The organism is Streptomyces sp. SYSU D01066-1 (assembly GCF_054956795.1).
On sequence record NZ_JBUDHV010000038.1, the window covers coordinates 1 to 57,671 of the forward strand.

Below are 57,671 nucleotides of genomic sequence, written 5' to 3' on the forward strand. Positions count from 1 at the left end.
AAACGCCCGGTTACATTCCGAACCCGGAAGCTAAGCCTTACAGCGCCGATGGTACTGCAGGGGGGACCCTGTGGGAGAGTAGGACGCCGCCGAACAATCATTCAAAGGGCTGGACCCGGAACTTTCGTTCCGGGTCCAGCCCTTTTTTATTATCTGTCACCTGTCGTTCACGTTCCGCAACCACCATCCAGGCATGGGTACTGCAGCAATGCTCAGGGCCGCCGGTGTCGGAGTCGGTGACGAGGTCGTCGTGCCGGCCTTCGGGAACGTGGAAGTCGCCGAGGCCGTCGCCCTCGCCGGTGCGATGCCGGTGTTCGCGGACATAGATCCGGTCACCTACTGCCTCGACCCCTCCAGCGTCGAGGCGGTCGTGGGACCACGGACCGCGGCCGTCGTGGCCGTCCACCGATTCGGCCGGCCGGCCGATCTGAAACGGCTGCACGACCTGGGGCGGCGGCACGGGCTGCTGGTGCTGCAGGAGGCCGAGCAGGGGGCGCCGTCGGACGAGATAGCGCAGCGCAGGCAGCGGGCCGCCTACCTCGACGCCAGGCTCCGGGGAGTGCGCACGCCCGATGGCGGGGACGGGCACACCTACGGCCAGTACGTGGTGCGGGTACTGGGGAACGGACGACCGGACCGGGACGCCTTCGCGCGGGCCGTGCGCAGCCGGGGAGTGGACTGTCGGGTGCCGGTGAAGACGCCCGTGCACCGGCTGCCCGAGTTCCGGCGCTGTGTGACGCTGCCGGAGACCGAGCGGGCCGCCGACGAGACCCTCGCGTTGCCCGTCGAAGCCTCGCTGACCAAGCGGGACATGCAGCGCATCGTCTCCGCGTGCAATGCCCTCGGAGGGCTGCTCCAGGCCGCCATGTGAGGTGGTTGGGAGCACGGCTGCGTTCGGGGTATGATCTATTCCGTTGCCGCGAGGAAAACCTCGAAAGCGACAGGCCCCTATAGCTCAGTCGGCAGAGCGTCTCCATGGTAAGGAGAAGGTCAACGGTTCGATTCCGTTTGGGGGCTCCGAAAAGAAAAGGCCCCGCCCGAATGGGCGGGGCCTTTCGCATGCCCTGACCGCTCTCGGCCTAGTCGTTGTGCGGCTCCGGTACGCGCATCGCCAGGATCGCCATGTCGTCGGACGGGGCGTCCGACGCGAAACGCTCCACGGCGCGCATGATGCGGGCGGCCACCGCGCCGGCCGTCAGCCCCGTGCAGGTGGTGAGGACGTCGGCGAGACCGTCGTCGCCCAGCATGCGGGTGCCCTCGCGACGCTCGGTGACGCCGTCCGTGACACAGAGCAGGACGTCGCCCGGGTCGAGGGTGACCGTCTGCTCGTACAGCTCCAGGTCGTCTATCACACCGAGGAGGGGCTGGGGCTCGGCGGCCGGTTCGACCGTGCCGTCCTGGCGGAGGCGCAGGGGGAGCGGGTGGCCGGCGCAGACCACCTTCAGTTCGGCGCCGCCGTCCGCCAGGGGGCGCATCTCGCCGTAGAGGAGGGTGAGGAAGCGGCTGCGCGCCCCCTCGTCGAGGATGGCGGAGTTCAGGCGCTCCAGGACCGCGGGGCCGCTGAGGCCCTCGCGGGCCAGCAGGCGCAGGGCGTGCCGGGCGAGACCGGTGACCGCCGCCGCGTTCGGGCCCGTGCCGCAGACGTCGCCGATGGCGAAGCCGTAGGCGCCGTCGCTGATGGGGAACAGGTCGTAGAAGTCGCCGCCGACCTCGTTGCCCTCGCCGGCCGCGCGGTAGATGACCTCGACCTCCATGCCGGGGATCTGCGGGAGCTCCGGAGGCAGGAGGCTGCGCTGGAGGGACTGGCTGATGGCCGTGCGCTCCGAGTAGAGGCGGGCGTTGTCCAGGGCGAGGGCGGCGCGGCGGGAGAGGTCCTCGGCCAGTTCCAGGATCTCCTGCCGGAAGTGCTCGTCGGTGGGTTTGCCGAGGGTCAGCATGCCGATGACGCGGTTGCGGGCGACCAGGGGGAGCACCACCGTCTCGCCGCCGACCGCGGAGGCCGTGGCCAGGGTCGGGCCGATGCCCGGGGTGACCTGGCGGGTGGGGGTGCTGCTGAGGCCGAGGCTGCGCATGGAGCTGCGGAGCGCCGCCTGGTGGGCGGTCTCGGCCGGGATGGTCCAGACGCGGGCGCCCGGGGTGGGGACCGGGTCGGGCGGCGGGATCCTGGAGAGCAGGGACTTGATGCCGTCGATCAGCTCCTCGTCCTCGTGCAGGACGTAGGAGAGGTACGGCTCCGAGGCCTGGTCGGCGATGGTGTAGACGGCGCACCAGGTGGCCAGGGTCGGGACCGTCATCTGGGCCATCAGGGCGAGGGTCTGGTCGCGGTCCAGGGTGCCGGCGAGGAGATCGGAGGCCTCGACGAGGAAGCTGAGGGAACCGCGGCGCAGGCGCTCCAGTTCACCCAGGCGGGCCGACTCGACGGCCAAGGCGATGCGGTCGGCCGCGAACTGCAGGCGCAGGGCCTCCTCGTTGGTGTAGCGGCCCGCCGCTTCCGCGGCGACGCCGAGGGAGCCGGTGAGGCGGCCCTCGACCTTGAGGGGGACGGTGACCACCGAGCGCATGCCCGTGCCGTTGAGCAGGGGGACGGCGCCCGGTACGGCGGCCAGGTCGTCGTGGACGGCCGGCATGCGGGCCGAGCCGTAGCGGCCGGGGCCCGCTTCCACGGGGACGCGGGCGAAGCGCTGGCGGGCGGAGGGCAGGCCGGTGGAGGCGCGGACCTCCAGCTCCGTCTCGTCGTCCGTGGCGAGCAGCAGGAAGGCGGCGTCGCCGTCGAGCATGTCGCGGGCGCGCTCGACCGTGCGCTGGAGGAGACCGTCGAGGTCGTCCGGGGCGGGGGAGCCGATGAAGACCTCGAAGGGGTCGGTGCTCTGGCCCTCGGGGGTGGTGTTCGTGTCGGAGGCGGTCACCCGCAACGGGGTCTGCAGGACCGCCCGTTCGTGGTCCCGGACGAGCAGGCAGACCGTGGAGGGTTCGCCCCCGGCGTCGCGGACCCGCAGGTGGGAGGCGTAGACCGGGATGACGCGGCCGTTGGCGCCGCGGATGCCGTAACTGCCCTCCCAGCGGGAGAGGCGCAGGGCCTCGACGATGCCGGTGCTGGTGCCCGGGGTGTGCGGCCAGGCGGCGAAGTCGGTCAGCGGTTTGCCGGTGACCTGCTCGGCCTGGTAGCCGAAGAGCTCCTCGGCGTCCTCGTTCCAGGCGGCGACGGCGCCGGTCCGGTCGATCTGGACGACCGCGACCCGTACCCGGCCGTCGGCCAGCGGCAGCAGGGCGGCGGGGAGGGCGGGGCCGGCGGCGCGGGTGCCCACGGGGCGCTCGGGGAGGGTGAGCCGGAACCAGACGGTCTTGTCGGTGGGCGTGTACTCGACGCCCCAGCGGTCGGCCAGCGCGGCGCAGAGCTGGAGACCGCGTCCGCCCTCCCGGTCGGGGCTGCCCATGTCGACGGGCGACGACTGGAGCGGAACTTCACGCTCCGGATAGTGGTCGGAGACCTCGATCCGCACGCCCTCGTCGCTGCGTAGGCAGACGACGTCGGCGGCGGTGCCCGCGTGCACCACCGCGTTGGTGACGAGTTCGCTGGTCAGCACCACGGCGTCGTCGACGATGTCGGCGTGTCCCCAGCCCTGGAGCGTGTCCCGGACGAAGGAGCGGGCGCTCGCGACCGATCGTCCGACGGGCTCGAAGCTGGCGGCCGCACGCGCGGTGATCACAGAACTCCTCGACCCTCTCTGTCCCTGCAGGGCTACGCCGCCGGCCGGAGCGTGCCGCTGCTGCGGCAGGCCTTCCGTCGGCTGGGGTTCCGGGGGCTGTCCCCCCGGCATCAGTCCGGTGGTCATGGTCCGGCCGCCCTCCGATGCCCGCTCGTCTCGTGCCACCGCCCAGGCCGGACGGAACCGGCACGGCTGGACAGCCGCATGCAAGGTTACTTACCTTCGCCGTCCAGGCGGATGCCGGTCTGCACTGTTTCCGCCCAGAGGGTGCGCCGACGGCGTGCGAAGCTGCCGAACTGTTATGGCCTGGTTCGGCCGGGATGAAACACTGGGCAGGCTTGCAGTGACGGTTCCGGCGGACCGAGTGCCGGCGGCGCACGGCGGGCAGCAGCCCTGGGTGCCGCCCGGCGGGACGGCGGGAGCGTGCGACAGCACAGGAAGCACCAGGCAGTAATCCGGTACGCCGAGACGGGGAACCGGGGCAAGCGGTGACGGTCGACCCCTGCGGGAGGGACACAGTGGAGTCTGGCGCAGCGACGCGGGGCACGAGAACGCGCGCGAAAGGCGGACGGTCCCTGGGGGATCAGGGCAAGAGGCGCAACGGGACCACTGTCGTGGACACGGCCTCCCTGAACCGGTTGCTGGCCGCCCTGGTGACCATGCGCGACGGGAACTTCCGCCGGCGCCTCACGGTGTCCGGGGACGGCGTGATGGCGGAGATCGCGGCCGTCTTCAACGAGGTGGCCGACCGCAATCTGCACCTGACGGGCGAGCTGGCGCGGGTGCGGCGGATGGTCGGGCGTGAGGGAAAGCTCACGGAGCGGCTGGAGACAGGGGCGTGCGAGGGGGCGTGGGCCACCGCGATCGACAACTCCAACGCGCTGGTGGACGACCTCGTACGCCCTGTCTCCGAGGTCGGCCGGGTGCTGACAGCGGTCGCCGAGGGCGATCTGTCACCGCGGATGGAGCTGCGTACGCAGACGGCGGAAGGGGCGGGGCAGCCGCTGCGCGGTGAGTTCCTGAAGGTCGGGCGGACGGTCAACAACCTGGTCGACCAGCTCTCGACGTTCACCGACGAGGTCACGCGGGTGGCCAGCGAGGTGGGCACCGAGGGGAAGCTGGGCGGGCAGGCCCGGGTGCGCGGCATGTCGGGCTCCTGGAAGGACCTCACCGACTCCGTCAACACGATGGCGTACCGGCTGACCGCGCAGGTGCGGGACATCGCGCTGGTGACCACCGCGGTCGCCAAGGGCGATCTGTCGCGCAAGGTCACGGTCGACGTGGCGGGCGAGATGCTGGAGCTGAAGAACACCGTCAACACGATGGTCGACCAGCTCTCCGCCTTCTCGTCGGAGGTGACGCGGGTAGCGCGCGAGGTGGGCACCGAGGGCGAGCTGGGCGGCCAGGCCCGGGTGCCGGAGGTGGCCGGCGTGTGGAAGGAGCTGACCGACTCCGTCAACACGATGGCCGGGAACCTGACCGCACAGGTGCGCGGGATCGCCGAGGTGACGACGGCGGTCGCCAACGGCGACCTGTCGCGGAAGGTGACCGTGCCGGCCCGGGGCGAGGTCGCGCAGCTCGCCGAGACGATCAACCAGATGACCGAGACGCTGCGGATCTTCGCGGACGAGGTCACGCGGGTGGCCAACGAGGTCGGTGCCGAGGGACAGCTCGGCGGCCAGGCGAACGTGCCGGGCGCGGCGGGGACCTGGAAGGACCTGACCGACTCGGTCAACACCGTGTTCCGGAACCTGACGACCCAGGTGCGGGACATCGCCGCCGTGACGACGGCGGTGGCCAACGGCGACCTGTCGCAGAAGGTCACCGTGGACGTGGCGGGCGAGATGCTGGAGCTGAAGAACACCGTCAACACGATGGTCGACCAGCTCTCCGCCTTCGGTGCCGAGGTGACGCGGGTGGCGCGCGAGGTCGGTGTCGAGGGCGAGCTGGGCGGGCAGGCGCAGGTGCCGGGGGCGGCGGGGACCTGGAAGGACCTGACCGACTCGGTCAACACCGCGTTCCGCAACCTCACCGGGCAGGTGCGCAACATCGCCCAGGTGACGACGGCGGTGGCCAACGGCGACCTGTCGCAGAAGGTCACCGTGGACGTCTCCGGCGAGATGCTCCAGCTGAAGAACACCGTGAACACGATGGTGGACCAGCTCTCCAGCTTCGCCGACCAGGTGACGCGGATGGCCCGGGACGTCGGCACCGAGGGGCGGCTCGGCGGTCAGGCGCGGGTGGACGGGGTGTCCGGGACCTGGAAGGAGCTGACCGACTCGGTCAACTTCATGGCCGGGAACCTGACGTCCCAGGTGCGGCAGATCGCCCAGGTGACGACGGCCGTGGCGCGCGGTGACCTGTCGCAGAAGATCGACGTGGACGCGCGTGGCGAGATCCTGGAACTCAAGAACACCATCAACACGATGGTGGACCAGCTGTCGTCGTTCGCCGAGCAGGTGACCCTGGTCGCCCGCGAGGTGGGTACGGAGGGACGGCTGGGCGGTCAGGCGCAGGTGCCCGGCGTGGCCGGTGTCTGGCGGGACCTGACCGACTCGGTGAACGGCATGGCCGGGAACCTCACCGCCCAGGTGCGCAACATCGCGCAGGTCGCGACCGCGGTGGCGCGCGGTGACCTGTCCCAGAAGATCACCGTGGACGCCCGCGGTGAGATCCTGGAGCTGAAGAACACCCTGAACACGATGGTGGACCAGCTCTCCTCCTTCGCCCAGGAGGTCACCCGCGTGGCCCGGGAGGTCGGCACGGAGGGCATTCTCGGCGGCCAGGCCGAGGTGCAGGGTGTCTCCGGCACCTGGAAGGACCTCACCCAGTCCGTCAACGGCATGGCGAACAACCTGACGCTCCAGGTGCGCAACATCGCCGAGGTCACGACCGCGGTCGCCAGGGGCGACCTGTCGAAGAAGATCACCGTCGACGCCAAGGGCGAGATCCTGGAACTGGTCACGACGGTCAACACGATGGTCGACCAGCTGTCCTCCTTCGCCGAGCAGGTCACCCGCGTGGCCCGGGAGGTGGGCACCGAGGGCATCCTGGGCGGGCAGGCGCACGTGCCGGGCATCACCGGCATCTGGAAGGACCTCAGCGGCAACGTCAACCTGATGGCCCAGAACCTGACGGTCCAGGTGCGGAACATCTCCCAGGTGGCCGCCGCCGTCGCCAACGGCGATCTGACGCGGACGGTGACGATCGAGGCGCGCGGCGAGGTCGCGCAGCTGGCCGACACCTTCAACACCATGGTGAAGACGCTGAGTTCCTTCGCCGACCAGGTCACCAAGGTGGCCCGGGAGGTCGGTACGGACGGCATCCTGGGCGGGCAGGCGCACGTCCCGGGCGTGGCCGGCACCTGGAGGGACCTCACCGAGTCGGTGAACCAGATGGCGTCCAACCTGACCGGCCAGGTGCGCAACATCGCCATGGTGACCACGGCCATCGCCAAGGGCGACCTCACCAAGAAGATCGACATCGACGCGCGCGGGGAGATCCTGGAGCTCAAGACCACCATCAACACCATGGTCGACCAGCTCTCGTCGTTCGCCGAGGAGGTCACCCGGGTCGCCCGCGAGGTGGGCACCGAGGGCCAGCTGGGCGGGCAGGCACGCGTGCGTGACGTCGACGGCACCTGGCGGGACCTGACGGAATCCGTGAACGAGATGGCCGGGAACCTCACCCGGCAGGTGCGCGCCATCGCGCGCGTGGCGACCGCGGTGACCCGCGGCGACCTGAACCTGAAGATCGACGTGGACGCCTCGGGGGAGATCTCCGAGCTGCAGGACTACATCAACAAGATGATCGCCAACCTGCGCGACACCACGATCGCCAACAAGGAGCAGGACTGGCTCAAGGGCAACCTGGCGCGCATCTCGGCGCTGATGCAGGGTCGCCGCGACCTCCAGGACGTCGCCTCGCTGATCATGAGCGAGCTGACGCCGGTGGTCTCCGCGCAGCACGGCGCGTTCTTCCTCGCCATGCCGCTCGTCGACGGGCAGGACCCGGCCGCCGCGGGGGAGGACCAGTACGAATTGCGGATGCTCGGCTCGTACGGTTACTCGATGGGGTCGATGCCGACCTCGTTCCGGCCGGGGGAGGCGCTGGTCGGGACGGCCGCGAAGGAGAAGCGCACGATCCTGGTGGAGAACGCGCCCAACGGCTATCTGAAGATCTCCTCCGGGCTCGGTGAGGCGCCGCCCGCGCAGGTGATCGTGTTGCCGGTGCTGTTCGAGGGTCAGGTGCTCGGGGTCATCGAACTGGCGTCGTTCACGCCGTTCACGCAGATCCAGAAGGACTTCCTCAACCAGATCGCCGAGATGATCGCGACCAGCGTCAACACCATCTCGGTCAACACCAAGACCGAGGTGCTGCTGAAGCAGTCGCAGGAGCTGACCGAGCAACTGCGGGACCGGTCGGAGGAGTTGGAGCAGCGGCAGAAGGCGCTCCAGGCGTCCAACGCCGAACTGGAGGAGAAGGCCGAGCTGCTGGCCCAGCAGAACCGCGACATCGAGGTGAAGAACACCGAGATCGAGGAGGCCCGGCAGGTCCTGGAGGAGCGCGCCGAGCAGCTCGCCGTGTCGATGCGCTACAAGAGCGAGTTCCTGGCCAACATGTCCCACGAGTTGCGTACGCCGCTCAACTCGCTGCTGATCCTGGCCAAGCTGCTCGCCGACAACGCCGAGGGGAACCTGTCCCCGAAGCAGGTCGAGTTCGCCGAGACCATCCACGGGGCCGGTTCCGACCTGCTCCAGCTCATCAACGACATCCTGGACCTGTCCAAGGTCGAGGCGGGCAAGATGGACGTCTCGCCGACGCGCATCGCGCTGGTCCAGCTCGTCGACTACGTGGAGGCCACCTTCCGGCCGCTGACCGCCGAGAAGGGCCTCGACCTGTCGGTGCGGGTCTCGCCGGAGCTGCCCGCCACGCTGCACACCGACGAGCAGCGGCTGCTCCAGGTGCTGCGCAACCTGCTGTCCAACGCGGTGAAGTTCACCGACTCCGGCTCGGTCGAGCTGGTCATCCGGCCGGCCCGGGACGACGTACCGCAGCGCATCCGGGAGCAGTTGCTGGAGGCCGGTTCGCTGACCGACCCGGGGGCCGCGCTGATCGCCTTCTCGGTGACCGACACCGGGATCGGCATCGCGGCCGGCAAGATGCGGGTGATCTTCGAGGCGTTCAAGCAGGCCGACGGCACCACCAGCCGCAAGTACGGCGGTACCGGCCTCGGGCTGTCGATCTCCCGGGAGATCGCCCAGCTGCTCGGCGGCGAGATCCACGCCCAGAGCGAACCGGGCCGCGGCTCGACGTTCACGCTGTACCTGCCGCTGCACCTCAGTGAGCTGCCGCCGCAGGGCTACCAGCAGCCGGCGGCCGCGCTGGAGGCCGGTGACCCGGCGTCGGCGGGCGAGCGGGACGAGGAGGCGGAGCCGCCGGTCGAGACGCCCGCCGAGGTGAAGTCGTACCAGGAGACGCGGAACGGTCCCGCCGCGCTGTTCCGGCGCCGCCGCAGGGCGCTGCCGGAGCTGCCCGAGGCCGAGTTGCGGCCCGCGCCGCGGGAGGACCGGTCGGCCGCGGAGCCGGAGGCGGCGCCGCAGTCGGTCCGGGGCATTCGGTTCGGCGGCGAGAAGGTGTTGATCGTCGACGACGACATCCGCAACGTGTTCGCGCTCACCAGCGTCCTGGAGCAGCACGGCCTGTCCGTGCTGTACGCGGAGAACGGGCGTGAGGGCATCGAGGTGCTGGAGCAGCACGAGGACGTGGCGGTGGTGCTGATGGACATCATGATGCCCGAGATGGACGGGTACGCGACGACCACGGCGATCCGCCGGATGCCCCAGTTCGCCGGGTTGCCGATCGTCGCGCTGACCGCCAAGGCGATGAAGGGCGACCGGGAGAAGGCCATCGAGTCCGGCGCCTCCGACTACGTGACCAAGCCGGTCGACCCCGACCACCTGCTGACGGTCATGCAGGAGTGGATGCGGGGGGCTTGACTTGAGCGGTAGCGGCGGCAGCAGGGGCGAGCGGCGCACCGGCGGTACGGGCGAGGGGTGCCCCGGTGGCAGGGCCAGGGGTGCCCCGGCGGTAGGTTCGGTGGACGTGCGAACGTAGTACCGACGGGCCACCGAGGGACACGGCGGGAACCTCCGGCGGCACGCGGAGTCGCTGACTCAGCGTGCCCGAAGCCGTGTAGAGGCACGGGATTCGGGGAACCTTCTGGTCCCCTGCCGCGTTTCTGCTACGTGCACAGTGACATCTCGGTGACAGGGTGTGGCGACAGGCGGGGTGCGGCTACGATGACCGGCACAAGGACGGGCGGCGCAAGGGAGTCGTCCCCGGGGGCGGCACCGGCCGGTGCATCCCCGAGTCCTGTGGACAGGGGAGGCCCCACGCCGGGGCGAGGAGGGCGGGCCATGGTGCAGAAGGCCAAGATCCTCCTGGTCGATGACCGGCCGGAGAATCTGCTGGCGCTGGAGGCGATCCTCTCGGCGCTCGATCAGACACTGGTACGGGCATCGTCCGGGGAGGAAGCGCTCAAAGCACTGCTCACGGATGACTTCGCGGTCATTCTGCTGGACGTCCAGATGCCGGGCATGGACGGTTTCGAGACCGCGGCGCACATCAAGCGGCGGGAGCGGACCCGGGACATCCCGATCATCTTCCTCACCGCGATCAACCACGGACCGCACCACACCTTCCGCGGTTACGCGGCCGGCGCGGTGGACTACATCTCCAAGCCGTTCGATCCCTGGGTGCTGCGCGCGAAGGTCTCCGTCTTCGTCGATCTCTACATGAAGAACTGCCAGCTGCGGGAGCAGGCGTCCCTGCTGCGCCTGCAGTTGGAGGGCGCGGGCGGCAGGTCCCCGTCCGGCGAGGCCAGGGAGTCCGCCGGACTGCTCGCCGAGCTGTCGGCGCGGCTGGCCGCCGTCGAGGAGCAGGCCGAGGCGCTCTCCAAACAGCTGGGTGACGAGTCGGCGGACGCCGCGGCGGTGGCCACGGCGGCCCATCTGGAGCGCAAGCTGACCGGACTGCGGCGGGCGCTGGACGCGTTGGAGCCGGGCTCCGGTGGTCAGACCCCGGCCAACTGAGGCGCGGCCCCGGCGTTCTGGCGGCGGCGCTTCGACGGTGACAGCGGGCCGGCCGACGCCCTGACGGCGACGCCCCCTGAGGCCGCGTCAGCGTCCTCGGCGAAGGCGTCAGTTCCGGTCCACCACGCCGACGACACGAACGGGTGAAGCAGTGGGCACACGTGTCCCCCGCCGTCTCCCCCGGTAACCTCACATCCATGGCCTCACGTCCCTCCGCAGCCAAGAAGCAGCCCACCAAGAAGGCGGCTCCCGCGAAGGCTCCGGCGAGGAAGGCCGTCGCGAAGAAAGCGCCCGCCAAGAGGGTCCCCGCCAAGAGGGCGCCCGCCAGGAAGGCCGCGGTGAAGAAGCCCGCGCCCAGGCCGGCCCCCAGCCCGACCAGTGGTGTCCTCCGGCTCGTCCGCGCGCTCTGGCTGGGCCTGGCGCACGCTGTCGGCGCCGTCTTCCGCGGCGTGGGGCAGGGCGCCAGGAACCTCGACCCGGCCCACCGCAAGGACGGCGTCGCGCTGCTGCTGCTCGCCATCGCGCTGATCGTCGCCGCGGGCACCTGGGCCGACTTGGAGGGCCCGGTCGGCGATCTCGTCGAGATCCTGGTCACCGGCGCCTTCGGCCGGCTCGACCTGCTCGTGCCGATCCTGCTCGGGACCGTCGCCGTGCGCCTCATCCGGCACCCGGAGAAGCCCGAGGCCAACGGCCGCATCGTGATCGGCCTCTCGGCGCTCGTCATCGGCGTGCTCGGCCAGATCCACATCGCCTGCGGCTCGCCCGCGCGCGGCGACGGCATGCAGGGGATAAGGGACGCCGGCGGGCTGATCGGCTGGGCGGCGGCGACCCCGCTGTCGTACACCATGACCGACGTGCTGGCGGTGCCGCTGCTGGTGCTGCTCACCGTCTTCGGGCTGCTGGTCGTCACCGCCACGCCCGTCAACGCCGTGCCGCAGCGGCTGCGGCTGCTGGGCGTCCGGCTCGGCCTGGTCCGTGACCCGGAGGCGGAGGGGTTCGCCGCCGCCGACGACGAGTGGTACGAGGAGCCGTGGCGCGAGACGCCGCCCGCCCGGTCCCGCAGGCGCCCGGGGCCCGCCCCGCAGACGTACGATCCCGGCGCGGCACAGGAGGAGGCGCTCACCGGGCGCCGTGGCCGGCCCCGGCGGGCCGTCGCGCAGGCCGACGGGACCCGTCGGATGGACGCCGTGGACGTCGCCGCCGCGGCCGCCGCCGCGCTGGACGGTGCGGTCCTGCACGGGATGCCGCCGTCGCCGCTGGTCGCCGACCTCACCCAGGGGGTGAGCACGGGGGAGCGGGAGCAGACGACGCCCACTCCCGTACCGGCCCCCGCCTCCACCGCGAAGCCGGTCCCGCAGGCCCGCCCCGAGCAGGGCGAAACGCGCGGCGGCGCCGTCCCGGACCTCACCAAGAAGCCGCCGGCCCAGGAGCGCGAGCTGCCGCCGCGCGCCGAACAGCTCCAGCTCTCCGGGGACATCACCTACGCCCTGCCGTCCCTGGACCTGCTCACGCGCGGTGGCCCGGGCAAGTCCCGCAGCGCGGCCAACGACGCCGTGGTGGAGGCGCTGACCACAGTCTTCACCGAGTTCAAGGTCGACGCCGCGGTCACCGGCTTCACCCGCGGGCCGACGGTCACGCGGTACGTGGTGGAACTCGGTCCGGCCGTGAAGGTCGAGCGGGTCACCGCCCTCACCAAGAACATCGCGTACGCCGTCGCCAGCCCCGACGTGCGGATCATCAGCCCGATCCCCGGCAAGTCCGCGGTCGGCATCGAGATCCCGAACACCGACCGGGAGATGGTCAACCTCGGCGATGTGCTGCGGCTCGCGGAGTCCGCCGAGGACGACGACCCGATGCTGGTCGCCTTCGGCAAGGACGTCGAGGGCGGCTACGTCATGGACTCGCTGGCGAAGATGCCGCACATGCTGGTGGCCGGCGCCACCGGCTCCGGCAAGTCGTCCTGCATCAACTGCCTGATCACGTCGATCATGATGCGGGCGACCCCCGAGGACGTCCGGCTGATCCTCGTCGACCCCAAGCGCGTCGAGCTGACCGCCTACGAGGGCATCCCGCACCTGATCACGCCGATCATCACCAACCCCAAGCGGGCCGCCGAGGCCCTCCAGTGGGTCGTACGGGAGATGGACCTCAGGTACGACGACCTGGCGGCGTACGGCTACCGGCACATCGACGACTTCAACCGCGCGGTGCGCGAGGGCAGGGTCAAGCCGCCCGAGGGCAGCGAGCGCGAGCTCCAGCCGTACCCGTATCTGCTGGTGATCGTGGACGAGTTGGCCGACCTGATGATGGTCGCGCCACGGGACGTCGAGGACGCGATCGTGCGGATCACGCAGCTCGCGCGCGCGGCCGGCATCCACCTGGTGCTCGCCACCCAGCGGCCGTCGGTGGACGTCGTGACCGGACTGATCAAGGCGAACGTGCCCTCGCGGCTGGCATTCGCCACGTCGTCGCTGGCGGACTCGCGGGTCATCCTCGACCAGCCCGGCGCCGAGAAGCTGATCGGCAAGGGCGACGGTCTCTTCCTGCCGATGGGCGCGAACAAACCGACCCGCATGCAGGGCGCCTTCGTGACCGAGGAGGAGGTCGCGGCGGTCGTCCGGCACTGCAAGGAGCAGATGGCGCCCGTCTTCCGGGACGACGTCACCGTGGGCACCAAGCAGAAGAAGGAGATCGACGAAGACATCGGCGACGACCTGGACCTGCTGTGCCAGGCGGCCGAGCTGGTGGTCTCCACCCAGTTCGGGTCGACGTCCATGCTCCAGCGCAAGCTGCGGGTCGGCTTCGCCAAGGCGGGGCGGCTGATGGACCTCATGGAGTCGCGGAACATCGTCGGGCCGAGCGAAGGCTCAAAGGCTCGTGACGTTCTTGTGAAGCCTGACGAGCTGGACGGCGTGCTGGCCGTGATCCGGGGGGAGTCTGAAGCATAGGGCCGGGGCGGGAGCCGTGACCCATCCGCAATCGATCAGTGGGCAACCGTTTCCCGGCGGCGTACGTCACATTGACCGAAACGACGAACAACTGCTCCATCATCGGTCCGCCGGGCCGGTGGATCCGTCCGAAGGGCCGTTTTGGCGGCCGGCCGGGCGATCAGTCGGACAGCCGTCGGGTGATCAGTCCGAAGGCCGTTCCGACGGCCGTTCCGACGACCATTCCGATGGCGTACAAAGTACGACCGTCCGGTTGCCCCACCCGTTCGTACCCCCCCTAGACTGAATGTCCAGCACAGGCGGCCAACCGCTCGAAAGGCGCCCCCGTGTCCATCGGCAACTCTCCCGGTAACTCCCCTGAAGACGAGCGTCCGTTCGAGGGCGTGTCCGACGACGTGCCTGAGGAAGCCCGCCCCTCCATCGGCCATCTCCTGCGGCAGGCGCGGATCGCCGCCGGGCTGACCGTCGACGACATCAGCAGTGCCACCCGGGTGCGGATCGCCATCGTGCGCGCCATCGAGGCCGATGACTTCGCGCCCTGCGGCGGTGACGTCTACGCCCGAGGGCACATCCGTACGCTGGCCAGGGCCGTCGATCTGGACCCGGCGCCCCTGCTCGAACAGTTCGCGGCCGAGCGCGGCGGACGTCCCGCACCGACCCCCGCCGCCCCCCTGTTCGAGGCGGAGCGCATCCGTCCCGAGCGGCGCGGGCCCAACTGGACCGCGGCCATGGTCGCCGCGATCGTGGCCGTGATCGGTTTCGTCGGGTTCACCATGGTCAAGGGCGGTGACGACGACGCCGCCGAGGCCAACGTGGCCGAGGGCGCCGCGCCCACCGCGAGCGGGTCCGCCTCCGCGTCCGCCGAGCCCGCGAAGCCCGCCGACCCCAAGCCGACCGACAGCGCCATCGCCGCCGTACCGCAGGACAAGGTGACCGTCCGGGTCAGCGCCACGGACGGCCGCAGCTGGATCTCCGTCAAGGACCACAACGGCCGGTCGATCTTCGACGGGACGCTCGACCAGGGCGAGTCCAGGACGTTCCAGGACGAGGAGAAGGTGGACCTCGTCCTCGGCGACGCCGGCGCGATCCAGTTGCATGTGAACGGCAAGGAGGTCGAGGACGACTTCCAGCCGGGTGCGGTGGAGCGGCTGACGTACACCAAGGGCGATCCGCAGGCCGGATGACAGGCCGGACAGAGGGACGGACGAAGGGGCGACGAAGGAGCCGGGGACGGGACCCGGCGAGGCGGGACGGAACGGGGTTGGCCGGGATCGGCCAACCCCGTCGACGTGGGCTGTCGGCGGGACGAAGTAGTCTTGAGCCCATGCCTGAAAGCCGCACCGTCGCACTCGTCACCCTTGGCTGCGCCCGTAACGAGGTGGACTCGGAAGAGCTCGCAGGCCGTCTGGAGGCGGACGGCTGGAAGCTAGTCGAGGACGCCGAGGACGCGGACGTCGCCGTGGTGAACACGTGCGGCTTCGTCGAGGCCGCCAAGAAGGACTCCGTCGACGCCCTCCTGGAAGCCAACGACCTCAAGGGCCATGGGAGAACGCAGGCCGTGGTGGCGGTGGGCTGCATGGCCGAGCGGTACGGCAAGGAACTCGCCGAGGCCCTCCCCGAGGCGGACGGCGTGCTCGGCTTCGACGACTACGCCGACATCTCCGACCGGCTGCGGACCATCCTCGGCGGTGGCATCCACGCCGCGCACACCCCGCGCGACCGGCGCAAGCTGCTGCCGATCAGCCCCGCCGAGCGCCAGCAGGCAGGCACCGCCGTCGCCCTGCCCGGGCACGGCCCGACCGACCTCCCGGAAGGCGTCGCCCCCGCCTCCGGACCCCGCGCGCCGCTGCGCCGCCGTCTGGACGGTGCCCCGGTGGCCTCGGTGAAGCTCGCCTCCGGCTGCGACCGGCGCTGCTCCTTCTGCGCCATCCCCTCCTTCCGCGGCTCCTTCATCTCGCGCCGCCCGAGCGACGTGCTGAACGAGACGCGGTGGCTGGCCGAGCAGGGCGTCAAGGAGATCATGCTGGTCTCCGAGAACAACACCTCCTACGGCAAGGACCTCGGCGACATCCGCCTGCTGGAGTCCCTGCTGCCCGACCTGGCCGAGGTCGACGGCATCGAGCGGGTCCGCGTCAGCTACCTCCAGCCGGCCGAGATGCGTCCGGGTCTGATCGACGTACTCACCGGAACCCCGAAGGTCGCCCCGTACTTCGACCTCTCCTTCCAGCACTCCGCGCCGGCCGTGCTGCGCGCGATGCGCCGCTTCGGGGACACCGACCGCTTCCTGGAACTGCTCGACACCATCCGGAGCAAGGCGCCCGAGGCGGGCGTGCGCTCCAACTTCATCGTGGGCTTCCCCGGTGAGAGCGAGGCCGACCTGGCCGAGCTGGAACGGTTCCTGAACCACGCGCGGCTGGACGCCATCGGCGTCTTCGGCTACTCCGACGAGGAGGGCACCGAGGCGGCCGGCTACGACGGCAAGCTGGACCAGGACGTGGTCGCCGAGCGGCTGGCGCGGGTCTCCCGGCTGGCGGAGGAACTCGTCTCGCAGCGCGCCGAGGAGCGCCTGGGCTCGACCGTGCGGGTGCTCGTGGAGTCCGTGGACTCCTCCGACGGCGAGGAGGGCGTGTCCGGGCGGGCCGCGCACCAGGCGCCCGAGACGGACGGCCAGGTGCTGCTCACGACGGGCGAGGGGCTGGCCGTCGGTCGTATGGTCGACGCGAAGGTGGTCGGCACGGAAGGTGTCGACCTGGTGGCGGAGCCGCTGGAGGGTTCGTTCGGCGACGCCCCCTCCGGCGGGGGCGCTGCCGCGTGTACTGAGGAGGCGGGCAGATGACCGGAGTACCGGCGTCGGCGGCGGGAGGCCCCTCCGGCGCGCGGCGGGTCGGCCCGCGTACGGCACAGGGTGTGGTGTCGGGCGTGGCACCGGGTGTGGTGTCGGGGACGGTTTCGGGAGCGGCTCCGAGCGGGGCTTCGGGCAGGGCTCCGGGTGGAGTGCAGCGCCGAGGTGTGCTGGAGCGCACGGGCCAGGGAGCGGGAGCCGGCGGCAGCGGTGGCGAGAGCGGTCGCGCGGCCGGTGAACGCGGACCGGGCGTCGGGGGCGCCGTCGCCCGCGGCGGTGTCCAGCGGGGCGGTGCACGGCCGGAGGGAGGGCGTCCGGACGGCGTCCAGCGGAGCGGCGCGCAGGAAAGCGGCGTTCAGCGGGGCGGTGCGCAACGGGGCGGTGCGCAGCGGAAGATCGTGGCCGCGGCCGTCGACCAGGCGAGTGTCTGGAACGTGGCCAATCTGCTGACGATGCTGCGTCTGGTCCTCGTGCCGGTCTTCGTCGCGCTGATGCTCGGCAACGGCGGATACGACCCGGCCTGGCGCTCGTTCGCCTGGGCCGCCTTCGCCATCGCCATGATCACTGATCTCTTCGACGGCCATCTGGCGCGTACGTACAACCTGGTCACCGACTTCGGGAAGATCGCCGACCCCATCGCCGACAAGGCGATCATGGGAGCGGCGCTGATCTGTCTTTCCGCCCTGGGCGATCTGCCCTGGTGGGTCACGGCCGTCATCCTGGGCCGGGAACTCGGGATCACCCTGCTGCGTTTCCTGGTCATCCGGTACGGCGTGATCCCCGCCAGCCGGGGCGGCAAGCTCAAGACCCTCACCCAGGGCGTGGCCGTCGGCATGTATGTGCTGGCGTTGACGGGGCCCCTGGCGACCCTGAGGTTCTGGGTGATGGCCGTGGCGGTCGTCCTGACCGTGGCGACCGGCCTTGACTATGTGAAACAGGCCATTGTGCTGCGCAGACAGGGAATCGCCGAGCGCGAGGCGGCGTTGAAGGAGACGGAAGTTTGAGTTCCGAGGCCGCCGACGTGGTGCGACTACTGAAGGTGAGCGGTGCGACCCTCGCGGTCGCCGAGTCACTCACCGGTGGTCTGGTCGCGGCGCAGCTCACCTCGGTCCCCGGTGCCTCCAAGGTGTTCCGGGGCTCGGTCACCGCCTACGCCACCGAGCTGAAGCACCGACTGCTCGGAGTGGACGCCGCTCTGCTGGCGGCGCGTGGCGCGGTGGACCCGCAGGTCGCGCTCCAGATGGCGGCAGGTGTACGGAAGGCCCTGGGCGCGGACTGGGGCGTCGCGACAACGGGCGTCGCGGGCCCGGACCCGCAGGACGGCCAGGCCGTCGGGACCGTCTTCGTGGCCGTTTGCGGCCCGGACGGAGCGGGCACCGGTTCTGCCCCTGGCGGAAAAGTGGAGGCGCTGCGGTTGAACGGTGACCGTGCGGAAATCCGTAGGGAGAGCGTACGGAGCGTACTCGCCCTGCTTCTGAGGGAGCTGGCGCACGAACAGACCGGGAATGAGCTGGCACAGGATACGGAACAGAACGGGGGGTTTTGATGTTTGCAGCCCTGAGTGAACACGACATCGCTCCCCGCACGGCCGCGGCGCTAGGCGGTACGGTGGGGCGAGAAGGATGCGGCTACGCGGTCCGAGGAGGGAGCCACCGATGATTCTGCTCCGTCGCCTGCTGGGTGACGTGCTGCGTCGGCAGCGCCAGCGCCAGGGCCGTACTCTGCGCGAAGTCTCCTCGTCCGCCCGAGTCTCACTCGGCTATCTCTCCGAGGTGGAGCGGGGGCAGAAGGAGGCTTCCTCCGAACTGCTCTCCGCCATCTGCGACGCGCTGGACGTACGGATGTCCGAGCTCATGCGAGAAGTGAGCGACGAACTGGCCCTCGCCGAGCTGGCCCAGTCCGCCGCGGCCACCCCCAGCGAAACCGTTCCCACGCCGGTGCGTCCCATGCTGGGCTCCGTGTCGGTGACCGGTGTGCCACCGGAACGGGTCACGATCAAGGCGCCTGCCGAAGCGGTGGACGTCGTCGCCGCCTGAGCCGCACCGCCGCTGCCGGGCGGCCGGTGAGGCGAAGAGGAAGTGTGCAGGGCCCCGGCCGGGGCTTCTCCGGAGATCTGGAGAGGCGCGGTCGGGGTTTTCGCATGTCCGGGGGCGGTGGGCGGACGGGGTGCCGCCTTGGGGGTGGTGGGCGGGCGGTCGTCGGGGTGGTGGGCCGGCGGTCGTTGTGGGGGTGCGTTTGCCGGCGGTCGTCGTGCGGGTGCGTTTGCCGGTGATCGGTGCTGCGGTCATCGTGGAGGGACATGGCAGGGGGGCAATGGACGGGGGCGGCCCACGGAGGTGCGGATGTACGTCGTGAAGAGCCCGTTGTCCGACGCGGCCCTGAAGACCGTGTCGGAGGCGCTGCAGGGCGCCCTGGTCGACCTGGTGGACCTGGCCCTGGTGGCGAAGCAGATCCACTGGAACGTGGTGGGGCCGCGCTTCCGGTCCGTGCACCTTCAGCTCGACGAGGTCGTCAGCACCGCCCGCGCGCACTCGGACACGGTGGCGGAGCGTGCCGCCGCGCTGGGCGTCCCGCCCGACGGGCGTGCCGCGACCGTGGCCGTCGGCAGCGGGATCGGGGTGACGCCGGAGGGCTGGGTCGACGACTCGGCGGCGGTGGGCGCGATCGTGGTGGCGCTGGGCGCCGTGATCGGGCGGATGAGGGAGCGCATCGCGGCCACCGGTGATCCGGATCCGGTGTCGCAGGATCTCTTCGTCCGCGTCACGGCCGACCTGGAGAAGCAGCACTGGATGTTCCAGGCCGAGAATGGGTGAGGCCGGTCCTTCCGGGGCGTACACGGGCCTGGAGGTGACGGCCTGGAGGTGACGGAGCATGCCGGGACGGATAGCGCGCCGGGGGGCCGCGCTGGGACTGGGGGCGGTGTGGTGGTGGGCGGTGCTGCGGCTGACGCTGACGTCCGACGCGGGGGTGCTGGAGGGAGCGGTCGCTGCTTCGGGGTGGGGGCTGAGCGTGCTGCCGGTGCACTGTGTGGCGCAGCGGCGGACGGAGGGGGCGGTCCCGGCGGGGCGGTGGCGCGGGGCTTGGCGGGAGCGGCGTCAGGCGGGGGGCGGCGAGGGGCGCGGTGGCGGGGAGGGGGCGTAGCGGGGCGCGGTGGTGGTGGCGCGGCGGGGCCCTGGTGTGACCGGAGGGGCTGTCACCTGCGGGTACGAAAGCCGTGGGGGCGGGTGGCCGGGGACGCGGGGTGCGGGGCCGGACCCCGCTGGCAGGTGGGGCACCAGTAGGTCGGGCGGTCACGGGAGCCGTCGTTCTGGTCGGCCGACCGGATCGAGGTGCCGCAGCGCAGGCACGGACGGGACGCGCGGCCGTACACGAACAGGCCGGGGCTGCGGCGGCCCGTGGTGTTGCGGACCGGGCGGTCGCGGTTCGCCTCCAGGAGCCGTGCGGCGAGGGCGGGCAGGGCGGCGGCGCGGTCGGCGGGCAGGTCGCCGACGGGGAGCCACGGGGTGACGCCGAGCAGGAAGCACAGCTCGCTCTTGTACACGTTGCCGATGCCGGCCAGGTTGCGCTGGTCGAGCAGGGCGTCGCCCAGTGGACGGGCGGGGACCGCGAGCAGGTTGGCCAGGGCCCGGTCGGGGTGCCAGTCCGGGCCCAGCAGGTCGGGTCCCAGGTGGCCGACGGCCCGGTCCTCGTCGGCGGTACGGAGGAGTTCCAGGACCGGGAGGCGGTAGCCGACGGCGGTGCGGTCGGCGGTGCCCAGCACCACGCGGATCTGGTGGGCGGGGCCGCCGCTCCAGCGCCGGCCGGGGGCGAACACCTTCCAGGCGCCGTCCATCCGCAGGTGCGAGTGCAGGGTCAGGCCGCCCTCGATGCGGGTGAGCAGGTGCTTACCACGAGGGGTGACGTCCAGGACCGTACGGCCGGTGAGGTCGACGGTGGCGTACTGGGGGACGCGGAAGTCGGTGACGGTGAGCACCTTGCCCGCGAGGGCGTCGTGCAGCCGCTTGGCGGTCTGCCGGACCGTGTCTCCTTCGGGCATGGGTCAAGGGTGGCACGGGGCGTGTGTACCGCGAGGCGAGCGGGGGCGTGGGCGGAGGTCCGCGGCTGTGCCTCAGGCGCGGATCCGCAGGCCCCGGGGGGTGGCGATGAATCCCGCTTCCTCCAGGAGGGCGGCCGACGGGGAGGTCAGCGCGGCGGTGCCGTTGATCCGCTCCACGGTGACCGTGCCGACGGAGCCACCGCGCGCGGCGGCCGCGAGCGCCTGGGTGGCCGCCCGCAGCCGGGTGTCGTCGGTGACCGGGGTGTCCTGGGCGGCCGGCCAGGCCAGGAGCGTCTTGCCTCCGCGCTCCATGTAGACGGCCAGCTCCCCGTCGACGAGCACCACCAGGGAACCCGCCTTGCGGCCCGGCTTGTGCCCGGCACCGGCCGGGGGTTCGGGCCACGGGAGCGCCGCGCCGTACGCGTTGGCCGGGTCGGCGGCGGCCAGGACGACGGCGCGGGAGGCCGGGGCGGAGGGACGGCTGGGCCGGCCGGGACGACCGGGGACGTCGGTGGGCCCGGGACGCCCGGGGCGCGCGGGACCGCGGGAGCCGTGGGGGAAGCCGTCGCCGTGGCGTCTGCCGGTACCGCCGGGGTCGCCGGCGCCGGGAGCGTAGGCGCCGTAGTCGTCGTGGGCCCCGTGGCCGTTCGCCGGGACAGGGGCGGCGAAGTCGGTGTCGAGGGCGGGGAAGGGGTCGCCGGGGAGCGGGGTCGCGCCGCTGGACCGGTCGGGCTCTTCGGCGGCTCCCGGAGCCGTGCGGGGCCCGGCGGTGTCCCGGGGAGGGAAGCCGTCGGTGCGGGGCCCGCCGCTGTACGGGCCGTCACCGCGCTCGCGGGCGCTCGCGACCGCGCGGAGCCGGTCCACGGCGCCGTCCATCGCGAACTGGGCCGCGCCCAGTCCCTCCACCACATAGCCGCGCCGGGCCTGGCCGCTCTCCTCGAACACCGACAGCACGCGGTACGTCGCCGAGAAACCGCCCTCGACGCCCTCCGCGGCCACGGCGCCCCGGGTCACCACCCCGTGCCGGTCGAGCAGGGTGCGGGCCAGCGCGTGGGCGCGCACGGTGGGGTCGGTCTCCTGGGCGGGCAGCAGCGACCAGCGGCCCGCTACGGTCGGAGGCCCCGTACGGGAGGCGGGGCGGGCGGCGGCCGTGAGGGAGCCGTAGCGCCCGCGGGGGACTCCGCGTCTGGCGCGGTGCGCCGTGGAGCCCGCGGTGCGGCCCGAGCCGAGCAGGGAGCGCAGGGGAGCGAGCGTGTCGTTGGTCAGCAGACCGGACCAGACCAGGTCCCACAGGGCGTCGGCGAGCTGCGGGTCGGTCGCGTCGGGGTGGGCCGTCGCCCGGACCTGGTCGGCGATCTGGCGGAAGAACAGCCCGTAGCCACCCGAGAGGGCGTCCAGGACGGACTGGTGGAGGGCGGTCGTCTCCAGGGGGCGGGGCGGGGGCAGGAGGAGCGGGGCCGCGTCGGCGAGGTAGAGGGAGAGCCAGCCGTCCTTGCCGGGGAGCGAGCCTGCCCCGGCCCACACCACCTCGCCGGCGGCGGTCAGCTCGTCGAGCATCGCGGGGCTGTAGTCGGCCACCCGGGACGGAAGGACCAGCTTCTCCAGCGCGGAGGCCGGGACCGAGGCGCCTTGCAGCTGTTCGACCGCGCGCACCAGCCCGTCGATGCCGCGCAGCGTGTGGCCCTTGCCGACGTGCTGCCACTGGGGCAGGAACTGGGCCAGCGCGGGCGGCGGCACCGGCTCCAGCTCGTGCCGCAGCGCGGCCAGGGAGCGGCGGCGCAGCCGGCGCAGTACAGCCGCGTCGCACCACTCCTGGCCGATGCCGGCCGGGTGGAACTCGCCCTGGACGACCCGGCCCGCCGCCGCCAGCCGTTGCAGCGCGCCGTCGGTGACGGCCACGCCGAGACCGAAGCGGGCGGCGGCCGTGGCCGACGTGAACGGGCCGTGGGTGCGGGCGTAGCGCGCCAGGAGGTCGCCGAGCGGGTCCTTGACCGGTTCGGTGAACGCCTCGGGGACGCCGACGGGCAGTGCGGTGCCGAGCGCGTCGCGCAGTCGGCCCGCGTCCTCGATCGACGCCCAGTGGTCGGCACCCGCGATCCGGACCCTGATGGCGCGACGGGCGGCGGCCAGTTCCTGGGCCCACTGCGGTTCCGCGCCCCGCTCGGCCAGCTCGGCGCCGGTGAGCGGGCCGAGCAGCCGCAGGAGGTCCGCCACGCCCTCCACGTCCTTGACGCGGCGGTCCTCGGTGCGCCACTGCAGTTCTTGCTCCAGCTCGGTCAGCACCTCGGCGTCGAGCAGCTCGCGCAGTTCAGCCTGGCCGAGCAGCTCGGCCAGCAGCCGGGAGTCCAGGGAGAGCGCGGCGGCGCGGCGCTCGGCGAGCGGAGAGTCACCCTCGTAGAGGAACTGGGCCACGTAGCCGAAGAGGAGGGAGCGGGCGAAGGGGGAGGGGGCGGCTGTCGTGACCTCGACCAGACGGACCTTGCGGGACTCCACGTCGCCCATCAGCTCGACGAGTCCGGGAACGTCGAAGACGTCCTGGAGGCACTCGCGGACCGCCTCCAGCACGATCGGGAACGAGCCGAACTCGCTCGCCACCTCCAGCAGCTGGGAGGCGCGCTGCCGCTGCTGCCAGAGCGGGGTGCGCCGGCCGGGATCGCGGCGCGGCAGCAGGAGCGCGCGGGCCGCGCACTCGCGGAACCGGGAAGCGAACAGGGCCGAGCCGCCGACCTGATCGGTGACGACCTGGTCGACCTCGTCCTTGTCGAGGAGGACGTCCGCGGCGCCCACGGGGGCCCGGTCCGCGTCGTAGGCGGTGCCGGCCTCGCGCGGTTCCTGGTCGAGCAGGTCCAGACCCATCAGATCGGCGTCCGGCAGTCGCAGCACGATGCCGTCGTCGGCGTGCATGACCTGCGCGTCCATGCCGTACCGCTCGGACAGGCGGGCACCCAGGGCCAGGGCCCAAGGGGCGTGGACCTGGGCGCCGAAGGGGGAGTGGACCACGACCCGCCAGTCGCCCAGCTCGTCGCGGAAGCGCTCGACCACGATGGTGCGGTCGTCGGGGACGTGGCCGCAGGCCTCGCGCTGCTCGGCGAGGTAGGACAGGACGTTGGCCGCGGCGCGGTCGTCCAGGCCGGCGGCGAGGAGGCGTGACCGGGCGTCCTCCTCGGTGAGCGAACCGATCTCGCGGAGGAAGGCGCCGAGGGCCCGGCCCAGCTCCAGCGGGCGGCCCAGCTGGTCGCCCTTCCAGAAGGGCAGCCTGCCCGGTACACCGGGGGCCGGGGAGACCAGGACGCGGTCGCGCGTGATGTCCTCGATGCGCCAGGAGCTGGTGCCGAGCGTGAAGACGTCCCCCACCCGGGACTCGTACACCATCTCCTCGTCCAGCTCGCCGACCCGGCCGCCGCCCTTCTTCGGGTCGGCTCCGGCGAGGAACACCCCGAAGAGTCCGCGGTCGGGGATCGTGCCGCCCGAGGTGACGGCGAGGCGCTGGGCGCCGGGGCGGCCGGTGACGGTGCCGGCGACCCGGTCCCAGACCACGCGGGGGCGCAGCTCGGCGAAGGCGTCGGACGGGTAGCGGCCCGCGAGCATGTCCAGGACGGCGGTGAACGCCGACTCCGGGAGCGAGGCGAAGGGGGCGGCCCGGCGGACCGTGGCCAGCAGGTCGTCGACCTGCCAGGTGTCCAGGGCCGTCATCGCCACGAGCTGCTGGGCGAGGACGTCCAGGGGGTTCGCGGGGATCCTCAGGGACTCGATGGCGCCGGCCCGCATCCGCTCGGTGACCACGGCGGCCTGGACGAGGTCGCCGCGGTACTTCGGGAAGACCACGCCCGTGGAGACGGCGCCGACCTGGTGGCCGGCGCGGCCGACGCGCTGCAGGCCGGAGGCCACGGACGGGGGTGACTCCACCTGGACGACGAGGTCGACCGCGCCCATGTCGATGCCCAGCTCCAGGCTGGAGGTGGCGACCACGGCGGGCAGGCGGCCCGCCTTGAGGTCCTCCTCGACCTGGGCGCGCTGCTCCTTGGAGACCGAACCGTGGTGGGCGCGGGCGATCACGGGCGGGGCGCCCCGGGCGGCGCCCGAGCCGCCCATCAGCTCGGCGGGGGAGTGGTGCTCGTCCAGGGGCTCGCCGGTCTCTCGTTCGTAGGCGATCTCGTTGAGCCTGTTGCACAGGCGCTCCGCCAGGCGGCGGGAGTTCGCGAAGACGATGGTGGAGCGGTGGGACTGGACGAGGTCCGCGATGCGCTCTTCGACGTGCGGCCAGATCGAGGGGCGCTCCGCGCCGTCGTCGGCGTCGGCGACCGGGGAGCCGCCCAGCTCACCCAGGTCGTCGACCGGGACGACGACGGAGAGGTCGAACTCCTTGGCGGACGGGGGCTGGACGACCGCGGCCCTGCGGCGCGGGGAGAGGAAGCGGGCGACCTCGTCGACGGGGCGGACCGTGGCGGACAGGCCGATGCGGCGGGCGGGGCGGGGGAGGAGCTCGTCGAGGCGCTCCAGGGAGAGCGCGAGGTGGGCTCCGCGCTTGGTGCCGGCGACCGCGTGGACCTCGTCGAGGATGACGGTCTCCACGCCGGTCAGGGCGTCGCGGGTGGCCGACGTCAGCATGAGGAAGAGGGACTCGGGGGTGGTGATCAGGATGTCCGGGGGGCGGGTGGCCAGCGCGCGGCGTTCGGCGGCCGGGGTGTCGCCGGAGCGGATGCCGACCTTGATCTCGGGTTCGGGCAGGCCGAGGCGGACGGATTCCTGACGGATGCCGGTGAGGGGGCTGCGCAGGTTGCGCTCCACGTCGACGGCGAGGGCCTTGAGGGGGGAGACGTAGAGGACGCGGCAGCGCTTCCTCGGGTCGGCGGGCGGGGGTGCCGAGGCCAGCTGGTCCAGGGCGGCGAGGAAGGCGGCCAGGGTCTTGCCGGAGCCGGTGGGGGCGACGACCAGCACGTCCGAGCCCTCCGCGATGGCTCCCCACGCGCCTGCCTGGGCGGCTGTGGGCGCGGAGAAGGCACCCGTGAACCAGCCGCGGGTCGCGGGGGAGAAGCCGTCCAGGGCTCGGTGCGCGGAGCTGACCATGCGTCCATCGTGCACCCCGGCACTGACAATCGGGCTGGGCGCGGGTGCCCCGGCGCGGCCGCGGGTTCGGCGGGGGCGCGCAGTGCCCACGGCGGAGGCGGCGGGCCGGGGCCGGGCAAGGGGTGCCCGTTCTCGGAACGGCGCGGCACCGGTCGGCCACGGGAAGGGAGCGGGCCGGCGGGCCGACCGCCGCGCGCGGACACCCCCCCGCTCCGGCCCCTGCCGGCCGCACGCCGGCGCGGGTGCGTTCTGAGCGGGGAAGGAGAATGGGACGCATGGGACACGGTGAGCGGGCGCGGCACTGGCGGTTCGCCGCGTTGCCCGGCGTCGATCTGCTGCGGGCCCGGTACATACGGCAGTCGTTCGTGCGGCACACGCACGAGCACTTCGTGATCGCGGCCATCTACGCCGGGGTGGAGGTCTTCCACCACGGCGGGGGCGATGTGTACGCGGGGGCCGGCGATCTCGCGCTGGTCAATCCGGACACCCCGCACACCGGCCGGGCGGGGGTGCCGGAGGGGTGGCGGTACGGGGCCGTGTATCCGTCGCCGGAGGTGGTGGCGGCGATCGCCGCGGAGACCACCACGTTGCGGGGGACGCCCGGGTTCGTCCGGCCGGTGATGAGCGATCCGTACACCGTGGAGCTGGTGCGGCGGGTGCTGCGGGCCGCCGACGAGGGGGAGGCCCTGGCCGCCGACACCCTGCTGCGGGTGGCCGTGACCCGGCTGCTGCGACTGAACGGCGGGACGCTGCCCGGACGGGAGGTACGGTCGGCGGGGGCGCGGGTCGCGGCACGCGCGCGTGGCGTGCTGGAGGAGCGGATGGCCGATCCGCCCGGTCTCGAGGCGCTGGCCGCGGGGCTGGGGACCGGGCCGTTCGCGTTGCTGCGGGCCTTCCGGGACGCCTACGGCATGCCGCCGCACACCTGGCTGACCGACGCCCGGGTACGTCGTGCGCGGCTGCTGCTGGACGCCGGGACGGCCCCGGCCGAGGTCGCGGCCCTGGTGGGGTTCACGGACCAGCCGCATCTGAACCGGCACTTCACACGGATCGTGGGCGTTCCGCCAGGGGCGTACCAACGTGAGCGCAAGAACGTACAAGACGCTCGGCGGTAGCCGGTCCTACCGTCCGGAGGGTGGCAGCGGAACAGTCGGTGGTTCAAGAGATCGTGCGCAGGCCTGACGCGGCCGTCGTGCGGGACGCGTTGGGAGTCGGCGTCGCGGTGGGCCTGTCCGGGTTCGCCTTCGGGGTCACCTCGGCGGGCGGTGGGCTCAGCCTGGCGCAGACCTGCGCGCTCAGCCTGCTGGTGTTCACCGGGGCGTCCCAGTTCGCGCTCGTGGGGGCGCTCGCGGCCGGCGGGAACCCCTTCACGGCCGCGGCCGGGGCCTTCTTCCTCGGGGCGCGCAACGCCTTCTACGGGCTGCGGCTGTCGCAGCTGCTGGCCCTGCCCCGGGTGGTGCGGCCGTTCGCCGCCCAGTGGGTCATCGACGAGACGGCCGCGGTCGCGCTGGCCCAGCCGACGCGGCGGGCCGCGCGGATCGGGTTCACGGTCACCGGCCTCAGCCTCTACGTGCTGTGGAACCTCACCACGTTGCTGGGCGCGCTCGGGGCAAAGGCCATCGGGGACACCGATGCCTGGGGTCTCGACGCGGCCGGCCCCGCGGTCTTCCTGGCGCTGCTCGGGCCGATGCTGAAGACCTCGGCCGAACGGACGGTCGCCGGGCTCGCGGTGGTGCTGGGACTCGGTCTGCTGCCGGTGCTGCCCGCCGGTACGCCGGTGCTGGTCGCGGCGCTGGCCGCGCCGGCCGTCCTGTGGGCGCGGGGGCGTCGTGGGCGGGAGGACGCGCGATGAGCGTCTGGGCGGCGATCGGCTTGACCACGCTGGGGTGCTACGCGGTCAAGCTCGCCGGGCTGCTGGTGCCCGCGGGCGCCCTGGAGCGGCCCGTGGTGCGCCGGCTGGCCGCTCTGCTGCCCGTCGCCCTGCTCGCCGCCCTCACGGCGCAGCAGACCTTCGCCGACGGGCGGGCGCTCGTGCTGGACGCGCGGGCCGCGGGGGTCGCGGCGGCGGCCGTCGCGCTGGTCCTGCGCGCGCCGTTCCTGCTGGTCGTCGGAGTGGCGGTGGCGGTGACCGCCGGGGTGCGGGTCCTGGGCGGGTGAGCGGGCCGGGTCGGGGGACGGCCGGGGTGCGGGTCCTGGGCGGGCCAGCGGGGAGCGAGCGGTGGGCGTCGGGGGAGCGGGACTGCGGTTTCGGCCATGCGGCAGACCGCAGGGCGGGAAGTGGCCCCGGCAGGTGCCGTGCGGAGGGCCCGCACCCGGGGGCGGGATACTGGAGGCATGCGGTTGACGGTCTTCTGGCAGCGGATGGCGGAGCATTTCGGTTCGGGCTACGCCGACACCTTCGCGCGCGACCACGTGATGACGGAGCTGGGCGGGCGCACGGTGAACGAGGCGCTGAACGCCGGCTGGGACGCCAAGGACGTGTGGCAGGTGGTCTGCGCGGTCATGGACGTGCCACAGGAGAAGCGCTGAATCGTCACGAAGATCGCCGGACGGCGTCCGGCTGTCGGCGGCATGGGCGAAACTGGGACCGTGGCATCCACTGACGAGACCGGGCGGGAAGCCCCGCACTCATCCCCGTCCGGCCCCACGCCGCCCGCCGGGCCCCCGGCCGGTCCCGCCGGACCGGCCGTCGGCATGCCGCGCTGGCTGCCCAGGGCCATGGTGCTGGCCCTCACGCTCTACGCCGTCTTCCAACTGAGCAGCTGGGCCTTCCACCAGCTCACCGGGCTGTTGATCAATGTCCTCATCGCCTTCTTCCTGGCGCTGGCCATCGAGCCCGCGGTGAGCTGGATGGCCGCGCGCGGCCTGCGCCGGGGACTGGCCACGTTCCTCGTCTTCATCGCGGTACTGATCGCCGCCGCGGGGTTCGTCACACTGCTCGGTTCCATGCTCGCCGGACAGATCGTCAAGATGGTCGAGGACTTCCCCGAGTACCTCGACTCCGTCATCAACTGGATCAACGGCCACTTCCACACCGAGCTGAGACGGGTCGACATCCAGGAGGGACTGCTCCGTTCCGACTGGCTGCGCAACTACGTGCAGAACAGCGCCACCGGGGTCCTGGACGTGTCCGCGCAGGTCCTCGGCGGGCTCTTCCAGCTGCTCACCGTCACCCTGTTCGCGTTCTACTTCGCCGCCGACGGCCCGCGGCTGCGCCGGGCGCTGTGCTCCGTCCTGCCGCCCGCCCGGCAGGCCGAGGTGCTGCGCGCGTGGGAGATCGCCGTGGACAAGACCGGCGGTTACCTGTACTCGCGCGGTCTGATGGCGCTGGTCTCCGGCATCGCGCACTACATCCTGCTGGAGGTCCTGGAGGTGCCCTACGCGCCCGCGCTCGCGGTGTGGGTGGGGCTGGTGTCGCAGTTCATCCCGACCATCGGCACCTATCTCGCCGGTGCCCTGCCGATGCTGATCGCCTTCACGGTCAACCCCTGGTACGCGCTCTGGGTGCTGGGTTTCGTGGTGATCTACCAGCAGTTCGAGAACTACGTGCTGCAGCCCAAGCTGACCTCCAAGACCGTCGACATCCATCCCGCGGTCGCCTTCGGCTCGGTCGTCGCGGGCACCGCGCTCCTCGGCGCCGTCGGCGCCCTGATCGCCATCCCGGCGGTCGCCACGCTCCAGGCGTTCATGGGCGCGTACATCAAGCGGTACGACGTCACGGACGATCCCCGGGTCCACGGGCGCCGGGGCCGGGGGCCGGGGCCGGGAGCGGTCACGCGCGTGCGGCGACTGTGGGCCAGGTGGTCGACGGGGCCGGCGTCGGACCGGCCCAGGGACGGCTCCTCCTGAGCGGCGGGGCGGTGGGAGCGGGGCCGTGACCGGTCAGGGCTTCCGGGGCCAGGCGCCCTCGCCGCAGTCATCGCCGCCGTCCTGACCGCGGTCCCCGGGCCGGGACCGGCGGTGGTGGTGGGACGCGCCCTCGCGGCCGGCCGGCGCACCGTTCCTCGGCGCCGCGTCCCTGGAGCGGCGGTCTCGGCAGGGGCGCGCGGTGCGCTTGACACGAAAATCGAACATCCATTCTCATGGGGGCGTCGGCAGGCACCCCCGATGGGCGGTTCGGCTGGCTATGGACGGATATGCACCCGGGTTGTCCACAGGCCGGACCTGCGTCGGGGCGCATTGTCAGTGGCAGGCGTTAGCGTCTTTGACGTGAAGCGATCGACTCAAGCAAATCGGGTGGAACCCATGGCAGGAACCGACCGCGAGAAGGCCCTGGACGCCGCTCTCGCACAGATTGAACGGCAATTCGGCAAGGGTGCGGTCATGCGCATGGGCGACCGGACCAAGGAGCCCATCGAGGTCATCCCGACCGGGTCGACCGCGCTCGACGTGGCCCTCGGCGTGGGCGGACTCCCGCGCGGCCGTGTCGTGGAGATCTACGGCCCCGAGTCCTCCGGCAAGACGACCCTGACCCTGCACGCCGTGGCGAACGCGCAGAAGGCCGGCGGCCAGGTCGCCTTCGTGGACGCGGAGCACGCCCTCGACCCCGAGTACGCCAAGAAGCTCGGCGTCGACATCGACAACCTGATCCTCTCCCAGCCGGACAACGGCGAGCAGGCCCTGGAGATCGTGGACATGCTGGTCCGCTCCGGCGCCCTCGACCTCATCGTCATCGACTCCGTCGCGGCGCTCGTCCCGCGTGCGGAGATCGAGGGCGAGATGGGCGACAGCCACGTCGGTCTGCAGGCCCGGCTGATGAGCCAGGCCCTGCGGAAGATCACCAGCGCGCTCAACCAGTCCAAGACCACGGCGATCTTCATCAACCAGCTCCGCGAGAAGATCGGCGTGATGTTCGGCTCCCCGGAGACCACGACCGGTGGCCGCGCGCTGAAGTTCTACGCCTCGGTGCGCATCGACATCCGGCGCATCGAGACACTGAAGGACGGCACGGAGGCGGTCGGCAACCGCACCCGCTGCAAGGTCGTCAAGAACAAGGTCGCCCCTCCCTTCAAGCAGGCCGAGTTCGACATCCTCTACGGCCAGGGCATCAGCCGCGAGGGCGGCCTGATCGACATGGGCGTGGAGAACGGCTTCGTCCGCAAGGCCGGCGCCTGGTACACGTACGAGGGCGACCAGCTCGGGCAGGGCAAGGAGAACGCCCGTAACTTCCTGAAGGACAACCCCGACCTCGCCAACGAGATCGAGAAGAAGATCAAGGAGAAGCTGGGCGTGGGCGTGCGTCCCGAGGAACCGGCCGCCGAGCCGGGCAAGGACACCGCGGTACCCGCCGCTCCGGCCGCCGCCGCGACGTCGGTGCCGACGCCCGCCGCCAAGGCCACCAAGTCCAAGGCCGCGGCTGCCAAGAGCTGACCCGTGACGCGACGAACCGACTGGGCCGAGTACGACGCCAGCCCGTCCGCCCCGGCGCGTCGGCGCGGACGGGTCGGACCGGACGGGCCGGACGGACCGGGTGGCGAGGGGGGCGACGGAGCGGTCGAGGACGGGTATGACGACCCGTACCCCCACGACGACCCGTTCCCGTACGGCATCGATGCGCCGTACGGGAACGGGACGGAGGAGCCTCCGGCGGAAGGCGGCGGGGGCCGTGGGGGCGACTCACGCGGGGGCGGCGGTGGGGCGCGTCGGGGCGGTGGCCGGGCGCGGGTCCGGGGCACGGACGGTTCCCGGGGGCGCCGCGCGCGCGACCGCGGTGACGGGACCGCGCAGGACGGAGGCACCACTTCCCCGTCGAGGGCCGAGGAGGGGGAGCCTCCGCGGGACCCGGTCGAGCAGGCACGGGCGATCTGCCTGCGCCTGCTCACCGGGACCCCGCGCACACGCAGGCAACTCGCCGACGCCCTGCGCAAGAAGGAGATTCCGGAAGACGCCGCGGAGGAGGTGCTGTCCCGGTTCGAGGAGGTCGGCCTGATCGATGACGGCGCCTTCGCGGACGCCTGGGTGGAGTCCCGGCACCACGGCCGGGGGCTCGCCCGGCGCGCGCTCGCCCGCGAGCTGCGGACCAAGGGCGTCGACTCCTCCCTCATCGACGAGGCGGTCTCCCGGCTCGACCCCGAGCAGGAGGAGGAGACCGCGCGTGAGCTGGTCGCCCGGAAACTGCGCTCCACCCGCGGGCTCGACCGGGACAAGCGGCTGCGCCGGCTCGCGGGCATGCTGGCCCGCAAGGGCTACTCCGAGGGCATGGCCCTGAGGGTGGTCCGCCAGGCGTTGGAAGAGGAGGGCGAGGACGCGGAGGCCCTCGGGGAAGGGGACGGGAGCGGAGACGCGACGTCGTTCTGACCGGGGCGGAGCGGTACGGACCGGGGCACGCTATGGCACCGGGGGCACACCATGGCGTCCTGGTCCACTCCATGACACCTCGGGGTGCTCCGTGAAGCTCCGGGGCACTCCCGGTGCGCACGATCACCCGGCGGGCCGGCCGCGACGCCGAGGAGGCCGGCGACCTGCGGGCAGTCATCGGCCGGCCCCGCCTGTACGACGCCGGAGCAAGGCGGGGAGGGGCCGCGGCCATGATCCGGACACGGCACCACCGTTCTACGGCGAGTTCGGCGCCTGGAGCGGTGGCCGCAGCACGGGCAGCCCGGCCGCCCGCCAGGCCTGGAAGCCGCCGGTCAGATCGGTGGCCCGGCGCAGGCCCAGGCGGTGCAGGGACTCCGCCGCCAGGCTGGAGGCGTACCCCTCGTCGCAGAGCACGACGATCCGCAGGTCATGGCCGGTGGCCTCGGGAACGCGGTGGCTGCCCCGGGGGTCCAGCCGCCACTCCAGTTCGTTGCGCTCGATCACCAGGGCGCCGGGGACCAGGCCGTCCCGCTCGCGCAGTGCGGCGTACCGGATGTCGACCAGGAGCGCCTCACCCGCCTCGGCGGCCCGGTGCGCTTCGCGCGGCCCGATCCGCTCGTAGGTCTGACGCACCCGCTCCAGCAGGGCGTCGATCCCGACCGGCCCGTCGTCCATCCCCGGCCTCCCGCTCCCTTTGCGCCCGTCCGGACCGCTCACCGCCAGTCCTCCGGGCGTTCGACCCGCTCCAGACGCAGGACGGGGCCGGTACGGCTGTAGCGGCGCATCAGCGGCAGCGGCGGGTAGTAGGCGTGGACCGAGACGGCGTGCTGGTCCGGGGAGTCGTTGAGCACCTCGTGCACATGGTGCCGGCCGAAGGCACGCCCCTGCCCGGCCGGCAGCCGACGCTCCCGGTCCACGCCGTCGGCCAGCTCCAGGGTGCGCCAGGCGTGGGTGGGCAGCCGGGCGGCGAGCGCGTTCTCCCTCAGCTCGCCGGCGGCGGTGACGAAGGCGCCCACCGAGTCGGCGTGGTCGTGCCAGCCGGTACCGGTGCCGGGCGGCCAGCCGATCAGCCACGCCTCACTGCCGGCCGGCCCCTCCAGCCGTACCCAGGTGCGGCCCTGGGGGTCGAGGGGGAGCGAGGCGATGAGCGCGGTGTCGGCGGCGGCGTGCCGCGCGAAGGCGAGGAGGTCCGCTTGGGTGGGCGCGGCGACGCGGGCCGGCGCAGGGGCGGCGGAAGAGGCGGAAAAGGCGGAAGAAGGGAACGAGACAGACACGGTTACCGTCCGGGAGTTCGCGGGAGCGCGCGGAGGCGTGCGAAGCGGCGCGCTCGGGAGAGGGGGGGCGAATTCAGCAGGACGGACGACACACGCAGCCCGCGTAGCGGACGAGGTCCATGTGGACCCGCCGCCACAGGCGTACATCGGTGCCGGTCATGATCCGGAGTACACCATGACCGCGCGGACCGGTCAACTCACCGTCACCACGCGGTCGGCGCGGTGACGGTGAGCGCTGTCTCAGCCGGAGGCCGCCGATGCCTGGGGCGCCGATGCGGATGCCGATGCGGACGCTGATGCCGCGGGCCGCTCTGCCCAGCCCAGTGCCGCCTCGGCCGCCGTGTACAGGTCGGCCGGGCGGACCCCGTTCAACGCCGTGACGAGGTGGCCGTCGGGCCGCACCAGCAGCACGGTGTGGGCGCCGGCGCCCGGATAGCCCTCGGTGACCAGCAGCTCGGCGCGGCACGGCAGCGCGGTCACCGCCGCGGCCAGCCGGGGCATGATGCCAGCGGTCACCCAGTGCCTGCGCTCCCAGACACCGGTACCCGGCGCGACCAGCACCACCAGCAGCGCCCCGCGCCCCAGCCGGTCCCGCAGCCGGACGAAGGTGCCGTCCTCCGCGGTCACCCGTACGTCGCTGACCTGCTCGCCCGGTGCCGTACCGACCGCGATCTCCCCGTCGAGGCGCGGAGGCGCGAGCGGCGAATCGATGTACGCCCCCGGCGCACCGAGCGTTCCGCGCCCCAGGTGACCGTCCGTGAGCAACGCGTCGTGCCCCCGGGACGAGCCGGGGACGTACCCGCGCAGTCCGCCACCGCCGCGCAGCAGTGGCAGGGCCTGGTCGGCGGCGCGCAGCCGGGCGGCGACCGCCGTGCGCCGCTCCGCCTGGTAGCTGTCGAGGAGCGCATCGTTCGGTCCGTGGTGCCAGGCCAGCGCCAGCTTCCAGGCCAGGTTGTCGGCGTCCCGCAGCCCCTCGTCGAGCCCCTGGGTGCCGATTGAGCCGAGCAGGTGCGCCGCGTCCCCGGCGAGCAGCACCCGGCCGGCACGCCAGCGGCGGGCCAGACGGTGGTGGACGATGTGGACGCCGGTGTCGAGGAGTTCGTACGCCGGGGCGGTCCCGCCGTGCCAGCCGGCGAGGGTCTCCCGGACCCGGGTGACCAGCAGTTCCGGCGTGACCAGGTCCTTGCCCGGAAGCAGCAGCCAGTCCAGGCGCCACACCCCGTCGGGCAGGGGGCGGCCGGTGATCTCGCCGGCCGACGGGCCCGACGTACGCCACGGCGGCGACCGGTGGAGCAACGCTTCTTCACCCCACGGCAGTTCGGTGCGCAGGGCGGCGACGGCGTGCCGTTCCACCGCGGTGCGGCCGGGGAAGCGGATGTCCTGGAGCTTGCGCACGGTGGAGCGCGGGCCGTCGCAGCCGACCAGGTAACTGCCGCGCCACCAGGTGCCCTCGGGGCCGCGGGTGTGGGCGGTGACGCCGGAGGGCTCCTGCTCCACGGCGTCCACTCGGCTGTCCACGGCGATCCTCACGTGGGACTCACGGGCCAGGGCCGTGCGCAGCGCGCCGGTCAGCAGGTGCTGGGCGATGTGCAGCGGGGCCGGATCGGTGTCGTCGAAGGTGATCTCGCGCGTCACCTGCCTGCGTCGCATCGCCCGCCATCCGGTCCAACGGAGACCGGCCCGGTCGAGCGGCGTGCCCGTGAGCCGTTCCAGGAGGGCGACGGTGTCCTGGGGCAGGACGACGGTGCGCGCGGGGCGCGGTTCGTCCTTGCCCGGCCCCTCGTCGAGGACGACGCAGGGCACCTCCTGCCGGGCCAGGGCCAGGGCGAGCGCGAGCCCGACGGGCCCCGCTCCGACGATGATCACCGGGTCCACGGCGCGGTGCCCCCTGCCCGCTGCGGTGTCCGCGGGGACACAGGTGAACAGGACGTTGGAGCAGGGTGCACGATCACAGAACGTATGCAACCCATTGCCGGTGTCCCCGTCAAGCGACGGAGGCAGTGGCGATCATGCCACTGCCTCCGTATCGGCCATGCTGATGGTCGTACCGGTGGTCGCGCCGGTACTCGAACCGGTGATCGCACCGGTCGTACTGGTGCTCCAGGGTGAGGTGACCGGCCGTCAGACCGCCGCGGTCCCGGCGGCCGCCTGGTCGTCGGCGGCCTTGAGGACCGCTCCGGTCGACTTCTTGCCCTGCCGCAGCCGGCGCTCCAGCCAGCTCGCGAAACTGGTGAGGGCGAAGTTGATCGCGATGTAGATCACGGCCACCACCGTGAAGCTGGCGATGGTGTTGGCGCCGTAGTAGCCGCTCATCGTGTTGGCCGAGGACAGCAGCTCGGAGAAGGTCAGGACGGCGCCGCCGAGGGCGGTGTCCTTCACGATCACGACGAGCTGGCTGACGATGGCCGGCAGCATCGCGGTGACCGCCTGCGGCAGCAGGATCAGCCGCATCAGCTGGCCCTTGCGCAGACCGATCGCCATGGCCGCCTCGGACTGGCCCCTGGGCAGGGTCAGGATGCCCGCCCGGACGATCTCGGCGAGGACCGAGGCGTTGTAGAGCACCAGACCCGTGACGACCGCGTACAGCGGACGGTCGTCCGAGCTGACGTCGGTGTACTCGGCGAACAGCGCCAGACCGAAGATCATCAGGACCAGGACGGGAATGGAGCGGAAGAACTCCACCACGATCCCGGCGGGGATCCGCACCCAGGCGTGGTCCGACAGCCGGGCGATGCCGAACACGGCGCCGAGCGGCAGCGCTATCACCACCGCGAGGGCGGCCGCCGTGAGGGTGTTCTCCAGCCCCGGCCAGATGTACGTCGACCAGGCCTCGGTGCCGGTGAAGAACATCTCCCACTTGGCCCACTCCAGCTGGCCCTTGTCCTGGAGGGTGGTGATGACCCACCACAGGAGGGCTGCGAGGGCGACCACGAAGACCGCGGTGAGGACGACGTTGCGCCGCTTGGCCCGGGGGCCCTGGGCGTCGTAGAGAACGGAGCTCATCGCTTCACCGCCACCTTCTTGCCCACCCAGCCCAGGATCAGGCCGGTCGGCAGCGTCAGAATCACGAAACCGAGGGCGATGACCGCGGAGATCAGCAGCAGCTGGGCCTCGTTCTCGATCATCTCCTTCATCAGCAGCGCCGCCTCGGCGACACCGATCGCGGCGGCCACCGTGGTGTTCTTGGTGAGCGCGATCAGCACGTTCGCCAGCGGCGTCACCGAGGAGCGGAACGCCTGGGGGAGCACCACCAGGCTCAGCACCTGGCTGAAGCTGAGGCCGATGGCCCGCGCCGCCTCGGCCTGGCCGACCGGCACCGTGTTGATGCCGGAGCGCAGCGCCTCACAGACGAAGGCCGAGGTGTAGAGGATCAGGCCCAGGACGGCGAGCCGGAAGTTGAGCGACTCGAAGTCGCCCTCGGCGCCGAGGGTGACGCCCAGGGTCTGGCTCAGGCCCAGGGACGAGAACAGGATGATGACGGTGAGCGGAATGTTCCGCACGATGTTGACGTACGCGGCCCCGAAACCGCGCATCAGCGGGACCGGGCTGACGCGCATGGCGGCCAGCAGAGTGCCCCAGATCAGGGAGCCGACGGCCGACAGCAGGGTGAGCTGCACCGTCGTCCAGAAGGCTCCCAGCAGGTCGTAGTCTTCCAAGAAGTCGAACACGATCTCCCGCGCTTTCGCGTGTAGGGGTGCCCGGACAGGGTGCGCCGGCCCCCACCCGGGACGGCGCACCCTGTGTCGGGCGCGGCCTCAGCTCTTGATGTCGCCGATCTTCGGCGCGGGCTCGTTCTCGTAGTTCGCGGGGCCGAAGTTGTCCTTCACGGCCTTGTCCCAGGAGCCGTCGGAGACCATGTCCTCAAGAGCGGTGTTGATCTTGTCCTTGAGGTCGCTGCCCTTCTTGACGCCGATGCCGTAGTTCTCGTTGGTCATCTCGAAGCCGCCGAGCTTGAACTTGCCCTTGAACTGCGACTGCGCGGCGTAACCGGCGAGGATCGAGTCGTCCGTGGTCAGCGCGTCGATGGCGCCGTTCTGCAGACCGGTCAGACAGGCCGAGTACGTCGGGTAGTTCTGGAGCTGGGCCTTGGGGGCCAGCTTGTCCTTGACGTTCTGCGCGGAGGTCGAGCCGGTGACCGAACACAGCTTGGCGTTGTTCAGGTCCTCCGGCGACTTGATCTCGTTGTCGTCGGCACGGATCAGCACGTCCTGGTGCGCGAGCAGGTACGGGCCGGCGAAGTCGACCTTGGCGGCGCGCTCGTCGGTGATCGAGTAGGTCGCGGCGATGAAGTCGACGTCACCGCGCTGCAGCATGGTCTCGCGGTCGGCGCTCTTCGACTCCTTCCACTCGATCTGGTCCTCGCTGTAGCCGAGCTTCTTGGCGACGTACGTCGCGATGTCCACGTCGAAGCCCTCGTAGCCGTCCGGCGTCTTCTGGCCGAGGCCGGGCTGGTCGAACTTGATGCCGATGGTGATCTTCTTGCCGCCCCCGGAGGAGCCGCTGTCGTCGCCGTCGTCGGAACCGCAGGCGGTGGCGGACAGGGCGAGGGCGAGCACGGTGGCCGAGGCGGCGGTGACCTTGAGGAGCTTCATGGTGAACATCCTTTGACTGTGTCCAGACGAGCAGATGAGGCCGTCGAGCGCGGGTGACGTGGGCCGGTGACGCGGGGATGCCGGTCGCGTCAGTGGTGCAGGATCTTCGACAGGAAGTCCTTGGCGCGGTCGCTGCGCGGGTTGCTGAAGAACTGGTCCGGCGTGGCCTCCTCGACGATCCGGCCGTCCGCCATGAAGACCACGCGGTTGGCCGCCGACCGGGCGAAGCCCATCTCGTGCGTGACCACGATCATCGTCATGCCGTCCCGGGCGAGCTGCTGCATGACCTCCAGCACCTCGTTGATCATCTCCGGGTCGAGCGCCGAGGTCGGCTCGTCGAAGAGCATGACCTTCGGGTCCATGGCCAGCGCCCGGGCGATCGCGACGCGCTGCTGCTGGCCGCCGGAGAGCTGGGCCGGGTACTTGTCCGCCTGGGCGCCCACACCGACCCGGTCGAGCAGGGCGCGCGCCTTCTCCTCGGCCTTCGCCTTGTCGGCCTTGCGGACCTTGACCTGGCCCAGGACCACGTTGTCGAGCACCGTCTTGTGCGCGAAGAGGTTGAAGGACTGGAAGACCATGCCGACGTCGGCCCGCAGCCGCGCCAGCTCCCTGCCCTCCTGGGGCAGCGGCTTGCCGTCGATCGTGATGGCCCCGGAGTCGATCGTCTCCAGGCGGTTGATGGTGCGGCACAGGGTGGACTTACCGGACCCGGAGGGCCCGATCACCACGACGACCTCGCCGCGGGCGATCGTCAGATCGATGTCCTGGAGCACGTGCAACGCGCCGAAGTGCTTGTTGACATCCTTCAGTACGACCAGGTCGCCGGTCTCGGCCACATCCTGCTTGGCCACCGATACTTCGGTCATCGCTCTGAGGCTCCGTCCTCCTCGGTTTTGGAGGACAGTAATGACGCCGCACGACCTGCGTCATTACATCTGAGGGGAATCTGAGCATCACGATCCGATAGCAATCGGACACGTGTCGTAGCGCTTGCCGGCAAGGCGCATATCGGCCGGATAACTTCGGGGCCTCCGCGACCGGAACCCCCTTGACGCCGTCCCCGTCCATCAGCGTGACTGCACGGGTACGCGCGCGTGCCGACGCGTCCGTGATCGTTGTACTCGTGCCGGGCGTACGGCGGGTGAACCGAAGGGGGACCGGATGAGACTGCTGCTCGTCGAGGACGACAACCACGTCGCCGCCGCCCTGTCCGCGATCCTGACCCGCCACGGCTTCGACGTCACCCACGCGCGCAACGGCGAGGAGGCGCTGCGCGCGCTGGTGCCCGAGAGCGACGGCTTCGGCGTCGTCCTGCTCGACCTGGGCCTGCCCGACCAGGACGGGTACGAGGTCTGCGGCAAGATCCGCAAGCGCACCGCCACCCCGGTGATCATGGTGACCGCCCGCTCCGACGTCCGCTCCCGCATCCACGGACTCAACCTGGGCGCCGACGACTACGTGGTCAAGCCGTACGACACCGGGGAACTGCTGGCCCGTATCCACGCCGTCAGCCGGCGCACCGCCCACGAGGACGCGCCGGGCGCGGAGCACGAGGTGCGCCTCGGGACCGTCCACATCGAGCTGGCCACGCGCCAGGTGCGGGTGGACGGCATGGTAGTCCAGCTCACCCGCAAGGAGTTCGACCTGCTCGCCCTGCTCGCCCAGCGCCCCGGGGTGGTCTTCCGCCGGGAACAGATCATCAGCGAGGTCTGGCGCACCAGTTGGGAGGGGACGGGGCGCACCCTGGAGGTGCACGTCGCCTCCCTGCGCTCCAAGCTGCGCAGGCCGGCCCTGATCGAGACCGTCCGCGGCGTCGGCTACCGCCTCGTCGTCCCCACCGCGTAGCGGGTCCGGGTGCGCGCACGTCTCCTTCCGCTGCTGATCGTCCTGATGGCGGCCGTGCTGCTCGCGTTCGGCGTGCCGCTGGCGGTCAGCGTGGCCCGGGCCGAGCAGCAGGAGGCGGTCGTCGACCGCATCGACGACACGGCGCGGTTCGCGTCGCTGGCCCAGTTCGTCGGCGACGCGCCCTCCGGGTCGCGCACCACGCCCACCGAGCGTCTTGAGACCCTGCAGAGCGAGCTGATCAGCTACTACGAGGTCTACGGCATCCGGGCGGCCGTCTTCTACACCAATCACATCCCCATGGCCAACGCCCCGACGACCTGGTTCCTCCCCCAGGAGGGCGAGGCGCGCGACGCCTTCGACGAGGCGCTGCTCAGCCGTCGCAGCCATGACCCCGAGCAGGTGTGGCCCTGGGAGGACGGCCGCCTCGTGGTGGCGTCACCGGTCATCCGGGACGGCGACGTCGTCGCGGTCGTGGTCACCGACTCGCCCACCGGACCGATGCGGTCGAGGACCCTGGACGGCTGGCTGGTCATCGCCGCCGGCGAGATCGCCGCGATGTCGCTGGCCGTCGGCGCCGCCCTCCGGCTCACCGGCTGGGTGCTGCGCCCCGTACGCGTCCTGGACGCCACCACCCACGACATCGCCACCGGCCGTCTCAAGTCCCGGGTCGCCCCGTCCGGAGGACCTCCGGAACTGCGGCGCCTGGCCCGGTCGTTCAACGAGATGGCGGACAACGTCGAGGACGTGCTGGAGCAGCAGCGCGCCTTCGTCGCCGACGCCTCCCACCAACTGCGCAACCCGCTGGCCGCGCTGCTGCTCCGCATCGAACTGCTCGCCTACGAACTGCCCGAGGGCAACCAGGAGATCGCCTCCGTGCAGACCGAGGGCAAGCGCCTGGCCCGCGTCCTGGACGACCTGCTCGACCTGGCGCTGGCCGAGCACGCCGCGCCCGACCTGAAGGTCACCGACATCGGCGCGCTGGCCGCCGAGCGGGTCGCGGCCTGGTCGCCGACCGCCGCCGCCAAGGGGGTGGTGCTGGCCGGCGACTGCCCGCCGACCACCGCCTGGGCCGACCCCGTGGCGCTCTCCAGCGCCCTGGACGCGGTGATCGACAACGCGGTGAAGTTCACGCCCGCAGGCGAGACCGTCCAGGTCACGGTAGCCGCCGACGGCACCGCCGCGACCGTCGTCGTCGCCGACCGCGGCCCCGGCCTGACCGACGAGGAACTCGCCCGCGTCGGCGACCGTTTCTGGCGCAGCGGCCGGCACCAGAACATCAAGGGTTCCGGCCTCGGCCTGTCCATCTGCCGCGCCCTGCTCGCCGCCGGCGGCGGCACGATGAGCTACGGCCACCACCACCCGCACGGGCTGGAGGTGACGGTCTCGGTGCCGAGGCACCGGCCGTGAGGTGCAGGGCCGGTAGACCGTGACGGTCAGGGCTTGACGGAGGCGTAGTAGCGCCGGGCGCCCTCGTGGAGCTGGAGGGGATCGGTGTAGATCGCCGTACGCAGGTCGACCAGCTGGGCGGAGTGGACGTGCGCCCCGATGCCGTCCCGGCTCTCGATCACCGTCCGGGTCAGCCACTCGGTGATCCGGGGATCGGCGTCGTCCCGGGTGATCAGTACGTTGGCCACCGCCATGGTCGCCACCGGATAGCCGGTCTGCACCGTGGGGTAGGCCGACTCCGGCACGTTGGTGGCCCGGTAGTACCGGGTGGGACCGGGCTGGTCGTGCAGCTCGGCGACGATGTCCTCCTCGATCGGAACGAACCGGAACGACGGCTTCTTGGCGATCCGCTGCAGCCCGTCGGTGGGCAGCCCGCCCGACCAGAAGAACGCGTCCAGACCGTTCCCCAGCCGCTCCGGCCCGGTGTCGATGCCGTCGGAGGACGGCGTGATGTCCGTCTCGGGGTCGATCCCCGCGGCCTTCAGCACCCGGGTGGCGATCAGCCGCACGCCCGAGTCCGGCAGCCCGACGGCCACCCGCTTGCCCCGCAGGTCGGCGACGGACTGGACCGTCGAGTCGGCCGGGACGACGAGCTGTACGTAGTCGTCGTACAGCCGCGCCACACCGCGCAGCCGGTCCGCGCCGGGACGGTCGTCGAAGGCGTACGTCTCCACCGCGTCGGCCGCGGCGACCGCGTAGTCGGCCTTGCCGGCCGCCACCCGCGCGACGTTCTCCTGGGATCCGGCGCTGGTGAGCAGCCGCACCCTCAGTCCCGGCATGTCCTCGCGCAGCTCGGTGCGGAGCAGTTCGCCGTACTCGTGGTAGACGCCCGCGCGCGTGCCGGTGCTGAACGTGATCGTGCCCCTCGGCGGTTTCTCACCCAGCGGCAGCAGCCACCACAGCAGCAGACCGAGCACGACGACGGCCACCGCCGCGCCCTGCGGGACACGGCGGCGGCCGACACGGGAGAACAGGGTGGGCATGGCCGTGATCCTGCCAGCCCGCATGCGCGCTGACCAGGGCGGCCGGGAGCGGAGGCCGATTGTCACAGGCGGTCGTTACAGTCGGGCGCATGAGTACGCCCCCTGTCCGCCGTACGGGTTCCTCCGCCGCCGCCGGTCGCACGAGCGGGTCCCCCGCCGACCTGGTCCGCGCCTTCCACCACGCCTTCGGGCTGGACGTCCGCGACACCCCGGCGCGGGTGGCGCCGCGACTGGCCGCCCACCGCGCCGACCTGCTCGCCGAGGAGGCCGCCGAGGTCGCCGAGGTCTCCGTCGAGGGCCCGCTCGACCGGCTCGCGCACGAACTGGCCGACGTGGTCTACGTCGCCTACGGCACCGCCCTGGTCCACGGCATCGACCTGGACGCGGTGATCGCCGAGATCCACCGGTCCAACATGACCAAGCTGGGCCCCGACGGCCAGGTCAGCCGCAGAGCCGACGGCAAGGTCCTCAAGGGCGAGCACTACGAGGCCCCGGACGTGGCGGGGGTGCTGCGCCGGCAGGGGTGGAGGCCCGACGGCGGGGAGTGACGCCGGACGGCGGGGAGTGGCGCCCGACGGCGAGGAGTGAGAAGCGCGGCGGCGGGGAGTGGCGCCCGACGGCGAAGAGTGAGAAGCGCGGCGGCCGGGCGGTTCCGGCTCCCTTCGGCCAGGGATCGCGGCCGGGCGGTCCGCCTCCTTCGGCCCCCGACCGCGATCGGGCGGCCCCCTCAGTCGGCCACCGACGCCTCCGCGTCCGCCGTCCGCCGCACCTGCTCGGGCACGTCCGGAAGGCGGTCGGCCCTGCCCCGGCCGTCGCGGCGCCGGGCCAGCCGGGCCGCCACGGACTCGGTGTACCGGGCGGTGAGCGGGCCGAGGACGACCAGGATCAGCACGTACGCCGTCGCCAGCGGACCGAGGGACGGTTCGATGCCGGCCGACACCGCCAGCCCGGCGATGACGATCGAGAACTCGCCGCGGGCGACCAGCGCGCCACCCGCCCGCCAGCGTCCCTTGACCGAGATACCGGCCCGCCGCGCCGCCCAGTAACCCGTGGCGATCTTCGTCAGCGCGGTGAGGACGGCCAGCGCCAGGGCGGGCAGCAGGACCGGCGGGATGCTCGCCGGGTCGGTGTGCAGTCCGAAGAAGACGAAGAAGACTGCGGCGAACAGGTCGCGCAACGGGCTCAGCAGCGTGTGCGCGCCCTCCGCGACCTCCCCGGACAGCGCGATGCCCACCAGGAACGCCCCGACCGCCGCCGACACCTGGAGCTGCTGGGCCACGCCCGCGACCAGGATCGTCAGCCCCAGCACGACCAGCAGCAGCTTCTCCGGGTCGTCGCTGGAGACGAACCGGGAGATGAGCCGGCCGTAGCGGACCGCCACGAACAGCACGATCCCGGCCGCGCCCAGCGCGATCGCCAGCGTGACGCTGCCCGTCATCAGCCCGGCGCCGGCCACCAGCGCCGTGACGATCGGCAGGTACACCGCCATCGCCAGGTCCTCCAGGACCAGCACGCTGAGGATCACCGGGGTCTCCCGGTTGCCGACCCGGCCGAGATCGCCCAGCACCTTGGCGATGACACCCGACGACGAGATCCAGGTGACACCGGCCAGCACCACGGCGGCCACCGGGCCCCAGCCCATCAGCAGCGCCGCGACGGCACCCGGCAGGGCGTTGAACGCGCAGTCCACCAGTCCCGCCGGATAGTGGGACTTCAGATTGGTGACCAGGTCACCGGCGGTGTACTCCAGGCCCAGCATCAGCAGCAGCAGGATGACGCCGATCTCGGCGCCGGTCGCGACGAACTCCTCGCTGGCACCGAGCGGCAGCAGCCCGCCCTCGCCGAAGGCCAGCCCGGCGAGCAGGTAGAGCGGTATGGGCGAGAGGCCGAAGCGCCCGGCGAACCGGCCGAGCAGGCCGAGACCCAGGATGATGGAACCGAACTCGATCAGCAGTACCGCGGAAGAGTGCACCGGATCACTCCCGCCCGAGTATCGCGGCGGCGGCGTCGACGCCCTCGCGGGTGCCGATGACGATCACGATGTCGCCGCCCATCAGGCGGAAGTCCGGCGCGGGGGAGGGGATGGCCTCGGCGTGCCGCAGCACGGCCACGACCGACGCGCCCGTCTCGGTCCGCATCCTGGTGTCGCCCAGCACCCGCCCGTTCCAGTGCGAGGTCGCCGACACCTCGATCCGCTCGGCCACCAGCCCGAGCGCGGAGGTGTGCAGCAGGCTCGCGCTCTGGTGCGACGGCTTCAGCGCGTCGATCAGCGCGCCCGCCTCCGGGCCGGTCAGCCTCAGGGACTGGGCGCAGGAGTCGGGGTCGTCGGCCCGGTACACGTTGACCGTGCGGGCTCCGTCACGGTGGGCCACCACCGACAGCTGGCGGTGTTCCCGGGTGACCAGGTCGTACTGGACCCCGATGCCCGGCAGCGGCGTCGCCCTCAGGCGTGGAGCGGACACGTGTCTTCCCCTCGTTCGTTCTCGTGCTGTGCTGCGCCCGGCGCACATGGGTGTCCGGTGACGCGCCGCCATGCTGTCATCCGCGCGTACGGTGGCGATATGGGTGTCGTGACGGATATACGCAGCAGGCCGGGGGTCAGGAGACCGCTCCCGGCGGTGCCGCGCACCGGATCCGCCGGATCCGAGAGATCCGGAGGGAGCGGGAAGAAGACCGTGTCGCTGTTCTGGCGCATCTTCTCGCTCAACGCCACGGGCCTGGTCCTGGCCACCGCGCTGCTGCTGGGGCCGGTGACCGTCTCCACCCCCGTGCTGCCGCACGAGGCGCTGATCCTGCTCGGCGGTCTCGCCGCGCTGCTGGTCGGCAACGCGGTCGTCCTGCGGCTCGGCCTCACCCCGCTGCGACGGCTGGGCAGCGCCATGTCCACCGCCGGCCTGCTGCGCCCCGGCACCCGTCCGGAGGTCTCCGGCCCCGCCGAGGCCGCCGTGCTGATCGCGACGTACAACACCATGCTCGACCGTCTCCGGGCGGAGCGCGCCGCCGGGGCCGCGCACGCGCTGCACGCCCAGGAACGCGAGCGCCACCGCATCGCCAGGGAACTGCACGACGAGGTCGGCCAGACCCTCACCGCCGTCCTGCTCCAGCTCAAACGGGTCGCCGACCGGGTGCCCGACGGGCTGCGCGACGAGGTGAGCCAGAGTCAGGAGGCGATCCGGGCCGGACTGGACGAGATCCGCCGCATCGCCCGCCGACTGCGCCCCGGCGTCCTGGAGGAACTGGGCCTGGCCAGCGCCCTGCGCTCGCTCGCCGCCGAGTTCACCCACCACGGGCTCACCGTGCGCCACCAGGTCCCCGGCGATCTGCCCCCGCTCACCCCGGAGGCGGAACTCGTGCTCTACCGGGTCGCCCAGGAGGGCCTGACCAACACCGCCCGGCACTCCGCCGCCGACCTCGCCGAACTCACCCTGCGCCGGTGCCCCGGCGCGGTCGAACTCCTGGTCCGCGACAACGGCACCGGCATCGGCGACGCCCCCGAGGGCGCCGGCATCAGCGGCATGCGGGAACGCGCCCTGCTGGTGGGAGCCGACCTCGCCGTGGTGTCCGGACCGGACCGGGGCACCGACGTACGCCTGCGCGTACCCGCCGCGCCCGCCGGGACCGGCCCGCACGCCGTACCCGCCGCGTCCGCCGGAACCGGCCCGCACGCGCGCGTGGCGGCCGAGACCACCCCGACCGGCCCCCACACGCCCGTACCCGGCGCACCCGGAGACCCCCGATGACCGCACCCGCCCCGCCGTCCCCGATCCGCGTCCTGCTCGCCGACGACCACACCCTGGTACGCCGGGGAGTGCGCCTCATACTCGACGGCGAACCCGACCTGCGAGTCGTCGCCGAGGCCGGGGACGGCGCCGAGGCGGTCGTGGCGGCCCGGGCCGGCGACGTCGACCTCGCCGTCCTGGACGTCGCCATGCCCCGCATGACCGGCCTCCAGGCGGCCCGCGAACTGTCCCGGCGCCTGCCCGGCCTGCGCATCCTCATCCTGACGATGTACGACAACGAGCAGTACTTCTTCGAGGCGCTCAAGGCGGGCGCCTGCGGCTACGTCCTCAAGTCGGTCGCCGACCGCGACCTGGTGGAGGCGTGCCGGGCCGCCGTGCGCGACGAGCCCTTCATCTACCCGGGGGCCGAGCGCGCCCTGGTCCGCGCCTACCTGGACCGGCTGCACCGGGGCGACGGCCTGCCCGCGCGGCCGATCACCGAGCGCGAGGAGGAGATCCTCAAGCTCGTCGCCGAGGGCCACACCTCCAAGGAGATCGGCGAACTGCTCTTCATCAGCGCCAAGACCGTCGAACGCCACCGCGCCAACCTGCTCCAGAAGCTCGGCGTCCGCGACCGCCTGGAGCTGACCCGCTACGCGATCCGCGCGGGCCTCATCGAGCCCTGACCAGCGGATACGACGGTTGTCCACAGGCTGCCCCGGCCACTGTCACGGACCGCCTACCCTTATTGCCATGACCAGCATCGACCGGAGCCAGACCGTGGGCGCCCCCCGCACATACGAGGTACGCACCTACGGGTGCCAGATGAACGTCCACGACTCCGAGCGATTGTCCGGTCTGCTGGAGGACGCCGGGTACGTCCGCGCCCCCGAGGGCTCCGACGGCGACGCGGACGTCGTCGTCTTCAACACCTGCGCCGTCCGTGAGAACGCCGACAACAAGCTGTACGGCAACCTCGGCCACCTCGCCCCCAGGAAGGCGAGCCGCCCCGGCATGCAGATCGCGGTCGGCGGCTGTCTGGCCCAGAAGGACCGCGACACCATCGTGAAACGCGCCCCCTGGGTCGACGTCGTCTTCGGCACGCACAACATCGGCAAGCTGCCGGTGCTGCTGGAGCGCGCCCGGGTGCAGGAGGAGGCGCAGGTCGAGATCGCCGAGTCCCTGGAGGCGTTCCCGTCCACCCTGCCCACCCGGCGCGAGAGCGCCTACGCGGCCTGGGTCTCCATCTCCGTCGGCTGCAACAACACGTGCACCTTCTGCATCGTCCCCGCCCTGCGCGGCAAGGAGAAGGACCGCCGCCCCGGCGACATCCTGGCCGAGGTCGAGGCGCTGGTCGCCGAGGGCGTCTCCGAGATCACCCTGCTCGGGCAGAACGTCAACGCCTACGGCTCCGACATCGGCGACCGCGAGGCGTTCAGCAAGCTGCTGCGGGCCTGCGGCACCATCGACGGCCTGGAGCGGGTCCGCTTCACCTCCCCGCACCCGCGTGACTTCACCGACGACGTGATCGCCGCCATGGCCGAGACGCCGAACGTGATGCCGCAGCTGCACATGCCGCTCCAGTCCGGCTCCGACCCGGTCCTCAAGGCGATGCGCCGCTCCTACCGCCAGGAGCGCTACCTCGGGATCATCGAGAAGGTCCGCGCCGCCATCCCGCACGCCGCGATCACCACCGACATCATCGTGGGCTTCCCCGGCGAGACCGAGGCGGACTTCGAACAGACCCTGCACGTCGTCCGCGAGGCCCGCTTCGCGCAGGCGTACACCTTCCAGTACTCCAAGCGCCCCGGTACCCCGGCCGCCGAGATGGACGGCCAGATCCCCAAGAAGGTCGTCCAGGAGCGCTACGAGCGGCTGGTCGCCCTCCAGGAGGAGATCTCCTGGGAGGAGAACAAGAAGCAGGTCGGCCGCACCCTGGAGCTGATGGTCGCCGAGGGCGAGGGCCGCAAGGACGGCACCACCCACCGCCTCTCCGGCCGCGCCCCCGACAACCGCCTGGTCCACTTCACCAAGCCCGACCGGGAGGTCCGTCCCGGCGACGTGGTCACCGTCGAGATCACCTACGCCGCCCCGCACCACCTCCTCGCCGAGGGTGCCGTACAGCACGTGCGCCGCACCCGCGCGGGCGACGCCTGGGAGAAGCGCAACACCGCCGAGCAGGCGAAGCCCACGGGCGTGCTGCTGGGCCTGCCGAAGATCGGCGTGCCCGAGCCGCTGCCGGTCGCGGCGGGCGGCTGCGGCTGCGACTGACACCCACGGCCGCGCCACGACTGACCCGCACGGCCGGCGCCGTGACCGACACGTCGAGGACGGGGTCGGCGCCGCGGCCGTCACGTTGACACGGCCGGCGCCGCGGCCGTCACGGCCGACGCCGTGAGTGACCGCGCGGCCGGGAAGGGCAGGCGGGCGGACACGGTCCGCGCGGCCCGCCGCGGCGGGCGGGCCGGACGGGGATACGCTGCCGATCATGCTTGTCGCCGCCGCCGTCTGCCCCTGCCCGCCCCTCCTGGTCCCCGACGTCGCCGCGGGCGCCGCGCCGGAACTCGACCCGGCCCGCGCCGCGTGCGCGGACGCCCTGGGCGTACTGGCCGCCGCCCGGCCCGACCGCCTGGTCGTGGTCGGCCCCGCCGAGGGCTCCGGGCCCGAGCACTACCCGCAGGGCACCCGCGGGTCGTTCCGCGGCTTCGGCGTGGACGTGGACGTACGGCTCGGACCGGACGGTGACCCGGTGACGCCCGTAGGGGAGCTGCCGTACGGGCTCGCCGTCGGTGCCTGGCTGCTGGAGCGGACCGGATGGCGCGACGCCCCGGTCGAGGGCCTCGGCGTGGGGGAGCCCCTCACGGCCGGGGAGTGCGCCGCCCTGGGACGGGAGATCGGCGCACGGGCCGGGCGGGTGGCGATGCTCGTGCTGGGCGACGCCAGCTCGTGCCGCACGGTCAAGGCGCCCGGCTACCTCGACGAGCGGGCGGCGCCCTTCGACGCGGCGGTGGCCCGGGCGCTGGGCGCGGCGGACCTGACGGCTCTTGGGACCCTGGACGCGGAACTGGCCCGGGAGCTGAAGGTGTCGGGACGGGCGCCCTGGCAGGTCCTCGCGGGCGCCGCCGAGGACGCGGCCCTCGACGGCGCGCTGCTGTACGAGGACGCGCCCTACGGGGTCGGGTACGTGGTGGCCGCCTGGTCGTAGTCGGGGCGAACGGCCGCACACGACGGCGGACGGCCGGGAGCCGTTCCGCTCCGCGGCCGTCCGCCGTCGTGTGCCCCGCCGGTCAGTGCGCCGGGGGCGTGGGGCCTGCCGGGGGCGTGCCGCCCCCCGGGCCGGGGCCGGGGCCGTCCTTGTGCGCGAGGCGGTCCATGGCGTCCTTGGCCTTGTCCGTACCGGACCGGATCCGGTCGCTGTACTTGCCCTTGGTCTTCTCGTCGACGGTCTTCGCCGCCCTGTCGAGCCCGTGCTGGATCCTGTCCCCGTGCTGCTGTGCGAGGCCGGAGACCCTGCCCTTCGCCGGGCCCAGCCTGGCCTTCACGTTCTCCAGGAAACCCATGGTCCACCTTCCCGCGTGGCTGGTGCGGTCCGCTCCCTACGTGCGGGCGCCCTCGCCGCTCCCGTTGTCGACGGCCTCCCCGGCGGACTGCTGCCTGGGGATCTCGACACCGTCGGCCCCGGCCGCCCCGGCGGTCTCCCGCACCGCCGGCTCAGGCGTCCCGTCGGCCCCGGTGCCGGCCGGTTCCGCGGCGGTGGCCGCCTGCTCCGCCTCCGCCTCGGCCCCGGTCCCGTTCTCGGCCCCGGTCCCGTTCTCAGTCCCGTTTCCGGTCCCGGTCTCGTCTCCGGTCCCGTTCCCGGTGGCCGGCGCCCCGGCCGGTGCCTCGGCGGCCGAAGCCTCCCCCGTCGCCTTCGACTTCCGGAGAAGCCGTGCGAAAACTCCCATATCAACTCCATACGGTACTCGTGCGGGCGAATTCCCGCGTTGCCCGGTACGTCCGTCTGCGCGGCCCGGGCCGCCGCCCCCCTGTGCCGGGGCGGGAACTTCGCAACGGGCAACGACCTCGGTGACGCGATGTCACGTAACCCGTTCGAGACCGCGGCGAGAGGTTTGCGAGACTGGGGCCGTGAGCAGCGCACCTCCCGCCCCCCGCGTCATCGCCGTCGTCGGACCGACCGCAGCCGGTAAGTCCGATCTGGGCGTCTTCCTGGCCCAACGGCTCGGCGGAGAAGTCGTCAACGCCGATTCCATGCAGCTCTACCGAGGGATGGACATCGGCACCGCCAAACTGACGCCCGAGGAGCGCGCCGGGATCCCGCACCATCTCCTGGACATCTGGGACGTGACCGTCACCGCCTCCGTCGCCGAGTACCAGCGCCTCGCCAGGGAACGGATCGACGCCCTGCTGGCCGCCGGCCGCTGGCCGATCCTGGTCGGCGGCTCGGGTCTCTACGTCCGGGGCGCCGTCGACAAGATGGAGTTCCCCGGCACCGACCCCGAGGTCAGAACCCGGCTGGAGGAGGAACTGACCCTGCGCGGCTCCGGCGCGCTGCACGCGCGGCTGGCCGCCGCCGACCCGCAGGCCGCGCGCGCCATCCTGCCCAGCAACGGCCGCCGGGTCGTCCGCGCCCTGGAAGTGATCGAGATCACCGGCCGGCCCTTCACCGCCAGCCTCCCCGGCCACGACTCCGTCTACGACACCGTGCAGATCGGCGTCGACGTGGCCCGTCCGGAGCTGGACGCCCGGATCGCACGCCGGGTCGACCGGATGTGGGAGGCCGGCCTGGTGGACGAAGTGCGCGCACTGGAGGCGCAGGGGTTGCGTGAAGGGCGTACGGCGTCGCGCGCGCTCGGCTACCAGCAGGTGCTCACGGCGCTCGCCGGTGGAACCACCCTCGAAGAGGCCCGGGACGAGACCGTACGGGCCACCAAACGCTTCGCGCGCCGTCAGGATTCATGGTTCAGGCGCGACCCCCGGGTGCATTGGTTGAGTGGGGCCGCGGCGGACCTCGGGGAACTTCCGCGGCTCGCGCTGTCGTTGGTCGAACGACCGGTTACAGCCTGATCACGTCATGGCATCGGGACGCCCCGGCCGTCATCCGGGCCGGCGGGGGCGTGCCATCATCGAGCTTCGATCGACCAAGTGGAGTCCTAGTGGGGAGGGCGCGTGGCGATGGAGGCCGGCCCTCGTGACACCGCGACGAGCACCGATCACGGCACCGTCGACGGCCCGGAACCGGAGCCGGAGGCGGCCCGTCCGGGCCCGGACGGGTTCGACGAGACGCGGGGCGGTGTGACCGCCGACGGCCCGGAGCCCGAGGAGATGTACGCGGGCGGCGAGCAGGTCGAGGTCGAGCTGCGTCCGCAGCGGCGGCTGCGCCTGTGGCAGCTCGCGCCCATCGTCTGTCTGGCCGCGGTCGGCTCCCTGATGTTCGCCTTCCCGCTCGCCTTCGACTTCGGCGACAGCGGCGCCATGATCGCCATGCTGGGGCTGCTGATCTGCTCCTGCGCGGCCGGCTGGGGCATGATGGCCGCCCGTCGCGTGGGTCACACCTGGCCGGGCCTGCCCCAGCGGGGCGCGGGCCGCCGCTCCGACTGGCGGGTGGTCCTCGCCTACGTGGTCGTGGTCGCCGCCGTGGTCGTCCTGGCGGTGTGGCGCGTGGCCCGGCTGCGCGGCTGACGGCGCCCTGTCCGGCGGGCACGCCGGCGCCACCCCGTACGATCGAGGAATGAGCACGCGGATCGCCTTCCTCAAGGGTCACGGGACCGAGAACGACTTCGTGATCGTGCCGGACCCGGAGAACGCCGTCGAGCTGCCGCCGGCCGCCGTCGCCGCCCTGTGCGACCGCCGCGCCGGCATCGGCGGTGACGGACTGCTGCACGTGGTGCGGTCCGCCGCGCACCCCGAGGCCCGGCACCTGGCGGCCGAGGCCGAGTGGTTCATGGACTACCGCAACGGCGACGGCTCGGTCGCCGAGATGTGCGGCAACGGCGTGCGGGTCTTCGCGCGCTACCTCCAGCACGCCGGGCACGTGACCGAGGGAGACCTCGCCGTCGCCACGCGCGGGGGCGTGAAGAGCGTGCACATCGCGAAGAGCGGGTCCGGCGGCGACATCACGGTCGGCATGGGCCGGGCCCTGCTCCCGGAGGGCGACGTCACGGTGAGCGTCGGCGAGCGTCACTGGCCGGCGCGCAACGTGAACATGGGCAACCCGCACGCGGTCGCCTTCGTGGCCGACCTCGCGCACGCCGGCGACCTGCTCTCCCCGCCGCCGTTCAGCCCGGCCGCCGCCTACCCGGACGGGGTGAACGTCGAGTTCGTGGTCGACCGCGGCCCCAGGCACGTGGCGATGCGGGTGCACGAGCGCGGCTCCGGCGAGACCCGCTCGTGCGGCACGGGCGCGTGCGCCGTCGCCGTCGCCGCCGCCCGCCGGGACGGAGCCGACCCGGGCGTGACCGGGACCCCGGTGACGTACACGGTCGACGTGCCCGGCGGCACGCTGGTCATCACCGAGCGACCCGACGGCGAGATCGAGATGACCGGCCCGGCGGTGATCGTCGCCGAGGGCGAGATCGACGCCGCGTGGTGGACGGGGGTCACCGTGTGAGCACCAGAGCGATCCTCGACGCCCCACTCGGAAACGTAAACCTGCCCCCCATCGCTCGAATGGGTGATCCGTTTCACGCTCGGCGAGAGGCGGTCGGCCGTACGTGATGGGCTCGATAGCATCAAGCACCGGCCCGGACGGCGGACCGACGCCGTTCCCCGTCCCCCGCCCGACCCGGGGTGGCCCGTCCGCCGGTCGACGCAGCCGGAGGTGCCCATGAACGCGGAGGCCGCGAAACCAGCGAGCCCAGGCCAGGTGACGCCCGCGACCACCGTCGCCGCCACCCCGACGGCGCCCCGCCGCAAGGCCCGGCCCCGGCTCGACCTGCGGCGTCTGGGCCGCGCCGCACTGCTCGGACCCGGCACCCGTGACCGGCTGCCCGACGCCATCGGCCATGTCGTCGACGCCCACCGCGCCCACCACCCCGACGCGGCCATCGACCCCCTGCGCCGCGCCTATCTGCTCGCCGAGTCCTCGCACCGCGGCCAGATGCGCAAGAGCGGCGAGCCGTACATCACGCACCCGCTCGCCGTCACCCTCATCCTCGCGGAACTGGGTGCCGAGACCACCACGCTGACCGCCTCCCTCCTGCACGACACCGTCGAGGACACGGAAGTGACCCTCGACCAGGTCGGCGCGGAGTTCGGCGAAGAGGTCCGCTACCTCGTCGACGGCGTCACCAAACTGGAGAAGGTCGACTACGGCGCCGCCGCCGAGCCCGAGACCTTCCGCAAGATGCTCGTCGCCACCGGCAACGACGTCCGCGTGATGTCGATCAAACTCGCCGACCGGCTGCACAACATGCGCACCCTCGGCGTGATGCGCCAGGAGAAGCAGGAACGCATCGCCAAGGTCACCCGGGACGTGCTCATCCCGCTCGCCGAGCGGCTGGGCGTCCAGGCGCTCAAGACCGAGCTGGAGGACCTCGTCTTCGCGGTCCTGCACCCCGAGGACCACCGCCGCACCAAGGAACTGATCGCCGAGAACGCCGCCCGCGCGGACGACCCGCTGGCCGCGACCGCCGACCAGGTGCGCGCCGTGCTGCGCGAGGCCGACATCCCGGCGGAGGTCCTGATCCGGCCCCGCCACTTCGTCTCCGTGCACCGCGTGGGCCGCAAACGCGGCCGGCTCGCCCCGACCGACTTCGGCCGCCTGCTGGTCCTGGTGAACGAGGACGCCGACTGCTACGCCGTCCTGGGCGAGCTGCACACCTGTCTGACGCCCGTGGTCTCGGAGTTCAAGGACTTCATCGCCGTACCCAAGTTCAACCTGTACCAGTCGCTGCACACCGCCGTGGCCCGCGAGAACGACGGACAGGTCGTCGAGGTCCTCATCCGCACCCACCAGATGCACAAGGTCGCCGAGGCCGGCGTCGTCGCCCTCGGCAACCCCTACACCGCGCCCGGCGAGGAGCAGTCCGCGGGCGACGGCGAGCGCGTCGACCCCACCCGCCCCGGCTGGCTCTCCCGCCTCCTCGACTGGCAGCGGGCGGCCCCCGACCCCGACACCTTCTGGTCCACCCTGCGCGAGGACCTCGCCCAGGACCGCGAGATCACCGTCTTCCGCCCCGACGGCGGCACCCTGGGCCTGCCCGAGGGCGCGACCTGCGTGGACGCCGCCTACGCCCAGTACGGCGAGGACGCGCACGCCTGCATCGGCGCCCGCGTCAACGGACGGCTGGCGACGCTCAGCACGGTGCTGCGCGACGGCGACGCCGTACAGCTCCTCATGGGACAGGACCCGGCCTCCGAGCCCTCCCGGGAGTGGCTGGAGCACGCCCACACCCCCGCCGCCCGGATCGCCATCCAGCGCTGGCTCACCGCCCACCCGGGACGCGGCACCGAGGACCAGGAGCCCGCGCGGCCGGGTACCGACGAGGGGCTGGTCGTCCGCCGCGCCCCGGACGCCCCGGCCGACGGTGCGGACGGCCCCGCCGTCCTGGTCGACCTGCCGGACGTGACCGTACGGCTGGCCGGCTGCTGCACTCCCGTACCGCCCGACGAGGTCACCGGTTTCGCCGTGCGCGGATCCGTGGTGACCGTGCACCGCACGGAGTGCGCCGTGGTGGCCCGCATGAAGAGCGGGGGGCGCGCGGAAGTCGGCGTGCGCTGGGGCGACAGCGCCGGCGGCCGGGTCACGCTGCTCGCCGAATCGTTCGTCCGCCCGCATCTCCTGGCCGACCTCACCGAGGCGATGGCGCTGGAGGGCGCCGAGATCGTCTCCGCGACCGTCGAGCCCCCGGACCGGCAGCGCGTGCGCCACACCTACACCGTCCGCCTCCCGGACGTCGCCCACCTGCCCGCCCTGATGCGCGCGATGCGCAACGTGGCGGGTGTGTACGACGTGAGCCGGGCGCAGCAGCCGCAGCCGGCGGGCGGCTGAGCGGCGGTCCGGGGAAGCGGCGGTCGGCGGTCCGGGGAAAGGGGCGGCCCGGTGAGGGAGGGGCGGTCCGGGGAGCGCGGCGCGCGGGAGCCCGTTCGGGTGCGCCGGGCGCGCGCCGTCGCCGTGGCGTACGCGGGCGCTGACAGCCGTGGGGCATACCGCACACCCCCCTCACCTCGTCCTCCGGGCCCCGGGCGGCGGCGCTGCTCGCGTCGGCCGTCCCTGGTCCGTCTGACCGCCGCGAGCGCCCCGCCGGCCCCGCTCGGCATCGGCGACCGCCTCTTCCCCCACCTGGGCAACCCCGGCTACGACGTGCTGGCCTACGGCCGCTCCTTCACCTGCTCCGGCCCCACCACCGAGCCGCTGCGCGCCGGCACCACCGTCGACGCCCGGACCACGGCCGACCTGGACCGGATCGACCCGGACTTCGCCCACGGCACGGTCGGCCCGGTGGAGGCCGACGGCGAGCGGCCCCCGCCGATGCCGGGCCACCCGGACCGGAAGCCGGGCGGGACGAGTGTTCCGCCGGCGCCGGGGGAATAAGCCGGTGACGAGACGTCCCGTGCCGTGCGACCATCTTCCGGTCGGCGCGGTACGGGACGCGGGAATCTCCCCGGCCGCCCATGCGTTGTGATGCACGACTGGCTCGTGGCGCGAGAAGCGCCGCGGCACCCGTTCCCAGAGACGTAAGGATCCAATGACCTCCTCTTCTTCCACTTCCCAGGACACCAAGCGCCTCGCGCACACCTATCCCGAGGGCCTTCGGGCCGATGCCCTGATGGAAGAGGACGTCGCCTGGAGCCACGGAAACGACGCGGAGTGGGACGGCGACCAGTTCGACCGCTCCGAGCGCGCGGCCCTGCGCCGTGTAGTGGGCCTCTCCACCGAGCTGGAGGACGTCACCGAGGTCGAGTACCGACAGCTCCGCCTGGAGCGCGTCGTCCTCGTCGGCGTCTGGACCTCGGGCACGGCACGGGACGCGGAGAACTCCCTCGCCGAGCTGGCCGCCCTCGCCGAGACCGCCGGCGCGCTGGTGCTCGACGGCGTGATCCAGCGCCGTGACAAGCCCGACGCGGCCACCTACATCGGCTCCGGCAAGGCGCAGGAGCTGCGCGAGATCGTGCTGGAGACCGGCGCGGACACCGTCATCTGCGACGGTGAGCTGAGCCCCGGCCAGCTGATCCAGCTGGAGGACGTCGCCAAGGTCAAGGTGATCGACCGGACCGCCCTGATCCTCGACATCTTCGCCCAGCACGCCAAGTCCCGGGAGGGCAAGGCGCAGGTGGCGCTCGCGCAGATGCAGTACATGCTGCCGAGGCTGCGCGGCTGGGGCCAGTCGCTGTCCCGGCAGATGGGTGGTGGCCGCGGCGGCCTCGCGACCCGCGGTCCCGGTGAGACCAAGATCGAGACGGACCGGCGCCGGATCCGCGAGAAGATGGCGAAGATGCGCCGTGAGATCGCGGAGATGAAGACCGGCCGCGAGGTCAAGCGCCAGGAGCGCCGGCGCCACAAGGTGCCGTCCGTCGCCATCGCGGGCTACACCAACGCCGGCAAGTCCTCCCTGCTCAACCGCCTCACCGGCGCCGGCGTCCTGGTCGAGAACGCGCTGTTCGCGACCCTGGACCCGACCGTGCGCCGCGCGGAGACGCCGAGCGGGCGGCTGTACACCCTGGCGGACACCGTCGGCTTCGTCCGGCACCTGCCCCACCACCTGGTCGAGGCGTTCCGTTCCACCATGGAGGAGGTCGGCGACTCCGACCTGATCCTGCACGTGGTGGACGGCTCGCATCCGGTCCCGGAGGAGCAGCTCGCCGCCGTGCGCGAGGTGATCAGGGACGTGGGCGCCACCGACGTACCCGAGATCGTCGTGATCAACAAGGCCGACCTGGCCGACCCGCTGGTCCTCCAGCGGCTGCTCCGGGTCGAGAAGCACTCCATCGCCGTCTCGGCCCGCACGGGCCAGGGCATCGAGGAACTGCTCGCCCTGATCGACAACGAGCTGCCCCACCCGTCCGTCGAGATCGAGGCACTGGTGCCGTACACGCACGGCAAGCTGGTCGCCCGCGCCCACGACGAGGGTGAGGTGCTCTCCGAGGAGCACACCCCGGAGGGCACCCTGCTCAAGGTTCGGGTGCACGAGGAACTGGCGGCGGAACTCACGCCGTACGTCCCGGTGCCGCTCGCCTGACCAGGTACGGTCCCGCACCTCGTACGCCCGAGGGCCCGCCTCCCGCTTCGGCGGGGGCGGGCCCTCGGACGTCGTGCGCCGGTGCCGTCGCCACGGGGTGACGCCGGGGCCCGGCGCGTCGTCACCGCCGGGTGCTGCCCGGCGCCCTTCACCGCCCGGCGGCTCCGCGCCGACCGCTTCGTACACGGTCTTCGCCTCCTCGTCCGGCCGCGGGCCGGCCGACCCGCGGCCCACCGGGCCGGCGGAGGTGTCGGACACCAGCACCGGCCCGCCGCCCGCCCCGGCCGCCCCGGCCGCCACCCGGCCGCCTGAGGACGCTTTCCTGCCCGCCCCGCGGTCGCCGATCGGTGAACGCCGGCCGTATGCGCCGCATGGCACGCCCCCTTTGCCGGCACCGGACCACTGCGCGTCCGCCATGAGGACTTCGGGGGGAACGCCGATGGCCGCGGCGAGGGGCGGATCCGGCGGCCGGCCGTAACCCCGTGCGCGGCCGGGGGTTGGTAGCGGTGAGGGGTGGCCCGCGGCCCGACCGCGGTCCCCTGCGAACAGCGGAAGGACAGGGAACCGTGGCCGAATCCGGGTGCGGGGGGTTGGTATCGCGGGGGGACGGGGCGGCGAGGACGGCGGTGCGGGCCGTTCGGGAC

Annotated in this window: 45 protein-coding genes, 1 tRNA gene, 1 rRNA gene and 2 pseudogenes; 33 read left to right on the top strand and 16 right to left on the bottom strand. The window is 72.6% G+C overall.

Annotation, left to right across the window (positions count from 1 at the left end):
• The 3 genes from rrf to ACY1JF_RS26430 form a co-directional block, all read left to right on the top strand.
• Nucleotides 1–95 (top strand): 5S ribosomal RNA (rrf, locus tag ACY1JF_RS26420); the annotation flags it as partial.
• 113 nt (nucleotides 96–208) lie between these two features.
• Complete coding sequence (locus tag ACY1JF_RS26425; protein ID WP_462707814.1) at nucleotides 209–871, top strand: DegT/DnrJ/EryC1/StrS family aminotransferase; 663 nt, start codon at nucleotides 209–211, stop codon at nucleotides 869–871.
• A 73-nt stretch (nucleotides 872–944) separates the two neighbouring features.
• Nucleotides 945–1,017: transfer RNA gene (locus tag ACY1JF_RS26430), tRNA-Thr, on the top strand.
• Between the two features lie 62 nt (nucleotides 1,018–1,079).
• On the opposite strand, the gene ACY1JF_RS26435 is transcribed toward ACY1JF_RS26430, so the two are convergent.
• Entirely contained in the window at nucleotides 1,080–3,833 is a 2,754-nt protein-coding gene (locus ACY1JF_RS26435; RefSeq protein WP_462707760.1) for a SpoIIE family protein phosphatase, read from the bottom strand.
• Between the two features lie 392 nt (nucleotides 3,834–4,225).
• Here ACY1JF_RS26435 and ACY1JF_RS26440 point away from each other — a divergent pair, with 392 nt between their 5' ends.
• From ACY1JF_RS26440 to ACY1JF_RS26485, 10 genes are all read left to right on the top strand, one after another.
• Nucleotides 4,226–9,706, top strand: a complete 5,481-nt coding sequence (locus ACY1JF_RS26440; protein ID WP_462707761.1) for a HAMP domain-containing protein — start codon at nucleotides 4,226–4,228, stop codon at nucleotides 9,704–9,706.
• Nucleotides 9,707–10,126: 420 nt separating this feature from the next.
• The gene (locus ACY1JF_RS26445) at nucleotides 10,127–10,801 is read left to right on the top strand and encodes a response regulator (protein WP_462707762.1); all 675 of its coding nucleotides are present in this window, start codon (nucleotides 10,127–10,129) and stop codon (nucleotides 10,799–10,801) included.
• Nucleotides 10,802–10,998: 197 nt separating this feature from the next.
• Nucleotides 10,999–13,749, top strand: coding sequence for a DNA translocase FtsK (locus tag ACY1JF_RS26450; protein ID WP_462707763.1), 2,751 nt, complete (start codon nucleotides 10,999–11,001; stop codon nucleotides 13,747–13,749).
• 326 nt (nucleotides 13,750–14,075) lie between these two features.
• Nucleotides 14,076–14,933, top strand: a complete 858-nt coding sequence (locus tag ACY1JF_RS26455; RefSeq protein ID WP_462707764.1) for a helix-turn-helix domain-containing protein — start codon at nucleotides 14,076–14,078, stop codon at nucleotides 14,931–14,933.
• A gap of 140 nt (nucleotides 14,934–15,073) precedes the next feature.
• The gene (gene rimO, locus ACY1JF_RS26460) at nucleotides 15,074–16,585 is read left to right on the top strand and encodes a 30S ribosomal protein S12 methylthiotransferase RimO (protein ID WP_462707765.1); all 1,512 of its coding nucleotides are present in this window, start codon (nucleotides 15,074–15,076) and stop codon (nucleotides 16,583–16,585) included.
• Nucleotides 16,582–17,595, top strand: coding sequence for a CDP-diacylglycerol--glycerol-3-phosphate 3-phosphatidyltransferase (gene pgsA / locus ACY1JF_RS26465; RefSeq protein ID WP_462707766.1), 1,014 nt, complete (start codon nucleotides 16,582–16,584; stop codon nucleotides 17,593–17,595). Before rimO ends, pgsA begins: the two co-directional genes overlap by 4 nt.
• On the top strand, nucleotides 17,592–18,137 hold the full coding sequence (locus tag ACY1JF_RS26470) for a CinA family protein (protein WP_462707767.1): 546 nt from the start codon (nucleotides 17,592–17,594) through the stop codon (nucleotides 18,135–18,137). Before pgsA ends, ACY1JF_RS26470 begins: the two co-directional genes overlap by 4 nt.
• 109 nt (nucleotides 18,138–18,246) lie before the next feature.
• The gene (locus ACY1JF_RS26475; protein ID WP_399950121.1) at nucleotides 18,247–18,627 is read left to right on the top strand and encodes a helix-turn-helix domain-containing protein; all 381 of its coding nucleotides are present in this window, start codon (nucleotides 18,247–18,249) and stop codon (nucleotides 18,625–18,627) included.
• Nucleotides 18,628–18,933: 306 nt separating this feature from the next.
• The gene (locus ACY1JF_RS26480; RefSeq protein ID WP_462707768.1) at nucleotides 18,934–19,404 is read left to right on the top strand and encodes a Dps family protein; all 471 of its coding nucleotides are present in this window, start codon (nucleotides 18,934–18,936) and stop codon (nucleotides 19,402–19,404) included.
• Nucleotides 19,405–19,462: 58 nt separating this feature from the next.
• A complete protein-coding gene (locus tag ACY1JF_RS26485; protein ID WP_462707769.1) occupies nucleotides 19,463–19,732 on the top strand; it encodes a hypothetical protein in 270 nt (89 codons plus the stop codon).
• Nucleotides 19,733–19,784: 52 nt separating this feature from the next.
• On the opposite strand, the gene ACY1JF_RS26490 is transcribed toward ACY1JF_RS26485, so the two are convergent.
• Together ACY1JF_RS26490 and ACY1JF_RS26495 are read right to left on the bottom strand one after the other, a co-directional pair.
• A complete protein-coding gene (locus tag ACY1JF_RS26490) occupies nucleotides 19,785–20,627 on the bottom strand; it encodes a DNA-formamidopyrimidine glycosylase family protein (RefSeq protein WP_462707770.1) in 843 nt (280 codons plus the stop codon).
• A gap of 72 nt (nucleotides 20,628–20,699) precedes the next feature.
• Nucleotides 20,700–25,694: an ATP-dependent helicase gene (locus tag ACY1JF_RS26495; protein ID WP_462707771.1), complete on the bottom strand. Its 4,995-nt coding sequence runs from the start codon at nucleotides 25,692–25,694 to the stop codon at nucleotides 20,700–20,702.
• Between the two features lie 275 nt (nucleotides 25,695–25,969).
• On the opposite strand from ACY1JF_RS26495, the pseudogene ACY1JF_RS26500 reads away from it, so the two are divergent.
• The 7 genes and pseudogenes from ACY1JF_RS26500 to recX form a co-directional block, all read left to right on the top strand.
• Nucleotides 25,970–26,806: pseudogene (locus ACY1JF_RS26500) on the top strand (AraC family transcriptional regulator); the annotation flags it as partial.
• A 23-nt stretch (nucleotides 26,807–26,829) separates the two neighbouring features.
• Nucleotides 26,830–27,546 carry an AzlC family ABC transporter permease gene (locus ACY1JF_RS26505; RefSeq protein WP_462707772.1) on the top strand — a complete coding sequence of 239 codons (717 nt, stop codon included), beginning with the start codon at nucleotides 26,830–26,832 and terminating at the stop codon, nucleotides 27,544–27,546.
• Nucleotides 27,543–27,851, top strand: a complete 309-nt coding sequence (locus tag ACY1JF_RS26510; RefSeq protein WP_462707773.1) for an AzlD domain-containing protein — start codon at nucleotides 27,543–27,545, stop codon at nucleotides 27,849–27,851. Before ACY1JF_RS26505 ends, ACY1JF_RS26510 begins: the two co-directional genes overlap by 4 nt.
• 177 nt (nucleotides 27,852–28,028) lie before the next feature.
• Entirely contained in the window at nucleotides 28,029–28,223 is a 195-nt protein-coding gene (locus tag ACY1JF_RS26515; protein WP_462707774.1) for a DUF3046 domain-containing protein, read from the top strand.
• A 60-nt stretch (nucleotides 28,224–28,283) separates the two neighbouring features.
• On the top strand, nucleotides 28,284–29,543 hold the full coding sequence (locus tag ACY1JF_RS26520; protein WP_462707775.1) for an AI-2E family transporter: 1,260 nt from the start codon (nucleotides 28,284–28,286) through the stop codon (nucleotides 29,541–29,543).
• A 396-nt stretch (nucleotides 29,544–29,939) separates the two neighbouring features.
• Nucleotides 29,940–31,064, top strand: coding sequence for a recombinase RecA (gene recA, locus ACY1JF_RS26525; RefSeq protein ID WP_462707776.1), 1,125 nt, complete (start codon nucleotides 29,940–29,942; stop codon nucleotides 31,062–31,064).
• Nucleotides 31,065–31,067: 3 nt separating this feature from the next.
• Nucleotides 31,068–31,991, top strand: a complete 924-nt coding sequence (gene recX / locus ACY1JF_RS26530) for a recombination regulator RecX (RefSeq protein WP_462707777.1) — start codon at nucleotides 31,068–31,070, stop codon at nucleotides 31,989–31,991.
• 255 nt (nucleotides 31,992–32,246) lie between these two features.
• On the opposite strand, the gene ACY1JF_RS26535 is transcribed toward recX, so the two are convergent.
• The 8 genes from ACY1JF_RS26535 to ACY1JF_RS26570 form a co-directional block, all read right to left on the bottom strand.
• Entirely contained in the window at nucleotides 32,247–32,666 is a 420-nt protein-coding gene (locus ACY1JF_RS26535) for a rhodanese-like domain-containing protein (protein WP_462707778.1), read from the bottom strand.
• A gap of 38 nt (nucleotides 32,667–32,704) precedes the next feature.
• Entirely contained in the window at nucleotides 32,705–33,265 is a 561-nt protein-coding gene (locus ACY1JF_RS26540; protein ID WP_462707779.1) for a cupin domain-containing protein, read from the bottom strand.
• 73 nt (nucleotides 33,266–33,338) lie between these two features.
• Nucleotides 33,339–33,425 carry a putative leader peptide gene (locus tag ACY1JF_RS26545; RefSeq protein WP_360027292.1) on the bottom strand — a complete coding sequence of 29 codons (87 nt, stop codon included), beginning with the start codon at nucleotides 33,423–33,425 and terminating at the stop codon, nucleotides 33,339–33,341.
• Nucleotides 33,426–33,505: 80 nt separating this feature from the next.
• Nucleotides 33,506–35,140 (bottom strand): FAD-dependent monooxygenase, encoded by a 1,635-nt coding sequence (locus ACY1JF_RS26550; protein WP_462707780.1) that lies wholly within the window; start codon nucleotides 35,138–35,140, stop codon nucleotides 33,506–33,508.
• A gap of 246 nt (nucleotides 35,141–35,386) precedes the next feature.
• Nucleotides 35,387–36,268, bottom strand: coding sequence for an amino acid ABC transporter permease (locus ACY1JF_RS26555; RefSeq protein ID WP_462707781.1), 882 nt, complete (start codon nucleotides 36,266–36,268; stop codon nucleotides 35,387–35,389).
• Nucleotides 36,265–36,933, bottom strand: a complete 669-nt coding sequence (locus ACY1JF_RS26560) for an amino acid ABC transporter permease (RefSeq protein ID WP_462707782.1) — start codon at nucleotides 36,931–36,933, stop codon at nucleotides 36,265–36,267. The genes ACY1JF_RS26555 and ACY1JF_RS26560 overlap by 4 nt, the downstream gene beginning before the upstream one ends.
• Nucleotides 36,934–37,020: 87 nt before the next feature.
• On the bottom strand, nucleotides 37,021–37,857 hold the full coding sequence (locus ACY1JF_RS26565) for a glutamate ABC transporter substrate-binding protein (protein WP_462707815.1): 837 nt from the start codon (nucleotides 37,855–37,857) through the stop codon (nucleotides 37,021–37,023).
• Between the two features lie 89 nt (nucleotides 37,858–37,946).
• Complete coding sequence (locus ACY1JF_RS26570; protein ID WP_462707783.1) at nucleotides 37,947–38,723, bottom strand: amino acid ABC transporter ATP-binding protein; 777 nt, start codon at nucleotides 38,721–38,723, stop codon at nucleotides 37,947–37,949.
• A 295-nt stretch (nucleotides 38,724–39,018) separates the two neighbouring features.
• Between ACY1JF_RS26570 and ACY1JF_RS26575 the strand changes: the two genes are divergently transcribed.
• Entirely contained in the window at nucleotides 39,019–39,702 is a 684-nt protein-coding gene (locus ACY1JF_RS26575) for a response regulator transcription factor (RefSeq protein WP_462707784.1), read from the top strand.
• Between the two features lie 9 nt (nucleotides 39,703–39,711).
• Entirely contained in the window at nucleotides 39,712–41,109 is a 1,398-nt protein-coding gene (locus tag ACY1JF_RS26580) for a sensor histidine kinase (RefSeq protein WP_462707785.1), read from the top strand.
• 26 nt (nucleotides 41,110–41,135) lie between these two features.
• On the opposite strand, the gene ACY1JF_RS26585 is transcribed toward ACY1JF_RS26580, so the two are convergent.
• Nucleotides 41,136–42,131 (bottom strand): TAXI family TRAP transporter solute-binding subunit, encoded by a 996-nt coding sequence (locus ACY1JF_RS26585; protein WP_462707786.1) that lies wholly within the window; start codon nucleotides 42,129–42,131, stop codon nucleotides 41,136–41,138.
• An 89-nt stretch (nucleotides 42,132–42,220) separates the two neighbouring features.
• Between ACY1JF_RS26585 and ACY1JF_RS26590 the strand changes: the two genes are divergently transcribed.
• Nucleotides 42,221–42,679, top strand: coding sequence for a pyrophosphohydrolase domain-containing protein (locus ACY1JF_RS26590; RefSeq protein WP_462707787.1), 459 nt, complete (start codon nucleotides 42,221–42,223; stop codon nucleotides 42,677–42,679).
• Between the two features lie 179 nt (nucleotides 42,680–42,858).
• Here the strand turns inward: ACY1JF_RS26590 and ACY1JF_RS26595 are convergent, their stop codons facing one another.
• The gene (locus ACY1JF_RS26595) at nucleotides 42,859–44,103 is read right to left on the bottom strand and encodes a cation:proton antiporter (protein WP_462707788.1); all 1,245 of its coding nucleotides are present in this window, start codon (nucleotides 44,101–44,103) and stop codon (nucleotides 42,859–42,861) included.
• 4 nt (nucleotides 44,104–44,107) lie between these two features.
• Nucleotides 44,108–44,593, bottom strand: a complete 486-nt coding sequence (locus ACY1JF_RS26600) for a cation:proton antiporter regulatory subunit (RefSeq protein WP_462707789.1) — start codon at nucleotides 44,591–44,593, stop codon at nucleotides 44,108–44,110.
• 99 nt (nucleotides 44,594–44,692) lie between these two features.
• Between ACY1JF_RS26600 and ACY1JF_RS26605 the strand changes: the two genes are divergently transcribed.
• The 4 genes from ACY1JF_RS26605 to ACY1JF_RS26620 all read left to right on the top strand — a co-directional run bounded on the left by ACY1JF_RS26605 (nucleotide 44,693) and on the right by ACY1JF_RS26620 (nucleotide 49,055).
• A complete protein-coding gene (locus ACY1JF_RS26605) occupies nucleotides 44,693–45,871 on the top strand; it encodes a HAMP domain-containing sensor histidine kinase (RefSeq protein ID WP_462707790.1) in 1,179 nt (392 codons plus the stop codon).
• On the top strand, nucleotides 45,868–46,536 hold the full coding sequence (locus ACY1JF_RS26610) for a response regulator (RefSeq protein WP_462707791.1): 669 nt from the start codon (nucleotides 45,868–45,870) through the stop codon (nucleotides 46,534–46,536). Before ACY1JF_RS26605 ends, ACY1JF_RS26610 begins: the two co-directional genes overlap by 4 nt.
• Before the next feature lie 67 nt (nucleotides 46,537–46,603).
• Nucleotides 46,604–48,121 (top strand): tRNA (N6-isopentenyl adenosine(37)-C2)-methylthiotransferase MiaB, encoded by a 1,518-nt coding sequence (gene miaB / locus ACY1JF_RS26615; protein ID WP_462707792.1) that lies wholly within the window; start codon nucleotides 46,604–46,606, stop codon nucleotides 48,119–48,121.
• A 217-nt stretch (nucleotides 48,122–48,338) separates the two neighbouring features.
• Complete coding sequence (locus ACY1JF_RS26620) at nucleotides 48,339–49,055, top strand: class III extradiol dioxygenase subunit B-like domain-containing protein (protein WP_462707793.1); 717 nt, start codon at nucleotides 48,339–48,341, stop codon at nucleotides 49,053–49,055.
• An 82-nt stretch (nucleotides 49,056–49,137) separates the two neighbouring features.
• On the opposite strand, the gene ACY1JF_RS26625 is transcribed toward ACY1JF_RS26620, so the two are convergent.
• Both ACY1JF_RS26625 and ACY1JF_RS26630 read right to left on the bottom strand, forming a co-directional pair.
• Nucleotides 49,138–49,410 carry an antitoxin gene (locus tag ACY1JF_RS26625; protein WP_462707794.1) on the bottom strand — a complete coding sequence of 91 codons (273 nt, stop codon included), beginning with the start codon at nucleotides 49,408–49,410 and terminating at the stop codon, nucleotides 49,138–49,140.
• A gap of 36 nt (nucleotides 49,411–49,446) precedes the next feature.
• Nucleotides 49,447–49,794, bottom strand: a complete 348-nt coding sequence (locus tag ACY1JF_RS26630) for a hypothetical protein (protein WP_462707795.1) — start codon at nucleotides 49,792–49,794, stop codon at nucleotides 49,447–49,449.
• A gap of 181 nt (nucleotides 49,795–49,975) precedes the next feature.
• Here ACY1JF_RS26630 and miaA point away from each other — a divergent pair, with 181 nt between their 5' ends.
• From miaA to hflX, 6 genes and pseudogenes are all read left to right on the top strand, one after another.
• Nucleotides 49,976–50,914 (top strand): tRNA (adenosine(37)-N6)-dimethylallyltransferase MiaA, encoded by a 939-nt coding sequence (gene miaA / locus ACY1JF_RS26635; RefSeq protein WP_462707796.1) that lies wholly within the window; start codon nucleotides 49,976–49,978, stop codon nucleotides 50,912–50,914.
• Between the two features lie 108 nt (nucleotides 50,915–51,022).
• Entirely contained in the window at nucleotides 51,023–51,529 is a 507-nt protein-coding gene (locus ACY1JF_RS26640; RefSeq protein ID WP_462707816.1) for a hypothetical protein, read from the top strand.
• A 49-nt stretch (nucleotides 51,530–51,578) separates the two neighbouring features.
• The gene (dapF, locus tag ACY1JF_RS26645; protein ID WP_462707797.1) at nucleotides 51,579–52,457 is read left to right on the top strand and encodes a diaminopimelate epimerase; all 879 of its coding nucleotides are present in this window, start codon (nucleotides 51,579–51,581) and stop codon (nucleotides 52,455–52,457) included.
• Nucleotides 52,458–52,673: 216 nt separating this feature from the next.
• Nucleotides 52,674–54,839: a RelA/SpoT family protein gene (locus ACY1JF_RS26650; RefSeq protein WP_462707798.1), complete on the top strand. Its 2,166-nt coding sequence runs from the start codon at nucleotides 52,674–52,676 to the stop codon at nucleotides 54,837–54,839.
• A 155-nt stretch (nucleotides 54,840–54,994) separates the two neighbouring features.
• A pseudogene (locus tag ACY1JF_RS26655) lies at nucleotides 54,995–55,307 on the top strand (M1 family peptidase); the annotation flags it as partial.
• Nucleotides 55,308–55,536: 229 nt separating this feature from the next.
• Complete coding sequence (gene hflX / locus ACY1JF_RS26660; protein ID WP_462707799.1) at nucleotides 55,537–57,027, top strand: GTPase HflX; 1,491 nt, start codon at nucleotides 55,537–55,539, stop codon at nucleotides 57,025–57,027.
• Nucleotides 57,028–57,671 lie beyond the last annotated feature (644 nt).

Coding starts and splice junctions, on each gene's coding strand:
- ACY1JF_RS26610 (WP_462707791.1), top strand. CDS start 45,868: ATGACCGCACCCGCCCCGCCGTCCCCGATCCGCGTCCTGCTCGCCGAC.
- ACY1JF_RS26495 (WP_462707771.1), bottom strand. CDS start 25,694: ATGGTCAGCTCCGCGCACCGAGCCCTGGACGGCTTCTCCCCCGCGACC.
- ACY1JF_RS26630 (WP_462707795.1), bottom strand. CDS start 49,794: ATGGGAGTTTTCGCACGGCTTCTCCGGAAGTCGAAGGCGACGGGGGAG.
- ACY1JF_RS26490 (WP_462707770.1), bottom strand. CDS start 20,627: ATGCCCGAAGGAGACACGGTCCGGCAGACCGCCAAGCGGCTGCACGAC.
- ACY1JF_RS26450 (WP_462707763.1), top strand. CDS start 10,999: ATGGCCTCACGTCCCTCCGCAGCCAAGAAGCAGCCCACCAAGAAGGCG.
- ACY1JF_RS26640 (WP_462707816.1), top strand. CDS start 51,023: ATGGAGGCCGGCCCTCGTGACACCGCGACGAGCACCGATCACGGCACC.
- rimO (WP_462707765.1), top strand. CDS start 15,074: ATGCCTGAAAGCCGCACCGTCGCACTCGTCACCCTTGGCTGCGCCCGT.
- ACY1JF_RS26435 (WP_462707760.1), bottom strand. CDS start 3,833: ATGACCACCGGACTGATGCCGGGGGGACAGCCCCCGGAACCCCAGCCG.
- ACY1JF_RS26480 (WP_462707768.1), top strand. CDS start 18,934: ATGTACGTCGTGAAGAGCCCGTTGTCCGACGCGGCCCTGAAGACCGTG.
- recA (WP_462707776.1), top strand. CDS start 29,940: ATGGCAGGAACCGACCGCGAGAAGGCCCTGGACGCCGCTCTCGCACAG.
- pgsA (WP_462707766.1), top strand. CDS start 16,582: ATGACCGGAGTACCGGCGTCGGCGGCGGGAGGCCCCTCCGGCGCGCGG.
- ACY1JF_RS26590 (WP_462707787.1), top strand. CDS start 42,221: ATGAGTACGCCCCCTGTCCGCCGTACGGGTTCCTCCGCCGCCGCCGGT.
- ACY1JF_RS26475 (WP_399950121.1), top strand. CDS start 18,247: ATGATTCTGCTCCGTCGCCTGCTGGGTGACGTGCTGCGTCGGCAGCGC.
- ACY1JF_RS26545 (WP_360027292.1), bottom strand. CDS start 33,425: ATGACCGGCACCGATGTACGCCTGTGGCGGCGGGTCCACATGGACCTC.
- ACY1JF_RS26485 (WP_462707769.1), top strand. CDS start 19,463: ATGCCGGGACGGATAGCGCGCCGGGGGGCCGCGCTGGGACTGGGGGCG.
- ACY1JF_RS26510 (WP_462707773.1), top strand. CDS start 27,543: ATGAGCGTCTGGGCGGCGATCGGCTTGACCACGCTGGGGTGCTACGCG.
- ACY1JF_RS26620 (WP_462707793.1), top strand. CDS start 48,339: ATGCTTGTCGCCGCCGCCGTCTGCCCCTGCCCGCCCCTCCTGGTCCCC.
- ACY1JF_RS26585 (WP_462707786.1), bottom strand. CDS start 42,131: ATGCCCACCCTGTTCTCCCGTGTCGGCCGCCGCCGTGTCCCGCAGGGC.
- ACY1JF_RS26535 (WP_462707778.1), bottom strand. CDS start 32,666: ATGGACGACGGGCCGGTCGGGATCGACGCCCTGCTGGAGCGGGTGCGT.
- ACY1JF_RS26565 (WP_462707815.1), bottom strand. CDS start 37,857: ATGAAGCTCCTCAAGGTCACCGCCGCCTCGGCCACCGTGCTCGCCCTC.
- ACY1JF_RS26425 (WP_462707814.1), top strand. CDS start 209: ATGCTCAGGGCCGCCGGTGTCGGAGTCGGTGACGAGGTCGTCGTGCCG.
- ACY1JF_RS26605 (WP_462707790.1), top strand. CDS start 44,693: ATGGGTGTCGTGACGGATATACGCAGCAGGCCGGGGGTCAGGAGACCG.
- miaB (WP_462707792.1), top strand. CDS start 46,604: ATGACCAGCATCGACCGGAGCCAGACCGTGGGCGCCCCCCGCACATAC.
- ACY1JF_RS26445 (WP_462707762.1), top strand. CDS start 10,127: ATGGTGCAGAAGGCCAAGATCCTCCTGGTCGATGACCGGCCGGAGAAT.
- ACY1JF_RS26570 (WP_462707783.1), bottom strand. CDS start 38,723: ATGACCGAAGTATCGGTGGCCAAGCAGGATGTGGCCGAGACCGGCGAC.
- ACY1JF_RS26515 (WP_462707774.1), top strand. CDS start 28,029: ATGCGGTTGACGGTCTTCTGGCAGCGGATGGCGGAGCATTTCGGTTCG.
- ACY1JF_RS26625 (WP_462707794.1), bottom strand. CDS start 49,410: ATGGGTTTCCTGGAGAACGTGAAGGCCAGGCTGGGCCCGGCGAAGGGC.
- ACY1JF_RS26575 (WP_462707784.1), top strand. CDS start 39,019: ATGAGACTGCTGCTCGTCGAGGACGACAACCACGTCGCCGCCGCCCTG.
- ACY1JF_RS26555 (WP_462707781.1), bottom strand. CDS start 36,268: ATGAGCTCCGTTCTCTACGACGCCCAGGGCCCCCGGGCCAAGCGGCGC.
- ACY1JF_RS26650 (WP_462707798.1), top strand. CDS start 52,674: ATGAACGCGGAGGCCGCGAAACCAGCGAGCCCAGGCCAGGTGACGCCC.
- hflX (WP_462707799.1), top strand. CDS start 55,537: ATGACCTCCTCTTCTTCCACTTCCCAGGACACCAAGCGCCTCGCGCAC.
- dapF (WP_462707797.1), top strand. CDS start 51,579: ATGAGCACGCGGATCGCCTTCCTCAAGGGTCACGGGACCGAGAACGAC.